Below are 42,078 nucleotides of genomic sequence, written 5' to 3'. Positions count from 1 at the left end.
ACCAGTCGGCGGTCATCGGCCTGGTCGCCGACGTTCAGCGGCAAGGCACCGAAGACACTGCCGGCGGAAACCCGCTGCAGGCCGTTGACGCGGATATCGGAGATGGTGAAGGACTCGGCGTGAACTTCAGCGATCATCAGTGCGGACATGACCGCAGTTAGCAGCAGACGTTTCATGAAGTCCTTTTATTCCAACTGGCAATAAACAGCCCGCCGCAACAAGACGGCAGGTTTCGCAATTGAGCGAAGCTTTATAGTCGACCCAGATCGTTGATCAGGGCGAGCAACATCACCCCTATGACCAAACTGATACCGATCTGGACCCCCCAACCTTGCACCCGATCCGACAGCGGACGACCGCGCGCCCACTCGACCAGGTAAAACAGCAAATGCCCCCCATCCAGAACCGGGATGGGCAGCAGGTTAAGAACCCCCAGGCTTATGCTCAGGTAGGCCAGGAAATTCAGGAAATCCCCCACGCCGGACTGGGCTGAAGCGCCCGCCACTTTAGCAATGGTTATCGGTCCGCTCAAGTTTTTTACCGAGAGCTCCCCGAACAGCATTTTCTTCAGCGATTCAAGGGTCAGGACGCTCATGTTCCAGGTGCGTGACAAGCCCTCACCCACCGCATCCAGCGGGCCGTAGCTGACTTCGCGGAGCATGTTGGCAGGCCATTCGCCACCTTTTACCCCGGCGCCAAGATAGCCGCCGGCCGCCTTGCCCTCGCCCTTGCGCGCCAGGGTGACCGGGACGTCCAGCGCAGCACCATCGCGCTCGACACGCACCACAACCTTGGCTTGCGGGCGGGCCCGCACGGCATCGACCACCTGCTGCCATTCGCTCACTGCCACGCCATCGAGGGCCAGCAGCTTGTCACCGGTTTTAAGGCCCGCAGCGGCAGCCGGCCCCTTCGGATCGATCTCGGCCAACACCGGCACGATCGCCGGGCGCCAAGGGTGCAGCCCAAGGGACTGGATCGGGTCCGGCTCGTCGGCGCCCTTGAGCCAGCTGTCCAGCTTCACCTGCAGCTGGCGCTCGGCGCTGGCGCCCTCTTCACGCACGCCAACCTGCAGGGTGCCGCTCTCGCCCAGGCGGCGAACCAGTTGCAGGTTGACTGCAGACCAACCATTGGTCGGCTTGCCGTCGACGGAGACTATTTCCTGACCTGCGGTCAGGCCTGCCGATGCTGCCAGGCTGCCGGCATCGACCGCACCGATCACCGGGCGGATCTGCTGGGTACCCAGCATCGCCAGCACCCAGAAGAACAGGATGGCCAGCAGGAAGTTGGCAACCGGGCCCGCCGCGACGATCGCGATGCGCTGGCGCACGGACTTGCGGTTGAACGACTGCTCGATCAGCGCCGGCGGCACGTCACCCTCGCGCTCGTCGAGCATCTTGACGTAACCACCCAGCGGGATCGCAGCGACCACGAACTCGGTGCCATGGCGGTCATGCCAGCGCAGCAGCGGCGTGCCGAAGCCCACCGAGAAGCGCAGCACCTTGACACCGCAGCGGCGTGCCACCCAGAAGTGGCCGAATTCATGGAAAGTGACCAGTACACCCAAGGCTACGAGGGTGCCGATAATCATGTAGAGCGCTGTCATATCCATCTCCGAATGATGTTCAGCGGGCTGGCATCATGCCCAGCCCCCTCGTGAACCGTGGCGGGCCTGCATCAGCGACCGTGACGCCTCAGCCACTCACGGGAAAGCTCCCGGGCACGCTGGTCGGCGGCGAACACCGCATCCAGCGACGGCAGCGGTACGACGGGCTCCTGATCGAGCACCTGTTCGATCATACCCGCGATCTCCGGGAAGCGGATACGCCGCTGGAGAAATGCCTCGACCGCAACCTCGTTGGCCGCATTGAGCACGGCCGGTGCGCTGTTGCCGGCCTCGGCAGCCTGCCGCGCCAGGCGCAGGCAAGGGAAGCGCTGTTCGTCGGGCGCCTGGAAATCCAGACGGGCGATGGCAAACAGGTCCAGCGGTGCCACCCCGGAATCGATCCGCTCGGGCCAGGCCAGGGCGTTGGCGATGGGTGTGCGCATGTCCGGGTTACCCAGCTGCGCCAGCACCGAACCGTCGACATAATCCACCAGGGAGTGGATCACGCTCTGCGGGTGCACCACCACCTCGACCTTGGCCGGTGCCGCATCGAACAACCAGCAGGCCTCGATCAGTTCCAGGCCCTTGTTCATCATGCTCGCCGAATCCACGGAAATCTTGCGCCCCATGGACCAGTTGGGGTGCGCGCAGGCCTGTTCCGGGGTGACATCCAGCAGCGCCTCGACGGGGGTCTCGCGGAACGGGCCACCGGAGGCGGTGAGCAGGATCCGGCGTACGCCGACGGCACTCAGGCCGCGCGCGTAGTCGCCGGGCATGCATTGGAAAATCGCATTGTGCTCGCTGTCGATCGGCAGCAGCACGGCGCCACTGCGCCGCACTGCCTCCATGAACAGCGCGCCGGACATCACCAGCGCCTCCTTGTTGGCCAGCAACACCTTCTTGCCCGCCTCGACCGCCGCCAGGGTGGGGCGCAGGCCGGCGGCGCCGACGATGGCCGCCATCACTGCGTCCACTTCCGACGCAGAAGCCACCTGGCACAGCCCGGCCTCGCCTTCCAGCACCTCGGTAGCGCAGCCCGCCGCTACCAGGCTTTCGCGCAGTCGCGCGGCCGCCTCGGCGCTCGGCACCACGGCGAATGCCGGGCGATGGCGCACGCACAGGACCTGCAATTCGTCGATACGCGAATAGCCACTCAGGGCGAACACCTGGTAGCGGTCGGGATGGCGCGCGATGACATCCAGCGTGCTCAGGCCGATGGAGCCGGTGGCCCCGAGCACGGTAATACGCTGCGGACGACTCACATCACACCCCATTCGGCGGCCCACAGCAGCACGGCGAAAATCGGGATCGCCGCAGTCAGGCTGTCGATGCGGTCGAGCACCCCGCCATGGCCGGGCAACAGGTTGCTGCTGTCCTTGATGCCGGAACGGCGCTTGAACATGCTTTCGGTCAGGTCACCGACCACCGAAGACATGACCACCAGCGCGGCACCCAGCAGGCCCAGCAGGATCTGGCCGAAGCCCCAGTCGCGGCTGATACCGACCACCAGGGTGATCACCAGGCTGACCGCCAGGCCGCCATACACGCCTTCCCAGCTCTTGCCGGGGCTGACCTGAGGCGCCAGCTTGCGCTTGCCGAAGGCACGTCCGGAGAAGTACGCGCCAATATCGGCAGCCCACACCAACACCATGACCGACAGGATCAGCCAGTTACCCAGCGGCCAGTGCTTGAGCAGCACCAGCCCCTGCCAGGCCGGCAGCAATACCAGCAGGCCGATCAGCAACCGGCAGGCGGCACTGGCCCACAGCTCGCTGCTGCGCGGGTAGGTAAGCACCAGCCAGGTGGCCAACCCCCACCAGATCACCGCAGCGCCCAGCACCCAGGGCGCCAGCTCCGGAAGGATGTACAGCAACATCAGCGCTCCGGCGACGACCACGGCATAGGCGATGCGCAGTGGCTGGGCCATGAGCCCGGCCAGGCGCGCCCACTCCCAGGCGCCGAGGGTCACCACGAAGCCGATGAACAGGGCGAAATCCCCACCGTTGAGCAGGAAGAAGCCACCCAGCGCGATCGGCAGCAGGATCAGCGCGGTAATGATGCGTTGTTTAAGCATTAAGCACGAGCTCCAGCCTCGACCTGCTCGCTGGTCTTACCGAAGCGGCGCTGGCGCGAAGCGAAATCGGCCAGGGCGTTGCGCATGGCCTCGTGTTTGAAGTCCGGCCAGTACAGGTCGGAGAAGTACAGCTCGGCGTAGGCCAGCTGCCACAACAGGAAGTTGCTGATGCGGTGCTCGCCACCAGTGCGGATGCACAGGTCCGGCAGCGGCAGCTCGCCGGTTGCCAGGCAGGTCTGCAGCAGGCCCGGGGTGATGTCTTCCGGGCGCAGGTGCCCGGCTTGCACTTCCCGCGCCAGCCGCTGGGCGGCCTGGGCGATGTCCCACTGGCCACCGTAGTTGGCCGCGATCTGCAGGATGAAGCGGTTGTTGCCGGCGGTGAGCGCCTCGGCCTCGCGCATGGCGGCTTGCAGCTCGGGATGGAAACGCGAACGGTCACCGATGATACGCAGGCTGATGTTGTTCTCGTTGAGGCGCTTGGCCTCGCGGCGCAGGGCCGAGAAGAACAGCTCCATCAGCGCACCGACCTCTTCGGCGGGACGCTGCCAGTTCTCACTGGAGAAGGCGAACAGGGTCAGCACCTCGACCCCGGACTCGGCACAGACTTCGATGACCGCGCGAACGGCGTCGACACCCGCCTTGTGCCCGGCAACGCCGGGCAACAGGCGCTTTTTCGCCCAGCGGTTGTTGCCATCCATGATGATCGCGACATGACGCGGCACCGAGGACGGCGCCGCTGGCTTGGTCTTTTCCATTAAAAAACCCCGGCCTTAGACGGCCATCAGGTCCTTTTCCTTGGCTTTGAAGGCGGCATCGACCTCGGCAACGTACTTGTCGGTCAGTTTCTGGATCTCGTCAGCGGCGCGACGCTCTTCGTCTTCGCTGATTTCCTTGTCCTTGGTCAGCTTCTTCAGGTCGGCCAGGGCGTCACGGCGCACGTTGCGCACGGCTACCTTGGCATCCTCGGCAACGCCGCTGGCCTGCTTGGTGTAGCCCTTGCGGGTTTCCTCGGTCAGGGCCGGCATCGGCACACGGATGGTGGTGCCGGCGCTGGACGGGTTCAGGCCCAGGTCGGAGGTGAGGATGGCCTTCTCGATGGCGGCGCTGAGGTTCTTGTCGTGGGCGACGATCTTCAGGGTGCGGGCATCTTCGACGGTGATCGCGGCCACCTGGTTCAGCGGCATCTCGCTACCCCAGGCCGGGACCTTGACGCTGTCCAGGATGCTCGGGTGGGCGCGACCGGTGCGGATTGCCGCCAGGTTGCGGGCCAGGGCCTCGAGGGACTTGGTCATGCGCTCCTGCGCGTCTTTCTTGATGTCGTTGATCATGCTTGGCCTTCCTCGATCAGAGTACCTTCAGCGCCACCCACCACGATGTTCAGCAGGGCGCCAGGCTTGTTCATGTTGAATACCCGCAATGGCATCTTGTGGTCACGGCACAGGCAGATTGCGGTCAGGTCCATCACACCCAGCTTGCGATCCAGGACCTCGTCGTAGGTCAGGTGATCGAACTTCTCGGCATGCGGGTCCTTGAATGGATCGGCAGTGTACACACCATCGACCTTGGTCGCCTTCAGCACCACGTCGGCATCGATTTCGATGGCGCGCAGGCAGGCCGCGGAGTCGGTGGTGAAGAACGGGTTGCCGGTACCGGCGGAGAAAATTACCACATCCCCGGAGTTGAGGTGGCGAATAGCTTTGCGACGATCGTAATGATCGGTGACACCGACCATGGAAATGGCCGACATGACCAGGGCCGGGATGTTCGAGCGCTCCAGCGCGTCGCGCATGGCCAGGCCGTTCATCACGGTGGCCAGCATGCCCATGTGGTCACCGGTGACGCGGTCCATGCCGGCTGCGCTGAGCGCGGCGCCGCGGAACAGGTTGCCACCACCGATCACCAGGCCGACCTGGACACCGATCCCTACCAGCTGGCCAACTTCGAGGGCCATGCGATCCAGCACTTTCGGGTCGATCCCGAAGTCTTCCGAGCCCATCAGGGCCTCGCCGCTAAGTTTGAGCAAAATGCGTTTATAGCGAGGTTGGCGACCACTCACCTGCTGAGCCATTGCGAGTCTCTCCTGCGGCGTACTTTTAGAAAATTCGTGCGGACTGTTTGCAGCCTGCTAACTGTAGCGTGGCACCGTTTTGGTGCCAGCGGCGGCAGGTTTTATAAACCCTTCGCCGTTTTGACAAAGAGGCTGCGCGCGTGAGCGGGCAGCCTCTTCGGGGCGACAGACGGGGCTGTCTTACTGCTTGGCAGCAGCTACCTGAGCGGCAACTTCAGCAGCGAAGTCGTCGACTGGCTTCTCGATGCCTTCGCCTACTTTGAAGTAGGTGAAGGAAACGATTTCAGCACCGGCTTTCTTGGCCAGCTCGCCAACCTTGACTTCCGGGTTCATGACGAAGGCTTGCTCGACCAGCGAGGCTTCGGCCAGGAACTTCGAGATACGACCTTTGATCATGTTCTCGACGATGTTTTCCGGCTTGCCGGCGATCTTGTCAGCGTTCAGCTGCAGGAAGACGCCCTTCTCGCGCTCGATGGCTTCGGCCGATACTTCCGACGGCAGCAGGAACTCAGGGTTCGAAGCTGCAACGTGCATGGCGATGTTCTTGGCCAGATCGACGTCGCCGCCTTTCAGGACAACGGCAGCGCCGATCTTGTTGCCGTGCAGGTAGGCACCGACAACGTCACCTTCAACGCGCACCAGGCGACGGATGTTGACGTTCTCGCCGCACTTGGCAACCAGGGCTTCACGAGCAGCTTCACGCGAGGCGATCAGCGGAGCAGCGTCGGTCAGCTTCTGGGCGAAGGCTTCTTCGATGCTGTCGGCAACGAAGTTCTTGAAGTCGTCTTGCAGGGCCAGGAAGTCGGTCTGCGAGTTCACTTCCAGCAGGACGGCGGATTTACCGTCGGTCTTGACGGCGATAGCGCCTTCAGCAGCGACGTTGCCAGCCTTTTTGGCGGCCTTGATGGCGCCCGAGGCACGCATGTCGTCAATGGCTTTTTCGATGTCGCCGCCGGCCTTTTCCAGGGCCTTCTTGCAATCCATCATGCCTTCGCCGGTACGCTCGCGCAGTTCTTTGACCAGCGCTGCAGTAATTGCTGCCATTTCAAAATCCTCTTGGAAAGTTTTTCAACCATTCCACCCGTTCGTCACGGGCGTTCAATTCTGCAAATCCGCTGTGTTTATCTCAGCGAGCCCATGATGCGGGGCCGATGCTGACAGCAGGATTTCAAGGTGGCAAAAAGGGGGCAGAGCCCCCTTTTTGCGTGCCAAGTCGACGCTAGCGTCTAATTACTCGGCAGCAGGTGCAGCCGCTTCTTCAGCGTAAACTTCGGTGCCGCCGGCAACGTTGTTACGGCCGCGGATGACTGCGTCAGCCATCGAAGTCATGTACAGCTCGATAGCGCGGATGGCGTCATCGTTACCTGGGATGATGTAGTCAACACCTTCCGGGCTGCTGTTGGTATCGACAACGCCGATAACCGGGATGCCCAGCTTGTTGGCTTCGGTGATCGCGATGCGCTCGTGATCAACGTCGATAACGAACAGAGCGTCTGGCAGACCGCCCATGTCCTTGATGCCGCCCAGGCTGCGATCCAGTTTTTCCAGGTCGCGGGAGCGCATCAGGGCTTCTTTCTTGGTCAGCTTGGCGAAAGTGCCGTCTTCGGCCTGGGTTTCCAGGTCGCGCAGACGCTTGATCGAAGCGCGGATGGTCTTGTAGTTGGTCAGCATGCCGCCCAACCAACGGTGGTCAACGTACGGCGAACCGCAACGAGCAGCTTGCTCGGCGACGATCTTGCCGGCGGAACGCTTGGTGCCGACGAACAGGATCTTGTTCTTGCCCTGGGCCAGGCGCTCTACGAACGACAGAGCGTCGTTGAACATTGGCAGGGTTTTTTCCAGGTTGACGATGTGGATCTTGTTACGCGCGCCGAAAATGTACTTGCCCATTTTCGGGTTCCAGTAACGGGTCTGGTGGCCGAAGTGCACACCGGCCTTCAGCATATCGCGCATGTTGACTTGGGACATGATAGTTCCTTGATAAGTCGGGTTGGGCCTCCACGTATCCCAATGACCAACCCGCGAATTCTGCAACTCGGGGCACCCAGGTCATCGTGTCGACACGTGTGTGGGTTAAGTGCTGACGGGGTCGTCCCCGAAAGCGGCGCATTTTATACCACAGACCGCGGCCGAACGGAACCCGGATACTGTTGCGTCCGTCAGCGGTTTTTGCAGCACCCCGGCTTTCGCGCCAGAATGCCAGCTGTAGACAGCAGCATGGCCGCCTTTATCCCGACCGATCGGCGCCCTGCTCTGCTAGAATCCGGCCTTTCCCGTTTGTTCGCGCCGCATGCGGCGCTGTAGAGAGCCTGTAATGACCGTCACCATCAAGACCGCAGAAGACATCGAGAAGATGCGCATCGCTGGCCGCCTGGCCGCCGACGTGCTGGAAATGATCGAGGAACACGTCAAGCCCGGTGTCACCACCGAAGAGCTGGACCGCCTGTGCCACGACTACATCGTCAACGTCCAGCAGGCCATCCCGGCACCGCTCAACTACAAGGGCTACCCGAAGTCGATCTGCACCTCGATCAACCATGTGGTCTGCCACGGCATCCCCAACGACAAGCCGCTCAAGGACGGTGACACGCTGAACATCGACGTCACCGTGATCAAGGACGGCTACCACGGCGACACCAGCCGCATGTTCCACGTCGGCACCGTGCCGGTATGGGCCGAGCGCCTGTCCAAGGTCACCCAGGAGTGCATGTACAAGGCCATCGAACTGGTCAAGCCGGGCTGCCGCCTGGGCGACATCGGCGAAGTGATCCAGAAGCACGCTGAAAAGAACGGCTTCTCGGTGGTGCGCGAGTTCTGCGGCCATGGCATCGGCAAGGTGTTCCACGAAGAGCCGCAGATCCTGCACTACGGCCGCGCCGGCACCGGCATGGAGCTGAAGGAAGGCATGACCTTCACCATCGAGCCGATGATCAACCAGGGCAAGGCCGACACCAAGGTGCTGGGCGACGGCTGGACCGCCATCACCAAGGACCGCAAGCTCTCGGCCCAGTGGGAGCACACCCTGGTGGTGACCGCGACCGGCTACGAGATCTTCACCCTGCGCAAGGACGACACCATCCCGCGCACCTCGGCCTGACCGCACTCCCACAGGCCACCCCCACGACAGGAACGTGACGCGATGCCCCAGGTGGACCCCGAGCTGTTCGACCGCGGCCAGTTCCAGGCGGAACTGGCCCTCAAGGCGAGCCCCATCGCCGCCTTCAAGAAAGCCATCCGCCAGGCCGGCGAGGTGCTTGACAAGCGTTTCCGCAGTGGCAGCGAAATCCGCCCACTGATCGAGGCCCGCGCCTGGCTCGTCGACAACATCCTGCAACAGGCCTGGAACCAGTTCGACTGGGGCGACCAGAGCGGCATCGCCCTGGTCGCGGTGGGTGGCTACGGGCGCGGTGAGCTGCACCCGCATTCGGACATCGACCTGCTGATCCTGCTGGGTGCTGCCGAACACGAGCAGTATCGCGATGCCATCGAGCGGTTTCTCACCCTGCTGTGGGACATCGGCCTGGAAGTGGGCCAGAGCGTGCGCACCGTCGACGAGTGCGCCGAGCAGGCCCGTGCCGACCTGACGGTCATCACCAACCTGATGGAAAGCCGCACCATTGCCGGCCCCGAGGCCCTGCGCCAGCGCATGCTGGAGGTGACCAGCACTGCGCACATGTGGCCGAGCAAGGACTTCTTCCTGGCCAAGCGGGCCGAACTCAAGGCCCGCCACCACAAGTACAACGACACCGAGTACAACCTCGAACCCAATGTGAAAGGTTCGCCCGGCGGCCTGCGCGACATCCAGACAGTGCTGTGGGTGGCCCGCCGCCAGTACGGCACCCTCAACCTGCACGCGCTGGCCGGCGAAGGTTTCCTGCTGGAAAGCGAGAACGAACTGCTGGCTTCGTCCCAGGACTTCCTGTGGAGGGTGCGCTACGCCTTGCACATGCTGGCCGGGCGCGCCGAGGATCGCCTGCTGTTCGACCACCAGCGCAGCATCGCCGCGCTGCTGGGCTACAGCGACGACAACCCCAAGCGGGCGATCGAGCAGTTCATGCAGCAGTACTACCGGGTGGTGATGAGCATCAGCCAGCTGTGCGACCTGATCATCCAGCACTTCGAGGAGGTCATCCTCGCCGATGACGACAGCGGCACTACCCAGCCGCTGAACGCGCGCTTCCGCCTGCATGACGGCTACATAGAAGCGGCCAGGCCGAACGTGTTCAAGCGCACGCCGTTCGCCATGCTGGAAATCTTCGTGCTGATGGCCCAGCACCCCGAGATCAAGGGCGTACGCGCCGATACCGTGCGGCTGCTGCGCGAGCACCGGCACCTGATCGACGATACCTTCCGCACCGATATCCGCAACACCAGCCTGTTCATCGAGCTGTTCAAGTGCGAAATCGGCATCCACCGCAACCTGCGGCGGATGAACCGCTACGGCATCCTCGGCCGCTACCTGCCGGAGTTCGGCCTGATCGTCGGGCAGATGCAGCACGACCTGTTCCACATCTATACGGTCGATGCGCACACCCTCAACCTCATCAAGCACCTGCGCAAGCTGCAATACACGCCGGTGTCCGAGAAATTCCCGCTGGCCAGCAAGCTCATGGGCCGCCTGCCCAAGCCCGAGCTGATCTACCTGGCCGGCCTGTACCACGACATCGGCAAGGGCCGCCAGGGCGACCATTCCGAGCTGGGCGCCGTGGATGCGCAGAAGTTCTGCGAGCGCCACCAGTTGCCAGCCTGGGACAGCCGGCTGATCGTCTGGCTGGTGCAGAACCACCTGGTGATGTCGACCACCGCCCAGCGCAAGGACCTGTCCGACCCTCAGGTGATCAACGATTTTGCCCTGCACGTGGGCGACGAGACGCGCCTGGACTACCTGTACGTGCTGACCGTGGCCGATATCAACGCCACCAACCCCAGCCTGTGGAACTCGTGGCGGGCCAGCCTGCTGCGCCAGCTGTACACCGAGACCAAGCGCGCCCTGCGCCGTGGCCTGGAAAACCCGCTGGACCGCGAGGAGCAGATTCGCCAGACCCAATCGGCGGCGCTGGATATCCTGGTGCGCGAAGGCACCGACCCGGACGACGTCGAGCAGCTGTGGTCGCAGCTGGGCGATGACTACTTCCTCAAGCACACCGCCGCCGACGTGGCCTGGCACAGTGACGCGATCCTCCAGCAGCCGGCCGATGGCGGGCCGCTGGTGCTGATCAAGGAAACCACCCAGCGCGAGTTCGAGGGTGGCACGCAGATCTTCATCTATGCCCCCGACCAGCACGACTTTTTCGCCGTGACGGTGGCGGCCATGTCGCAGCTGAACCTGAACATTCATGACGCGCGGATCATCACCTCGAGCAGCCAGTTCACCCTCGACACCTACATCGTGCTGGACAACGACGGCGGCTCGATCGGCGACAACCCGCAGCGGGTCAAGCAGATTCGCGACGGCCTGACCGAAGCGCTGCGCAACCCCGAGGACTACCCGACCATCATCCAGCGCCGGGTACCGCGCCAGCTCAAGCACTTCGACTTCCCGCCACAGGTGACCATCCTCAACGATGCCCAGCGGCCGGTGACCATCCTCGAAATCACCGCGCCCGACCGCCCAGGCCTGCTGGCCCGGCTGGGGCGGATCTTCCTGGAGTTCGACCTGTCGCTGCAGAACGCCAAGATCGCCACCCTTGGCGAGCGGGTGGAAGACGTGTTCTTCATCACCGATGCCGACAACCAGCCGCTGTCCGACCCACAGCTGTGCAGCCGACTGCAGGAAGCCATCGTCCAGCAGCTGCAGGCCGGCCAGGCCAGCGATGCCAGCCCCACCCGCGTGACCTTTTAACGACTAGACGATTGACGAGACCTTGCGCCGATGAACCATGCCTTGACCCAGCTTCAGCCCTACCCGTTCGAGAAACTCCGTGCCCTGCTGGGCAGCGTTGCACCTGCGGCGGACAAGCGCGCCATCGCCCTGTCGATCGGTGAGCCGAAGCACGAATCGCCGGCGTTCGTCGCCCAGGCCATGGCCGATAACCTCGACAAGCTGGCGGTGTACCCGAGCACCATCGGCCTGCCCGCCCTGCGCCAGGCCATTGGCCAGTGGTGCGAGCGGCGCTTCGGCGTACCGGCCGGCTGGCTGGATGCCGACCGCCACATCCTGCCGGTCAACGGCACCCGTGAAGCGCTGTTCGCCTTCACCCAGGCCGTGATCAACCGCGCCGATGACGGCCTGGTGGTCAGCCCCAACCCGTTCTACCAGATCTACGAAGGCGCAGCGCTGCTGGCCGGTGCCACCCCGCACTACCTGCCGTGCCTGGAAAGCAACGGTTTCAACCCCGACTTCGACGCCGTGCCGGCTGAAGTGTGGAAGCGTTGCCAGATCCTGTTCCTGTGCTCGCCGGGCAACCCCACCGGCGCACTGGTGCCGATGGACACCCTGAAGAAGCTGATTGCCCTGGCCGACGAGCACGACTTCGTGATTGCCGCCGACGAGTGCTACAGCGAGCTGTACTTCGACGAGGATGCCCCGCCACCAGGCCTGCTGACTGCCTGTGCGGAACTGGGCCGCAGCGACTTCAAGCGCTGCGTGGTATTCCACAGCCTGTCCAAGCGCTCCAACCTGCCGGGCCTGCGCTCGGGCTTCGTCGCCGGTGACGCCGAGATCATCAAGCCGTTCCTGCTGTACCGTACCTATCACGGCTGCGCCATGCCGGTACAAACCCAGCTGGCCAGCATCGCTGCCTGGCAGGACGAGGCGCATGTGCGCGAGAACCGCGACCAGTACCGCGCCAAGTACGATGCCGTGCTGGATATCCTGCAGCCGGTGCTGGACGTGCAGCGCCCGGATGGCAGCTTCTACCTGTGGGCCAAGGTGCCCGGCGGCGATGCCGAGTTCACTCGCGACCTGTTCGAGGCCCAGCATGTGACGGTGGTGCCGGGGTCGTACCTGTCGCGCGAAGTGGATGGCGTGAACCCGGGCGCCGGGCGTGTGCGCATGGCACTGGTTGCACCGCTGGCCGAGTGCATCGAGGCGGCGGAGCGGATTCGCGAGTTCCTGCAGAACCGCTGATTCGACAGGGGCCGTACAACTCTCGAGTGTTGTGCAGTACCTGTAGGAGCGGGTTTACCCGCGAACACCGGCACAGCCGGTGCCATGCACCGCGTCGCCTGATTCGCGGGTAAACCCGCTCCCACAGGGCCGCAAAGCGGCCCCCTGCGGTCTACCTGACTGACCCTAGGTTCGCTTCACTCATATCCAGCTCACCCAGCACCTGCCGCACCACTTCATCCCCCACCAGATGCTGGCGATGCAGCTCATACAGCTCCAGCCGCTGCGCCCGCAGCGCCCGCAAGCGCAAACGCCGCTCCAGCAGGTCCATCTGCTCGGCCAGCGCCTTGGCTTCGGCACTGTCGTTGTAGCTGTCCAGCTCATCGCGGTATTCCGCCATCAAGCGCGCCTTCAACTCGGTCGCCAGGGTCGCCTGCGCGGCATCCTGCGGCGCATTGCTGTCGATCACTTCCTCTGCCTCCAGCGCATGGATCGCCGCCTCGGCCGTGCGTCGCCAGGCCTCCTGCACTTCCTGGTGCAAGCGCTCGTCCGGGCTCTTGGTCACCCCGCGCAGCAACAGCGGCAACGCGATACAGGCACTGATCAACGACAGCAGAATCACCCCGGCCGCAATGAAGATCAGCAGGTCACGCTCCGGGAAGGCCTTGCCTGCTCCCATCAACAACGGAATCGACATCACGCCGGCCAGGGTGACCGCACCGCGCACACCACCCAGGGTCAGCAACCAGCAGGAGCGCGCCGTGGGCATCAGCACCAGCGCCGGCTTGCCGCGCCAGCGGCGTACCACACCGATCGAGCGCCAGATGCTCTGGACCCAGATGAACCGCAGCAAGATCAGCGCCACAAAGATCGCCACCACGTCCAGGCAGCGCCAGGCCAGGGTCGGCCAAACGGTGGGCTCATGGCTGACCACGGCCTTGATGATGTCCGGCAACTGCAAGCCCAGCAGCAGGAAGATCAGGCCGTTGAAAGCGAACTCCAGCAGTGACCACACGCTGCGGTTGAGCAGGCGCGTGCTGGTCTGCCGTGGCAGCAGGTCGAGCCAGCTCTGCATCATGCCAGCCGCTACCGCCGAAAGGATGCCCGACACGCCCAGGCGCTCGGCCAGCACGTAGGCAGCGAACGGCAGCAGCAACATGAACACCACGTGGGTGGCCGGGTCGTCCCAGCCGCGAGCGATCATCCAGGCACGCAGGCGGCCGATCAGCCAGCTGAGTGCCACGCCCACCGCCAGGCCGCCCAGGGCGACCAGTACGAAGCTGAAGCTTGCGTCGGTCAGCGAGAACACCCCGGTGATCGCCGCCGCCAGGGCGAACTTGAAGGTCACCAGGCCCGAGGCATCGTTCATCAGGGCCTCGCCCTGGAGCATGTGCATCAGCGGGGTGGGCAGGCGGTCCTGGGTAATGGCCGAAACCGCCACGGCGTCGGTTGGCGACAACACTGCGGCCAGGGCGAAGGCCACGGGCAGCGGGATGCTCGGCAGCAGCCAGTGAATGAAGTAACCGGCCCCGACCACGGTAAACAGCACCAGGCCCACGGCCAGCGCCACCACCGGCCCACGAATGCGCCACAACTCGCGCTTGGGAATGCGCCAGCCGTCGGCGAACAGCAACGGCGGCAGGAACAGGAACAGGAACAGCTCGGGGTCCAGTGCCACATGCAGGCCCAGTGTCGGCCACGCAAGCAAGGCGCCGGCGGCGATCTGTACCAGCGGCAAGGGCAGCGGAATCATGCGGCCGACCAGCTTCGACACGCTGACCAGCGTCAGCAGGATGAGGACGGTGTAGGCGGACTGCATCCGGGAAAGCTTCCTTTGTGAACCAGAAACGACAACAGGGCGAAACATCGCCATTGAAACAATATGTTAGCGGCGATGGGGGAATCGGGGCCGCTGCACGATAGTCGCAGGTGGCGGTTGAATATGTAACATGATGATACTGCGGTTTGTCGGTGGCGCAGGCTCGACCCCTTATCGCCCGGCAGATGCATGCCTGAGTCTTGCAGTGCCTGTGAGATCGAGCGCCGCCCGCGCGGCGCTTCGCAGCACAAGGCTGCTCCTACATCTGTTTCGGGCCAATTAATCCTGTGAGGTTTGTGCGCGAACGCTTTGGCGTATGGCTCGATATCGCGTTGTACGAACAAGGCGGTCGCGTGCACTGGCACAGGCGTTACTGGCCCGAAACAGATGTAGGAGCAGCCTTGTGCTGCGAAGCGCCGCGCGGGCGGCGCTCGGTCTCCGACACACTGCAAGACCCAAGACATGCACACCCGTGGCGCTCACAGGATCGTTCCCGCATAATCCCGCGACTGAAATCGGAAAACGGAGAGATTGGGGCAGCCTGTGATCCCCAATGTACACAAATGACCTACACGCTCTACGGCATCAAAGCCTGTGACACCATGAAAAAGGCACGTACCTGGCTCGAAGACCAGGCCATCGCCTACGAATTCCACGACTACAAGGCCCAAGGCATCGACCGTGACAGCCTGAACCGCTGGTGCGACGAACACGGCTGGGAAGTCATCCTCAACCGTGCCGGCACCACCTTCCGCAAGCTGGACGACGCCAGCAAGGCCGACCTCGACCAGGCCAAGGCCGTCGAGCTGATGCTGGCCCAGCCGTCGATGATCAAGCGCCCGGTGCTCGACCTTGGCGCGCGCACTCTGGTCGGCTTCAAGCCCGACCTGTACGCCGCTGCCCTGGCCTGAGCCCCTACCCTATTTCGCACGAGGTAATCACATGTCCAATACCCTGTTCAGCCTGGCCTTCGGTGTCGGCTCCCAGAACCGCCAGGGCGCCTGGCTGGAAGTGTTCTACGCACAACCGCTGCTCAACCCGAGCGCCGAACTGGTCGCTGCAGTAGCCCCTGTTCTCGGTTACCAAGGTGGCAACCAGGCCATCGCCTTCAGCAACGCCCAGGCCGCGCAACTGGCCGAAGCTGTGAAAGGCGTGGATGCCGCCCAGGCCGCCCTGCTGACCCGCCTGGCCGAAAGCCACAAGCCGCTGGTCGCCACCCTGCTGGCCGAAGACGCCGCGCTGACCTCGACCCCAGAGGCCTACCTCAAGCTGCACCTGCTGTCGCACCGCCTGGTCAAGCCGCACGGCGTGAGCCTGGCCGGCATCTTCCCGCTGCTGCCGAACGTGGCCTGGACCAACCAGGGCGCGGTCGACCTGGCCGAACTCGCCGAACTGCAACTGGAAGCGCGCCTGAAGGGCGAGCTGCTGGAAGTGTTCTCGGTGGACAAGTTCCCGAAAATGACCGACTACGTGGTCCCGGCCGGCGTGCGTATCGCCGACACCGCCCGCGTGCGCCTGGGCGCCTACATCGGCGAAGGCACCACCATCATGCACGAAGGCTTCGTCAACTTTAATGCTGGCACCGAAGGCCCGGGCATGATCGAAGGCCGCGTTTCCGCTGGCGTATTCGTCGGCAAGGGCTCGGACCTGGGCGGTGGCTGCTCGACCATGGGCACCCTGTCCGGTGGCGGCAACATCGTCATCAAGGTTGGCGAAGGCTGCCTGATCGGCGCCAACGCCGGTATCGGCATTCCGCTGGGCGACCGCAACACCGTCGAAGCCGGCCTGTACATCACCGCCGGTACCAAGGTGAACCTGCTGGACGAGAACAACCAGCTGGTCAAAGTGGTCAAGGCCCGCGACCTGGCCGGCCAGACCGACCTGCTGTTCCGCCGCAACTCGCTGAACGGCGCGGTGGAGTGCAAGACCCACAAGTCGGCCATCGAGCTGAACGAGGCGCTGCACGCGCACAACTGAGAACCCTTCAACCGCTGCCGGAGCGAGCTTACTCGCGAACAGCGGATTCTCAGCGTTTGAAATGTTAAGATCGGGTCTGGCACCACGCCAGACCCGATTTTCATTCCAGGCCCCGCGACCATGTTTCAGCCCTCCCCCTGGCGTGCCGATTTTCCCGCCATCGCCGCCCTGCAACGGCAGCACCAGACCTACCTGGACAGCGCCGCCACCACCCAGAAGCCGCAAGCCCTGCTCGATGCCCTGAGCCATTACTACGGCCATGGCGCGGCCAACGTGCACCGTGCCCAGCACTTGCCCGGCGCACTGGCGACCCAGGCCTTCGAAACCAGCCGCGACAAGGTTGCCGCCTGGCTCAATGCGGCAGACTCGCGGCAGATCATCTTCACCCACGGTGCCACTTCGGCGCTGAACCTGCTGGCCTATGGCCTGGAACACCGCTTCGAGGCCGGTGACGAAATTGCCGTCAGTGCCCTGGAGCACCATGCCAACCTGCTGCCCTGGCAACAACTGGCGCGCCGGCGCAACCTGCGCCTGGTGGTGCTGCCGCTGGATGCCCATGGCCGCATCGACCTGGACCAGGCGCTGCAACTGATCGGCCCGCGCACCCGGGTGCTGGCGGTGAGCCAGCTGTCCAACGTACTGGGTACCTGGCAGCCGCTGCCGGCGCTGCTGGCCCATGCCCGCGCCCAAGGCGCGCTGACCGTTGTCGACGGTGCCCAGGGCGTGGTGCATGGCCGCCATGATGTGCAACAGCTTGGCTGCGACTTCTATGTGTTCTCCAGCCACAAGCTGTACGGCCCGGAAGGCGTCGGTGTGCTGTACGGCCGCAGCCAGGCGCTGGAACTGCTGCACCACTGGCAGTTCGGTGGCGAGATGGTGCAACTGGCCGAATACCACAGCGCCAGCTTCCGCCCGGCGCCGCTGGGGTTCGAGGCAGGCACGCCGCCGATCGCCGGGGTGATCGGCCTGGGTGCAACCCTGGACTACCTGGCCAGCCTCGATGCCCAGGCGCTCGAAGCCCATGAAACCAGCCTGCACCAGTACCTGCTGCGTGGCCTGGCGGACCGCGATGGCGTTCGCATCCTGGGCACGCCACAGGCGGCCCTTGCCAGTTTCGTCATCGACGGCGTGCATAACGCCGACATCGCCCACCTGCTGACCGAGCAAGGCATTGCCGTGCGTGCCGGGCACCACTGTGCCATGCCGCTGCTGCAGGGCCTGGGCCTGGAGGGCGCAATCCGCGTGTCATTGGGGCTGTATAACGACAGCGATGACTTGCAGCGTTTCTTCGCGGCGCTGGATCAAGGCCTGGAGCTGTTGCGATGACCGTGCCGGATCAGGCGCGCCAGGCGCTGGAAGCTTTCGAGCAGGGCAAGGGCTGGGAACAGCGTGCGCGGCTTCTGATGCAGTGGGGCGACCGGCTGGAACCGCTGGCTGACACTGAAAAGACCGAGGCCAACCGGGTGCATGGCTGCGAAAGCCTGGTATGGCTGGTGGCCGAGCAGGTCGAGGGCCTGTGGCGGTTCAAGGCCAGCAGTGATGCACGCCTGTTGCGTGGGCTGCTGGCGTTGTTGCTGGTGCGGGTGCAGGGATTGGCCAGTGAAGAGCTCGCCGGGCTCGATCTGCGTGAGTGGTTCACTCAGCTGGGCCTGGAGCGCCAGCTTTCGCCGTCGCGCAGCAATGGCCTGCATGCGGTGTTGCAGCGGATGGCGGAGCTGGCGTCCAACCGTTGAATCGGTGCTGGCCTCTTCGCGGGCTCGCCCGCTCCCACAGTTATCGCGTGGCGTTTTGGCTGGCGCTTTACCTGTAGGAGCGGCCTTGTGTCGCGAAAGGGCCGCAAAGCGGCCCCGTCAATCTCTGTGGCGAAACTGGGAACCTGGGGCCGCTACGCGCCCCTTTCGCGACACAAGGCCGCTCCTACAAGGACCGAGTGGGCCAGAAGCAGTTATTCAGGCTTGACCCGCTCCGAAGGTCGCCGCGCCCCCGCTACCAGTTTTTCCACCGCCTTGCTCGCCGCCACCATGCCAAAGGTCGCGGTCACCATCATCACCGCGCCAAAGCCTCCCGCGCAGTCCAACCGCACGCCCTCACCCACGAAGCTTTTCTGCAGGCAAACGCTGCCATCGCCCTTGGGGTAGCGCAGCTGTTCGCTGGAGAACACGCATGGCACGCCATAGTTGCGGCTGACATTGCGCGAGAAGTTGTAGTCGCGACGCAGGGTGGAACGCACCCGCGAGGCCAGCGGGTCGTTGAAGGTCTTGTTCAGGTCGGCGATCTGGATCTGTGTCGGGTCGATCTGCCCACCGGCGCCCCCCGTGGTGACGATGGCGATCTTGCGCCGCCGGCACCAGGCAATCAGCGCCGCCTTGGCCATGACGCTGTCGATGCAGTCGATCACACAGTCTAGGTTCTCGGTAATGTACTCGACCATGGTGTCGCGGGTGACGAAGTCGGCCACTGCATGCACCGTGCACGCCGGGTTGATCGCCCGCAGGCGCTCGGCCATGACCTCGACCTTGGGCCGCCCCACCTGCCCATCCAGGGCATGGGCCTGGCGGTTGGTGTTGCTCACGCACACATCGTCGAGGTCGAACAGGGTGATCTCGCCCACGCCACTGCGGGCCAGCGCTTCCGCCGCCCACGAGCCTACCCCGCCAATACCGACCACGGCCACATGGGCCTGGCCCAGACGGTGCAGCCCCTGGTCGCCATACAGCCGGGCAACGCCGGCGAAGCGTGGATCTTCTGTGCTCATGTTCATACCCCAAAAAACCGGCGCGCATTATATGCCAGCGGGCCCATGGCCTGCATCGTTAGGAAAGAGACTACCAACCCTGCTTTAATGTCCTATCACTTCGACACATATGGACGACAATGTCTTCACGTAAATTCGGCCTGAACCTGGTCGTGGTCCTGGCCATCGCCGCGTTGTTCACCGGGTTCTGGGCACTGATCAACCGCCCGGTCTCCGCCCCCGCCTGGCCAGAACAGATCTCTGGATTCTCGTATTCACCGTTCCGTCTGGGCGAAAGCCCGCAGAAGGGCCAGTACCCCAGTGACGACGAGATGCGCCAGGACCTGGAGCAGTTGAGCAAACTGACCGACAGCATCCGGATCTACACCGTGGAGGGCACCCAGGCGGATATCCCGCGCCTGGCCGAGGAATTCGGCCTGCGGGTGACGCTGGGCATCTGGATCAGCCCGGACCTGGAGCGCAACGAACGCGAAATCGCCACGGCCATCCAGCTGGCCAACACCTCGCGCAGCGTGGTGCGGGTTGTGGTCGGTAACGAGGCATTGTTCCGCGAAGAAGTCACCCCGGAAAACCTGATCAAGTACCTGGACCGGGTACGCGCAGCGGTCAAGGTGCCGGTGACCACCAGTGAGCAGTGGCACATCTGGAAGGAAAACCCGCAGCTGGCCAAGCACGTCGACCTGATTGCCGCGCACATCCTGCCGTACTGGGAGTTCGTGCCGATGAAGGATTCGGTCGAGTTCGTGCTCGACCGCGCCCGCGAACTGAAGCACCAGTTCCCGCGCAAACCCCTGCTGCTGTCGGAAGTCGGCTGGCCGAGCAACGGCCGCATGCGCGGCGGCGCCGATGCCACCCAGGCCGACCAGGCCATCTACCTGCGTACCCTGGTCAACACCCTCAACCGCCGTGGTTACAATTACTTCGTCATCGAGGCCTACGACCAGCCGTGGAAGGCCAGCGACGAAGGCTCGGTCGGCGCCTACTGGGGCGTGTACAACGCCGAACGCCAGCAAAAATTCAACTTTGACGGCCCGGTGGTGGCGATCCCGCAATGGCGCGCCCTGGCGGTTGCCTCGGTGGTGCTGGCGATGATTGCCCTGATGGTGCTGTTCATCGACGGTTCGGCCCTGCGCCAGCGCGGCCGCACCTTCCTGACCTTCATCACCTTCCTGTGCGGGTCGGTGCTGGTATGGATCGCCTACGACTACAGCCAGCAATACAGCACCTGGTTCAGCCTGACCGTGGGCGTGCTGCTGGCCCTCGGCGCGCTGGGCGTGTTCATCGTGCTGCTGACCGAGGCCCACGAACTGGCCGAGGCGGTATGGATACACAAGCGCCGGCGCGAATTCCTGCCGGTGCAGGCCGACAGCGCCTACCGGCCCAAGGTATCGGTGCATGTGCCGTGCTACAACGAGCCGCCGGAGATGGTCAAACAGACCCTCGATGCCCTGGCCGCGCTGGACTACCCCGACTACGAAGTGCTGGTGATCGACAACAACACCAAGGACCCGGCCGTGTGGGAGCCGCTCAAGGCCCATTGCGAGAAGCTCGGCGAGCGCTTCAGGTTCTTCCACGTCGCGCCCCTGGCCGGTTTCAAGGGCGGCGCACTGAACTACCTGATCCCGCACACCGCCAAGGACGCCGAAGTGATCGCGGTGATCGACTCGGACTACTGCGTCGACCGCAACTGGCTCAAGCACATGGTGCCGCACTTCGCCGACCCGAAGATTGCCGTGGTGCAGTCGCCGCAGGACTACCGAGACCAGCACGAAAGCGCCTTCAAGAAGCTGTGCTACAGCGAGTACAAGGGCTTCTTCCACATCGGCATGGTCACCCGCAACGACCGTGACGCGATCATCCAGCACGGCACCATGACCATGACCCGGCGCAGCGTGCTGGAAGAGCTGGGCTGGGCCGAGTGGTGCATCTGCGAGGACGCCGAACTGGGCTTGCGGGTATTCGAGAAGGGCCTGTCGGCCGCCTACGCCCACAACAGCTACGGCAAGGGCCTGATGCCCGACACCTTCATCGACTTCAAGAAGCAACGCTTCCGCTGGGCCTATGGCGCCATCCAGATTATCAAGCACCACGCCAGCGCCCTGCTGCGCGGCAAGGGCAGCGAGCTGACCCGCGGCCAGCGCTACCACTTCCTGGCCGGCTGGCTGCCGTGGATCGCCGATGGCATGAACATCTTCTTCACCATCGGCGCGCTGCTGTGGTCGGCGGCGATGATCATCGTGCCGCACCGGGTCGACCCGCCGCTGATGATCTTTGCCATTCCGCCGCTGGCACTGTTCTTCTTCAAGGTCGGCAAGATCGTCTTCCTCTACCGCCGCGCGGTAGGGGTGAACCTGAAGGATGCCTTTGCTGCGGCGCTGGCCGGGCTGGCGCTGTCGCACACCATCGCCAAGGCGGTGCTGTACGGGTTCTTCACCAGCAGCATGCCGTTCTTCCGCACACCGAAGAACGCCGACAGCCACGGGCTGCTGGTGGCGATTTCCGAGGCGCGGGAAGAGCTGTTCATCATGTTGCTGCTGTGGGGCGCAGCGCTGGGCATCTACCTGGTACAGGGGCTGCCGAGCTCGGACATGCGCTTCTGGGTGGCGATGTTGCTGGTGCAGTCGTTGCCTTATGTGGCGGCGCTGGTGATGGCGTTCCTGTCTTCGCTGCCCAAGCCTGGGGAAAAGGCCGTCGAGGCGCAGCAGGCTTGAGAATGCCGGGGGCGCTTTGCGCCCCTATCGCGACACAAGGCCGCTCCTACAGGGGATCGCATCCCGTCAGATATGGCGAGATCGCCTGTAGGAGCGGCCTTGTGTCGCGATGGGCCGCAAAGCGGCCCCATTGGCCTGACGGTTTGATATAAGATAACGCCCCTCAGATTTCCCCGCCTTGCCTTGCCCCGGAGTCCCCCATGACGGCCCCTGCCGAGCTCTCGCCTACCCTTCAACTGGCCTGCGACCTGATCCGCCGCCCCTCGGTCACCCCCGTCGACGCCGACTGCCAGGCGCAGATGATGAACCGCCTGGGCGCCGTGGGCTTCCAGCTCGAGCCGATGCGCTTCGAGGACGTCGACAATTTCTGGGCCACCCACGGCAGCCAGAATGGCCCGGTGCTGTGTTTTGCCGGCCACACCGACGTGGTACCGACCGGCCCGGTGCAGCAATGGCAGCATGAGCCGTTCGAAGCGCTGATCGACGCCGACGGCATGCTCTGCGGCCGTGGCGCCGCCGACATGAAAGGCAGCCTGGCCTCCATGGTGATTGCCAGCGAGCGCTTCGTGCAGGACTACCCGGGCCACCGCGGCAAGGTCGCGTTCCTGATCACCAGCGACGAGGAAGGCCCGGCCCACCATGGCACCAAGGCCGTGGTCGAGCGCCTGAAAGCACGCAACGAGCGCCTGGACTGGTGCATCGTCGGCGAACCCTCCAGCACCACCCTGCTGGGTGACGTGGTCAAGAACGGCCGCCGTGGCTCGCTGGGCGCCAAGCTGACCGTGCGCGGCAAGCAGGGCCATGTGGCCTACCCGCACCTGGCGCGCAACCCGATCCACCTGGCCGCACCGGCCCTGGCGGAACTGGCGGCCGAGCACTGGGACGAAGGCAATGCGTTCTTCCCCCCGACCAGTTTCCAGATCTCCAACCTCAACTCCGGCACCGGCGCCACCAACGTGGTCCCGGGCGAGCTGACCGCACTGTTCAACTTCCGCTTCTCCACCGAGTCGACCGTCGAAGGCCTGCAGGCGCGGGTGTCGGCGATCCTCGACAAGCATGAACTGGACTGGTCGATCGACTGGGCACTGTCGGGTCTGCCGTTCCTCACCGAACCGGGCGAACTGCTGGACGCCGTCTCGGCCAGCATCAAAGGCGTCACCGGCCGCGACACCCAGCCGTCCACCAGCGGCGGTACTTCCGATGGCCGCTTCATCGCCACCATGGGCACCCAGGTGGTCGAGCTCGGCCCGGTCAACGCCACCATCCACCAGGTGGATGAGCGGATCCTGGCCAGCGACCTCGACCTGCTGACCGAAATCTATTACCAGACCCTGGTCCGGTTGCTCGCCTGATGCTCGCCTGCCCTCTTTGCCAGGCACCGCTGAGCCGGCTCGACAACGGTGTGGTGTGCCCGGCCGGCCACCGCTTCGACCGCGCCCGCCAGGGTTACCTGAACCTGCTGCCGGTGCAGCACAAGAACAGCCGCGACCCGGGTGACAACCAGGCCATGGTCGAAGCCCGCCGCGATTTCCTCGACGCCGGCCACTACGCGCCGGTGGCGCGCCGCCTGGCCGAGCTGGCCGCCGAGCGCCAGCCCGGTGCCTGGCTGGACATCGGCTGTGGCGAGGGTTACTACACCGCGCAGATCGCCCAGGCCCTGCCGGCTGCCGACGGCTACGCCCTGGACATCTCCCGTGAGGCGGTCAAGCGTGCCTGCCGCCGCGCGCCCGAGGTTACCTGGATGGTCGCCAGCATGGCCCGCGTGCCGCTGGCCGACGCCAGCTGCCAGTTCATCGCCAGCGTGTTCAGCCCGCTGGACTGGGCCGAGGCCAAGCGCCTGCTCAGCCCCGGCGGCGGCTTGATGCGGGTCGGCCCCACCAGCGGCCACCTGATGGAGCTGCGCGAAGTGCTCTACGATGAAGTACGCCCGTACGCCGACGACAAACACCTGGCCCTGGTCCCAGAAGGCATGGCCCATGCCCACAGCGAAACCCTGGAGTTCCGCCTGAGCCTGGCCGCGCCCAAGGCCCGCGCCGACCTGCTGGCCATGACCCCGCACGGCTGGCGCGCCAGTGCCGAAAAGCGTGCCCGGGTGATCGACCAGCCCGAGCCGTTCGAGGTCACGGTTTCCATGCGTTATGACTATTTCGTGCGCCAAGACTGAGCACACCCGGAGCCCTTATGCGCCAACCTGATATCGAGATCTACCTGAAGGACGCCGACGTCGACCACAAGCAGATTGCCGAGTGGCTCGCCCAGGCAATCGGCCCATGCAGCGAATGGAAGCAGAAAGGCCATACCTTCAAATGCCAGGCCGGTAACATTCCGGTCACCTGGTTACCCAAGGCTGTAGGGAAATGGAACAGCCTGTACCTGGAAAGCGACCAGACGCCGTGGGCCGATGACGTTGCCTGCGCCCGCGCCGCATTCGCCGCACTGGGCGTGGAAGTGCGCTGCGCGCCAGGTGGCTGGGTGGAGGAAGATGGGGAAGAAGATGCCGACCGCTGGGTCCGCATCAGCGCCGACGGTGAAGAGGAAATCACCTGGCGCACCGGAGGTTGATTCCTGTAGGAGCGGCCTTGTGTCGCGAAGGGCCGCAAAGCGGCCCCCTGACAATGGCGGCACGGCACCTGTTGCCGGGGCCGCTACGCAGCCCTTTCGCGACACAAGGCCGCTCCTACACAGGCCGCGTCAGCCGGCCATTACAGCAGAGGCTCAGAGGCCTACCACGTCCTCGGCTTGCAGGCCTTTCTGGCCCTGCACGCAGGCGTATTCCACCCGCTGTCCTTCGACCAGGGTACGATGCCCCTCACCGCGGATCGCCCGATAGTGGACGAATACATCCGCACCACCTTCGCGCTGAATGAAGCCATAACCCTTGGCATCGTTGAACCACTTTACATTCCCAGTCTCACGAGACGACATCTGAACTACTCCGGATTTTTATTGTGAAGATCGCCTTGCAGACACAGAGTCCCTCCCTGTGTCGACGCCGCTTGCGCAAATATCTTGCAAGTGGCAGGCCGAGTATATGACACAGAACAAAAAAATTTGATGACCGTCGCGCCGTTCGGCGATTTTTGCTGAACTTGCGCGGATACGGCAGACTAATTGGCTGGATACCCACCTGAAAACCACACCCAGGGCACACACCCCATGACCCGTTCCCCCCTGCGCCGCCTGATCTTCGGCGCCCTGCGTCGCCTGTTGTACCTGTGGGTGCGCTCCGAGACCATCAACCAGTCCTCCCTCACCCTCAAGCTCGACCGCAGCCGCCCGGTGTTCTATGCCCTGCCCTCGCCCGCGCTCACCGACCTGGCCGTGCTCGACCATGAATGCACCAAGGCAGGCCTGCCGCGCCCGGTGCTGCCGGTGGCGGTTGGCCCGCTGCAGGAACCGGCGGCATTCTTCTACCTGACCCCGGACCCGGACTGGCTCGGCCGCCATGACAAGCGCGGCGCCCCGCCTACCCTGGAGCGCCTGGTCGCCGCCATCAGCCAGCATGCCGAAGAGGATGCGCAGATCATTCCGGTCAGTGTGTTCTGGGGCCAGACCCCGGCAAGTGAATCCAGCCCGTGGAAGTTGCTGTTCGCCGACAGCTGGGCGGTTACCGGGCGCCTGCGCCGGTTGCTGACCGTGCTGATCCTCGGGCGCAAGACCCGGGTGCAGTTCTCCGCGCCCATCCACCTGCGCGAACTGGTACAGCACAACAAAGGCCACGAGCGCACCGTGCGCATGGCCCAGCGCCTGATGCGCGTGCACTTTCGCAACCTCAAGACCGCCGTCATCGGCCCGGACATCTCGCACCGGCGCAACCTGGTCAAGGGCTTGATCCACGCGCCCCAGGTGCGCCAGGCCATCGTCGATGAGGCGCAGCGCGAAAACCTGCCGCTGGCCAAGGCCGAAGCCCAGGCTCTGCGCTATGGCAACGAAATCGCCTCGGACTACACCTACACCGCCATCCGCTTCCTCGAAGTGGTGCTGAGCTGGTTCTGGAACAAGATCTACGACGGCATCAAGGTCAACCACATCGAGCAGGTGCAAGGCATCGCCCCCGGCCACGAAGTGATCTATGTGCCGTGCCACCGCAGCCATATCGACTACCTGCTGCTGTCGTACCTGCTGTTCCGCAACGGCCTGACACCGCCGCACGTGGCCGCGGGCATCAACCTCAACATGCCGCTGGTGGGTAACCTGCTGCGCCGTGGCGGTGCCTTCTTCATGCGCCGCACGTTCAAGGGCAACCCGCTGTACACCGCGGTGTTCAACGAGTACCTGCACACCCTGTACACCAAGGGCTTCCCGGTCGAGTACTTCGTCGAAGGCGGCCGCTCGCGCACCGGGCGCATGCTGCAGCCGCGCACCGGGATGCTGGCCATTACCCTGCGCAGCTTCCTGCGTTCGTCGCGCACGCCGATCGTGTTCGTGCCGGTGTACATCGGCTACGAGCGCGTGCTCGAAGGCCGCACCTACCTGGGCGAGCTGCGCGGTGCCAGCAAGAAGAAAGAGTCGATCTTCGATATCTTCAAGGTGTTCGGCGCGCTCAAGCAGCGCTTTGGCCAGGTATACGTGAACTTCGGCGAGCCGATCCGCCTGGCCGGTTTCCTCGACCAGCAACAGCCCGGCTGGCGTGAACAGGACCACGGCCCGCAGTACCGCCCGGCCTGGCTCAACGCCACCACCACCCGCCTGGGCGAAACCGTGGCCCGACACCTCAACGAGGCGGCCGCGATCAACCCGGTCAACCTGGTGGCCCTGGCGCTGCTGTCCACCAGCCGCCTGGCCCTGGACGAGCGCGCCCTGACCCGCGTGCTCGACCTGTACCTGGCCTTGCTGCGCCAGGTGCCCTACTCACCGCACACCACCCTGCCGGACGGCGACGGCCAGGCGCTGATCGAACACGTGCGCGGGATGAACCTGGTGGCCGAGCAGAAGGACGCCCTGGGCCGCATCCTGTACCTGGATGAAGGCAACGCGGTACTCATGACCTATTACCGCAACAACGTGCTGCACATCTTCGCCCTGCCGGCGCTGCTGGCCAGCTTCTTCCTCAGCAGTTCGCGCATGAGCCGCGAACTGCTGGGCCAGTATGTGCACGCGCTGTACCCCTACCTGCAGGCCGAACTGTTCCTGCGCTGGACGCCGGAGCAACTGGATGCGGTGATCGACCAGTGGCTGACCGCACTGGTCGAGCAAGGGCTGCTGCGCCAGGACAACGACACCTACATTCGCCCGGCACCCAGCTCGCGGCAGTTCGTGTTGCTGACCCTGCTCGCCCGCACCATCACCCAGACCCTGCAGCGTTTCTACATGGCCACCTCGCTGCTGCTGAACAGCGGCCAGAACAGCCTCAGCGCCGAAGAACTGGAAGACCTGTGCGTGATGATGGCCCAGCGCCTGTCGATCCTGCACGGCCTGAACGCCCCGGAGTTCTTCGACAAGACCTTGTTCCGCCACTTCATCCAGACCCTGCTCGAGCAAGGCGTGCTGCATGCAGATGCCCAGGGCAAGCTGGGTTATCACGACAAGCTCGGCGAGCTGGCCGAAGGCGTGGCCAAGCGCGTGCTGTCGGCGGAGCTGCGCCTCTCGATCCGCCAGGTGGCATTGCACCAAGATGAGCCTGTGGAGATTATGCAAAGGTAGTTTTTCAGGCTGCTCTCGGCCCTTGGGAGGGATCAGGATCACGGCGCTACTTCAAGCCCATCCCTCTCAGGAGCACCAACATGACTCAAATGAAGACGCTGAACGTTGAAATCGTTTCCTCAGGCGATAACACGCTCGCACCGTCCGGCCTGGTTGAATTGAAGCTGATCGATATTTCGAAGGCAGATGCGCGCTCCATCAGCCTTGCCGAGTTGCGTCTGCGCTGTGGCGGCCTGATGCCGATCAATCTGCCGCTGACGTTTGATACCAGCCTTATCGACCCACGCCGCAGCTATGCCCTCGCCGCGCGCATCGAGATAGACGGCCAGCTGCGCTACATCAACACCAGCCGTCACTCGATAGAACCAGCCACGGTATCGGGCATACAACGGGTAACTGTCGACCCGGTTGCCACCTGAAACGCTCTCCTGTCGGTGCCGCCCTGTGGACTACACAGGGCGGCCTCGCCGTTTCAAGCGTTGCCAACTGGATGCAATCAGCCTGCGACCGCCGCGCCGCAGCTGAATATTACGCTTTGCCTTGCTCTCCCACTCTTTGTCGCATCTTCATCAAGGACCCACCAGAAGAAATCCGCTAAAGTCCCTGGGGTTGGCCACAAGCCAACGCCAAGGACTTCGGAGATACCATGAAAAAGCTCTTTCTGCTGTGTTGCGCATCCTTGCTCGCAGCCTGTTCCAGCCACAACCCGTCCAACCAGGCCAGCCTGGATGGCACCTGCAGCGCAGCGCCCTGCCACCTGCCGCCACCCTCAGCGTGGAACTGCAGGACGTCTCGCTGATGGACGCCCCGGCGGTGACCCTGGCCCGCCAGGCCGGCCCGGTCAAAGGCAACGTACCGCTGCCGTTCCACCTCACCTACGACCCGGCCCAGGTCAAGCCCGGCCACCGCTATGCGGTAAGCGCGCGCATCGAGCTGGACGGCAAGCTGCTGTTCATCAACACCGAACACCACGGCGTCATGCTCGACGGCAGTGACCCACAGCCCGTGCGGATCAAGGTCGATCCGGTTCGCTGATACCCGTATTCATCTGTCTACAAGGAAAGCTTCATGATCCGCACTTCCCTGCGTTTCACCACCCTGTGCGCCGGCCTGCTGCTGTCGGCCAGTGCCCTGGCCCTGTCGCTGGGCGACCTGACCCAGAAAGACGCCACCGGCGGCCTGAAGGATGCCCTGACCCAAGGCGCACAACTGGCCGTCAAGCAGCTGAGCACCCCGGGCGGCTTCAGCAACAACCCGGATGTGCGCATCGAACTGCCAGGCAACCTGGGCAAGGCCGCCAAGGCGATGAAGATGTTCGGCAAGGGTGAACAGGTCGAAGCCCTGGAAACCAGCATGAACAAGGCCGCCGAGGCTGCCGTGCCGCAGGCCCAGGCGATTCTGGTAGATGCCGTGAAGAACATGAGCGTGACCGATGCCAAGGGCATCCTCAGCGGCGGTGACGACTCGGCTACCCAGTACCTGAACAAGAGCAGCCGCGAGCAGATCCGCGCCAAGTTCCTGCCGATCGTCAAGCAGGCTACCGACAAGGTTGGCCTGGCTCAGCAGTACAACAACTTTGCCGGGCAGGCCGTGGCGTTGGGTGTGGTCGATGCCAAGAGCGCCAGCATCGAGAACTACGTGACTGAAAAGGCACTGGATGGCCTGTTCGAAATGATTGCCAAGCAGGAGCAGAGCATTCGCCAGAACCCGGCTGAAGCGGCTACCAGCCTGGCCAAGAAGGTCTTCGGCGCCCTCTGATGGCCCTGGGGGCTGCTTTGCAGCCCATCGCGACACAAGGCCGCTCCCACATTGATCGGCGAATGCAGGACCTTTGTGGGAGCGGCCTTGTGTCGCGATAGGAGGGCAAAGCCCTCCCCTGCGACGTTCAGCCCTTCTTCACCCTGAACCAGGCCGCATACAAAGCCGGCAAGAACAGCAGGGTTAGCACCGTGGCCACGATCAACCCGCCCATGATCGCCACCGCCATTGGCCCGTAGAACACACTGCGCGACAACGGAATCATCGCCAGCACCGCAGCCAGTGCTGTCAGCACGATCGGGCGGAAGCGCCGCACCGTGGCTTCGATGATCGCCTGCCAGCGCTCCAGCCCCGCCGCGATGTCCTGCTCGATCTGGTCCACCAGGATCACCGAGTTGCGCATGATCATCCCCGCCAGGGCAATGGTGCCAAGCATGGCGACAAAGCCGAACGGCTGGCGGAACACCAGCAGGAACAGGGTCACGCCAATCAGCCCCAGCGGCGCGGTGAGGAACACCATCACCGTGCGCGAGAAGCTGCGCAGCTGGATCATCAGCAAGCTCAGCACCACCACCACGAACAGCGGCATGCCGGCATTCACCGACTTCTGCCCGCGCTCGGAGTCCTCCACCGTGCCGCCCACTTCCAGCAAATAGCCATCCGGCAGCTTGGCGCGGATGTCATGCAGGGTCGGCTCGATTTGCTTCACCAGCGTCGCCGGCTGCTCCTTGTCGTAGATATCGGCGCGCACGGTCACCGTCGGCAAGCGGTTACGGTGCCAGATGATGCCTTCCTCGAAGCCGTACTCCAGGGTCGCAACCTGCGACAGCGCCACGCTCTGGTCATTGTCGGTCGGCAATGCCAGGCTGCCGAGGTTGCCCAGCTCGTTGCGTTCCTGGCGGGTGCCGCGCAGCAGGATCTCGATCAGCTCGTTGTCCTCGCGGTACTGGCTGACCGTGGTGCCGGTCAGCGAGCTTTGCAGGAAGCTCGACAGGTGCGCGGTGCTCACGCCCAGGGCGCGGGCGCGGTCCTGGTCGATCTCAAGGAACACCGCCTTGCTCGGCTCCTCCCAGTCCAGGTGAACGTTAACCACATGCGGGTTCTGGCGCACCTTGTCGGCCACCTCGCGGGCCAGCGCACGGGCCTTCTCGATGTGCTCGCCAGTCACTCGGAACTGCACCGGGTAACCCACGGGCGGGCCGTTTTCCAGGCGGGTGACCCGGGCACGCAGGTCGGGGAACTGCTGGTCCATGGTGCTGATCAGCCAGTTGCGCAGGCGCTCGCGGTCTTCCATCGACTTGGCCAGTACCACGAACTGGGCGAAGCTGGCCGCAGGCAGCTGCTGGTCCAGCGGCAGGTAGAAACGCGGCGAACCGGTGCCCACATAGGCCACGTAGTTGTCGATACCCTCCTGCTGCTTGAGCAACGCCTCCAGTTGCTTGACCCGCTCGGCGGTGTTGGTCAGCGAGGCACCCTCGGCCAGTTTCAGGTCGACCATCAGTTCCGGCCGCCCGGAGGCCGGGAAGAACTGCTGGGGCACGAAGCGGAACAGCAGGATACTGCCGACAAAGGCGGCAATGGTCAGCAGGATCACCGTCTTGCGCCGCCGCACGCACCACTCCACCACACGCCGTACACGCTGGTAGAACGGTGTGGCGTAAGGGTCTGGCGCGTGGCCATCCTTGCCATGGCGCGCGGCATGCAGCCTGGCCAGGTCCGGCAGCAGGCGCTCGCCCAGGTAAGGCACGAATACCACGGCGGCCACCCAGGAGGTCAGCAAGGCGATGGTCACCACCTGGAAGATCGAACGGGTGTATTCGCCCGTACTGGAGGCTGCCGTGGCAATGGGCAGGAAGCCCGCCGCCGTGATCAGGGTGCCGGTGAGCATCGGGAAGGCGGTGCTGCTCCAGGCGTAGCTGGCCGCCTTGAGGCGGTCGTAGCCCTGCTCCATCTTGATCGCCATCATCTCCACGGCAATGATCGCGTCATCGACCAGCAAGCCCAGGGCCAGCACCAGCGCGCCAAGGGATATCTTGTGCAGGCCGATGCCGAAGTAGTGCATGGCGGCGAAGGTCATGGCCAGCACCAGCGGGATGGCCAGCGCCACCACCAGCCCCGTGCGCAGGCCCAGCGAGAAGAAGCTCACCAGCAGCACGATGACCAGCGCCTCGACCAGCACCTGGACAAACTCGCCCACGCCAGCCTTGACCGCCGCCGGCTGGTCCGAGACCTTGCGCAGCTCCATGCCGGCCGGCAGGCTGCGCGCCAGGCGCTCGAACTCGCTTTCCAATGCCTTGCCCAGCACCAGAATGTCGCCGCCGTCCTTCATCGACACCGCCAGGCCAATGGCATCCTCGCCCATGAAGCGCATGCGCGGTGCGGGCGGGTCGTTGAAGCCGCGGTGCACCTCGGCCACATCGCCGATACGGAAGGTGCGGTCACCCACGCGGATGGGGAACTGGCGAATCTGCTCTACGCTGTCGAAGCGCCCGCTCACCCGCAGTTGCAGGCGCTCGCTGGGCGTTTCGAAGAAGCCGGCGGTGCTGACCGCATTCTGCTCCTGCAGGGCCTGCTGCACGGCCTCCAGCGGCACGCCGAGGGTGGCCAGCTTGAGGTTGGACAGCTCGATCCAGATTTTCTCGTCCTGCAGGCCGATCAGCTCGACCTTGCCCACGTCCTTGACCCGCTGCAACTGGATCTGGATACGGTCGGCATAGTCCTTGAGCACCGCGTAGTCGAAGCCCTCACCCGTCAGCGCATAGATATTGCCGAAGGTAGTGCCGAACTCGTCATTGAAGAACGGGCCCTGGATTTCCGGCGGCAAGGTGTGGCGGATGTCCGCGACCTTCTTGCGGATCTGGTACCACAGCTCGGGGATGTCCTTGGAATGCAGCGAGTCGCGGGCCATGAAGGTGACCTGCGATTCGCCCGGGCGAGAGAACGACACGATCCGCTCGTACTCGCCGGTTTCCATCAGCTTCTTCTCGATACGCTCGGTGACCTGGCGCGACACTTCCTCGGCAGTGGCACCGGGCCACAGGGTACGGATGACCATGGCCTTGAAAGTGAACGGCGGGTCCTCGCTCTGGCCGAGTTTGGTGTAGGACATGGCGCCAATGGCCGCCAGCAGGATCATCAGGAACAGGACGATCTGGCGGTTGCGCAGCGCCCAGGCAGAAAGGTTGAAACCCATCGGGACTTACTCCTTGGCCGTCAGGTTCACTACGCGGTTGGTACGGTCCACGGGGCGTATCTCCTGGCCCTCGCGTAATACATGGCCACCCGCGGCGACTACCCAGTCGCCGGGAGCGAGGCCTTCGAGCACGGGCACGCTGTCGGCGCCGTAGGGCCCCAGGCGCACCACTGCCCGCTCCAGGCGGCTGTCCTTGTTGACCCGCCAGACGTAGGCCTGGCCGTTTTCCGCAGTGACTGCCGACAGCGGCACCGCCAGCGGGATCAGCCCTTCGTGGGCGATGAACACCCGGGCGCTCTGGCCCAGCTCCGCCGGCGTGGCGGCCGTGGTAAAGGCGATGCGGGCAGCAAAGGTGCGCGAACGCGGGTCGGCGGCCGGTGACAACTCGCGGATACGCCCCTGAAAGCGCTCTTGCGGGTGCGACCACAACTCCACGCTCACCGGCTGGCCCACGGCGAAGCGGGCGAACTGCTGCTCCGGCAGGCCGATGGCCACTTCCCGCTCGCCATCGGCGGCCAGGGTGAACACGGTCTGCCCTGCGGCGACCACCTGGCCCACTTCCACCTGGCGCTTGGCAATCACCCCGGCCTGGGGTGCGCGCAGCACAGCATATTCAGCCTGGTTGCCAGCCACGTCGAACTCGGCCTTGGCCTGTTTCAGCCGGGCCAGGCCGGCGCGGTAGAGGTTTTCGGCGTTGTCGAACTGGGAATGGCTGACCATCTGCCGGTCCAGCAGCTTCTGGTAGCGATCGCGCTCGGCGCGCACCAGCGACAGGTTGGCCTCGGCGGCCGCCAGCTGGGCACGGTTGGCTTCCAGTTGCAGGCGCACATCCTGCGGGTCCAGCTCGGCCAGCGGCTGGTCGGCCTTGACCCGCTGCCCTTCCTCGACCAGGCGTTTGCTGACCTTGCCGCTAATGCGGAAAGCCAGTTCCGGCTCGAAGCGCGCCCGCACTTCGCCGGGGTAACTGTCGGCAGCGGCTTCGGCCGGCTGCGGCTGCACCACCAGCGCCGGGCGCGGCGCTGCAGGTGGGGCGGCTTCCTGGCCGCACGCCGCCAGCAACAGCACGGCAGCGGCGGACAGAGCGATGGACAAGGCATGGCGCAACATGATGAATCCTTTCGCGGAGGGCACATTCAATATTTGTACTGGAGAGTATATTAAATCAGGCAACGGATGCCGGGAAGAGGCGGCAAGATCTAGACGGTGGAATACCAGCCGCTGAAGCACCCGAACACGGGCAATCCTGACGATGCCGTCAATCTGCTGAACAAGGTGTTCATCGGCATCGCCGCCAACTTCACCTCGGCCTTCGGCAACGATGGTGCCGGTACGCTCACCTATGCCCTGCGCGTCGTGACGAGCGCCTCTGGCCTGACCGACACGGCCACCGGCTCGGCAGTCAACCTGTCGCTCAATGGCGCCGTGGTGGAAGGCCGTTCGCCATCGGCAACCATCTGGTGTTCACCGTAAGCGTCGCCAGCAACGGTTCCGTTACCCTCGACCAGCTTCGCGCCATCGTGCACCCCGACACCAGTAACCCCGATGACTCGAAGATCCTGACCGCCAACAACCTGGTGACCTTGACTGCGACCAAGACCGACGGAGATCGTGTTCTTCTCCGCCAAAGCACTCGCCTCGACGGCGAATCCTCGACCAGTACGATGCCAAGCACGCCCTCCTCGATGGCCTGGGCAACGGGGACGGTCTCGTACACCCCCTTGAGCACCAGCACTTTCATTCCGCCAGTGCGCGCGAGTTCGGCAACTACCCCGAGCGGGTCCAGCGCATCTGGAACCCGTCAATTTTTCGCCATGCGTTGGGCTTTTGCTGCACTCGATCTCCTACCTCACTGTCGATCAGCTTTTCGCTGACAAACAGCAGGTTTTGCCCGCAGGCTTTAGCCGGATGGCGCCTGACCCGTTAAGATGGTGTTTCTTCAACCAGATGCAGACCACAATGTCCAACGACGCCCCCATCGGCCCGGGCCGGCCCAAGGATCTGGCCAAACGCGAGGCGATTCTCGAAGCAGCCAAGGCCCTGTTCCTCAGCCTTGGCTACGCCAACACCAGCATGGATGCGGTCGCTGCGGCGGCAGGTGTTTCAAAGCTCACCGTATACAGCCACTTCACCGACAAGCAGACGCTTTTCGGCTCGGCGGTCATGGCAACCTGCCAGATCCAGTTGCCCGACCTGCTGTTCGAGTACCCCGAGGGGGCGCCGGTGGAAGAGGTGCTGCTGACCATTGCCCGTGGCTTCCAGGCGCTGATCAGCAGCGATGAAGCGGTCAAGCTCAGCCGCCTGATCATGGCCCAGGGCAGCCTGGACCCGAGCTTTGGCGAGTACTTCTACGAAGCCGGGCCCAAGCGCGTGCTGGCGGGGATGGAAGCATTGCTGCGCGGGGCGCACGAGCGCGGGCTGCTGCGCATCGACAACCCGCTGCGTGCGGCGGAGCACTTCTTCTGCCTGGTCAAGGGCGCACCGGATTACCGATTGCTGCTGGGGTGCGCGGGGCCGCTGGAGGGGGATGAGGCCGAAGCGCATGTGCGCGAGGTGGTTGGGGTGTTCTTGCGGGCGTTCCAGCCCTGATATCAGGCTGCCTGTGCGGGCCTCTTCGCGGGTAAACCCGCTCCCACAGGGTCGATGTGATCTTGAAGTTTGTACAGCACCTGTGGGAGCGGGTTTACCCGCGAAGAGGCCCGAACAGGCATAGCCAAATCAGGCCTTCAGTGCCTTCTTCGGGTAAATGTCATACCGGCTCGACTTGCCCTCCAGGCTGTGGCTCGGCTTCGGCCCGTCGATGATCGGCGCCTTGCGCGGCCGCTTCACCACCACCCGGTGGCTGGCCAGCGCCAGGGCAGCTTCGAGCAGGGCCGGGGCATCCAGGTCATCACCCACCAAGGGCCGGAACACACGCATTTCCTTCTTCACCAGCGCACTCTTGTCCCGGTGCGGGAACATCGGGTCGAGGTAGATCACCTGTGGCGCCTCGCCTTCCCAGGCGCGCATGCGCTCGATGGCGTTGCCGGTCAGCAGGCGCATGCGCCCCACGATCGGCCCCACCTCTTCATCCGACCGCGCCCGCGCCAGGCCATCCTCCAGCAACGCGGCAATCAGCGGCTGGCGTTCGATCAGGGTCATCTGGCAGCCCAGGCTGGCCAGCACGAACGCGTCCTTGCCCAGCCCGGCGGTGGCATCCAGCACCTGCGGACGCACGCCTTGGGCAATGCCCACCGCCTTGGCGATCATCTGCCCGTTGCCACCACCGAACATGCGCCGGTGCGCGGCCTGGCCTTCGACAAAGTCGACCCGCACCGGCCCCGGGGCCTGCGGGCCCAATTGCTGGATCTGCAAGCCATCAACGCCCACCTGCACGGCAAACCCGGCAGCATCGTCCTGCAGCGGCAACTCAAGGCGCTGTGCCCACGCAGCAGCTTGCGCCTCGAATTCAGCCGACAGCGCCTCGACCCGGATACCTGTGCCCTGCTCTTCCATCATTCACACCTAGAAATTGAACCCAGCCGTTAATGTATCGGCTACTTCGGCCGATACAGGCAATATCCCGCTATTCTGCCAGAGCACAACGCGCGCGACTGCCATGTCAGATACTCTTCCCATCGGCTTGACCTACCTGTCGCCTGTCGGCAACTACAGTCAGCACAACACCCAGGCACTCGGGGGCGTCAGCCACCTGTGGCAGGATTTCTTTGCCCGGGCCATGGCCGAGCAGCAGGAAGAGCCGGTAGACAGCGTCAGCCAGTCGTTCGTGCAATACGACCAGAGCAGCGGCGAGCCGATCGGCGGCGCCCGTGCGCTGGCCCTGATCGACGCCCAGCGTGCCTGCCCGGTACACGACACCGAGGTGGCACCGCCCGAGCCACTGTTCCTGCCCAAGGCAGAACTCGAAGCCAACCTGCTGCCGCCCGCCCCCGAGCCGTTCAGCGCAGTCGAGTTGATCGAGCAACAGCGCCAGCTCGACATCAGCAACAGCTGGCTACGCCCGGTAGTGATGAGCCAAGGTCACCCGATTGCCGAACCCGGCCCCGGCCCTACCCCGCGCTCGCTGTTCCTGCCGATCGCCGAGTTCGAGACCAACCTGCTGGACCCGGCGCCCGAACCGTTCGATGACGCCACCCTGGCCAAGCAACAGAACGACCTGGAGTTCGACATCCACTGGGCACGCCCGGTGGTGCTGAACAACGTGCGCGCCCACGCCTGAACGCGCCCACGCTCAACGACAGATCTGCCAGCGGCCCATGTCCACATGAAAGTGGTTGTGGTGTGCAGCGTTGTAGTCCGGCCCCAGTACCGTGCTGAAGCTGTCACAGGCCGCCTGCTGCACCTGGCGAAGGAATTCCGCTTTTTGCCCGCCCGCCTGCCAGTCCCGCGCAAGGACGATGCGCTGGCCGTCCTGCAGGCGAAAGCCACTGATGTCCAAGGCATCGGCCGTGGCGTGCTGGCTCAACCGGCCCTGCTTGCGGTGGTAGACATTGCGGCAGGCAAAACTGCCCAGGTGGTCGACCTGAGCCACTGGCTGCCCCAACACCCGTTGCGCCACAGGCTGCAGGCCATGGTTTTCGAACAGTGCATACGCCACTGCCAACGGACAACTGGCCAGGAAGCTGCCGCCGAGCCACGCCTGACCACCGTCGATACGCCATACGTTCCGCAATGGGCAGTCGGCAGCAGCCGAACTGTCGGCTTGTGCCCGGTAGCGCAGCTGGCTGGTTTGAAGTGCCAGGCGACACAGCATCGGGTCATCACGAAGGCGGGACAGCTTGTAGGGGGTCAGCAGGTTGGGGGGCTGACGCACGTCCAGCGGCGCCCACGGGTTCCACGCGGCGGGCAGCCGCCAACCCAGGTGCCAGGCCAGCCCCGCAAGCAACGACAGGCCTGCCAGCAACGCCAGCACGGCCCTCATCAGCGGCGGAACAGGTCGTTGAGTTGGGCGAACGGCAGCGCCTGCTCACCGTAGCCGAAGGTGCCCTCATCGCGAATCTCCAGCGCGGCCCGATGGAAGGCCCCCAACGCGGCACGGGCAAGCGACGAGCCGACGCTGATGCGGCGTACACCCAGGTCCTGCAACTGGTTGACGCTCAGCTGCACGCCCGCCATGCCCATCAGCACATTCACCGGCCGCGGCGCGACGGCCTGCACCACCGCGCGGATTTCCTCGACAGTACGCAGCCCGGGCGCGTAGAGCACATCGGCACCGGCCTCGGCATAGGCCTGCAGGCGCAGGATGGTGTCGTCCAGGTCCATGCGCCCGTGCAGCAGGTTCTCTGCCCGGGCGCACAGGGTGAACGGGAACGGCAGGCTGCGTGCGGCCTGCACGGCTGCGCGCACACGCTCTACTGCCAGCCCGAAATCATAGATCGGCGTATCGCTGTGACCACTGGCATCCTCGATAGAGCCACCCACCAAGCCGACTTCGGCGGCCCGCAGAATGGTCTGGGCGCAATCTTCGGGCAGGTCGCCAAAGCCGTTCTCCAGGTCAGCGGCCACCGGCAAGGGGGTAGCGTCGACAATCTCGCCAGCATTATCGAGGGTATCGTCCAGGCTCAAGGCGCCTTCGGCGTCCGGACGGCCCAGGCTGAAAGCCAGGCCTGCACTGGTGGTGGCCAGCGCCTCGAAGCCCAGGCTGGCCAGCAACTTGGCCGAGCCGGCATCCCACGGGTTGGGGATGACGAAGGCGCTGTCACGCTCGTGCAGGGCCTTGAAGGCTTCGGCTCGCAGGGTTTGCACATCCATGGTTCAACCTCCGGCAGTCAGGGAAAGGTCAGAGTAGCCCCAGTTGTTCGACCTCGGGGGTGCGCGGCAATTCCGGCAACGCGGCAAGGCCCGGCAGGCGCTGCATCAGGCGTTGGTGAAAGCGCTGGGCCAATGCCGCTGCCAGGCGGTTGTCCGAGGTGTGCAGGAAGATGTAGGGGTTGCGGCCTTCCTCGATCCAGGCGGCGACCTTGTCCACCCAGGGGGTAAGAAAGGCCTCGTTGGCCTCCAGCTGCGGGTGGCCGATGAAGCGCACCTGCGGGTGCTGGCTGAAGGCTGCCGGGCGTGGCGGTACCTTGGGCTTCTTCGCCTGCGCATGCAGCACGGCGGAGTCACGGGAGGTGCAGCTGAACAAGGCACGCGGGTCGAGGCAGATACGTTCCACGCCACGCTCATGCAGCAGGCGGTTGAGCAACCGCTCTTCTTCACCCTTGGCGAAGAAGGCCTGGTTGCGCACCTCCACGGCCACCGGCACTCCGACTTCGTCAAGGAAGTGGCAAAGCTCGCCCAGCCGTGCGGGGCTGAACTGGGCCGGCAACTGTAGCCAGTACGGCGCTACGCGCTGGCCCAGCGGGGCCATCAGGCGGGTGAAGTCAAAGGCCGGTTCCAGCTGATCGCGCAGGTCGCCTTCATGGCTGATGTCCCGGGGGAACTTGGCAGTGAAGCGGAAGTGTTCGGGCATGATCTGCGCCCAGCGCGCAATGGTGCCGGGTGCGGGACGTGCGTAGAAAGTGGTATTGCCCTCGACGGCGTTGAACACCTGGCTGTAGTAGCCGAGCATTTCACTGCTGTTGGCGTCGGCGGGATACAGGTAGTCGCGCCAGGCGTTTTCGCTCCAGGACGGGCAACCGAGAAAATAAGGCAGTGGTGATGGACTCATCCACTAAATGTACAGGTCGAGCCCCAGTACTTCCATGTCCCAGTCGGTAAAACCGGCGGTGCTCAGGTAGCTGGCCAATGCGGTAGCGGTGCGGCGGTCACGGGCGCGGGGGAAGATCATGTCCTGCTGGCGGGCTGGCAGGCCACCGCTGCGACGGCGGGCGGTGGCTTCCTGAGGGGCGGTTTCGACCTCCTCGATCACCTCGGCATCATCGATGGCCTCGTCACGCACCGCCGCCTTGCGTGGGGTGCGCTTGATCGGGTAGGACTGCGATGAGAAACCGTCGATACGCATGGCATGAGCACTCAGAACCAATGATGGCAATTTAGCAGCATCAGGGTTCCATCGCTAATGCTCGAGTGATAACTGGACCACAGATCACGCAAAAGGTTTTAGTGTCATCGGCGATAACCGACGAACAACACTCAGCGCTTCTTGGGTGTCGCTACATTATCGCGCAGGTAGACCGGTTGCGCCTGTTCGGCAGCGATTGCCTCGCCGCGTGCCCAGGCAAAGCTGGCCAGGCTGAGGATGTCCAGGGCGTTGGGCAAGGCACTGGCATTGCTGGCTGCCACCTGCACCGCCAGGCGCTCGGCATAGCCCCAACCGGTACCGGCACCGAACCACTCGCCAGCGCTGCCCGCCGGCAGCGCCACCTGCTCGGGCGGCAGCACTGCCTCCTGGCCGACCAGGCGCATTTCGCCTTCGGTGGCCTGGTAGCAGCCCCAATACACTTCATCCATGCGCGCATCAATGGCGGCCGCCACATGCTGCACGCCGTGCTCGCGCAACGCGCCCTGGGCCAGTGCGGCCAGGTTGGACACCGGCAAAACCGGGCGCTCCAGGGCGAAGGCCAGGCCCTGGACCACACCGATGGCAATGCGCACACCGGTGAATGCGCCCGGGCCACGGCCAAAGGCGATGGCATCCAGCGCATTCAGCGCCACGCCGGACTCGGCCAGCAGCTGCTTGATCATCGGCAGCAGCTTCTGGGCATGCATGCGCGGGATCACCTCGTAATGGCTGGTTACCTTGCCGTCATGCAGCAGTGCGACGGAACAGGCTTCGGTGGCGGTATCCAGGGCCAGGAGGGTGGTCATCGAACGGGTATCCAGGTACTAGGGGGAAAAGAGCGGCAGTATAGAGCAGCGGCGGCGTTGTGTCCCGAAGGGGCAGCCGTACGGCCATTGCCCGCTCGGCTGGCGCGGTCCCTGTAGGAGCGGCCTTGTGTCGCGATGGGCCGCAAAGCGGCCCCTGCAATTTTCGCGGCGAAGCTGAGTTTTTGGGGCCGCTGCGCGCCCCATCGCGACACAAGGCCGCTCCTACAGGGATCGCATGTGGCAACAGGGCCACAAACGACAACGGCCCGCAAGCGGGCCGTTGTCGAGGTGCGTCAGGCGCTGGATCAGCTCAGGGCTGCCAGGACCTTGGCGGTGATGGCTTCGACCGAGCCGACGCCTTCGATGTGGCTGTACTTCGGCTTGCCGGCATTGGCGGCGGACAGCTTCTGGTAGAAGTCCACCAGCGGCTTGGTCTGGCTGTGGTAGACCGACAGGCGATGGCGAACGGTTTCTTCCTTGTCGTCATCACGCTGGATCAGGTCTTCACCCGTCTCGTCGTCCTTGCCTTCCACTTTCGGCGGGTTGTACTGAATGTGGTAGGTGCGGCCCGAGGCCAGGTGCACGCGGCGGCCAGCCATGCGGCCGACGATTTCCTCGTCGTCCACGGCGATTTCCACCACGGCGTCGATGTCGACACCGGCAGCTACCATGGCTTCGGCTTGCGGAATGGTACGTGGGAAGCCGTCGAACAGGCAGCCCTTGGCGCAATCAGGCTGGGCGATGCGCTCCTTGACCAGGCTGATGATCAACTCGTCGGAGACCAGCTGGCCGGCATCCATGACTTTCTTCAGTTCCAGGCCCAGCGGGGTACCGGCCTTGACGGCGGCACGCAGCATGTCACCGGTGGAAATCTGGGGGATACCGAACTTTTCGGTGATGAACTTTGCCTGAGTACCTTTACCGGCCCCGGGAGCTCCCAGCAGAATTACGCGCATCTCGTGCTCCTCAAATTTTTTTATGAAATTCAATGGATTCGGCGACCAGGGCCAAGTCCGGAAAATCGGGTATGACCATAAATCGGTCAGAAGGCTGCTCAAGATACACAGCGCCCGGCAGCCAGACAAGCGTCCCAAAGTTGCAGGAATGCGCCACCTACGGCTGGCCCGGCAGGCGGTTGCGCCCGGCGCAACCACCCTCTTCGCCCACTTGCACGCCCCGCACGGCACCTGCCCTGTGCGCCCCGGGCCTACCCTCAGCCGGTGTTGCGCAGGCCGGCTGCAATACCCGCCACTGTCACCAGCAAGGCCTGCTCCAACGGGCTGTCCAGAGCGGCTTCGCGGCTGCGCGAGCGGGCCAGCAACTCGGCCTGCAGGCGGTGCAACGGGTCCAGGTAGGTATTGCGCAGGCTGATGAATTCCAGCGTCTCGGGGCTGTGCGCCAGTAGCACCGGCTGCCCGGTAAGGCCCAGTACCACCTGGCACGACTGCGACAATAGGTCGCGCAGGTGCGCACCCAAAGGCAGCAGGTGCGGTTGCACTAGACGTTCGTCGTAGGCCTCGGCGATCTGCGCATCGGCCTTGGCCAGCACCATCTCGAGCATGTCGATGCGGGTGCGGAAGAACGGCCATTGCTCGCGCATCTGCGCCAGCAGTTCACCCTGGCCACGGGCCAGGGCATTGTTCAATGCCGTTTCCCAGCCAAGCCAGGCCGGCAGCATCAGAC

The 42,078-nt window shown here is 64.5% G+C and carries 37 protein-coding genes and 3 pseudogenes (1 of these 40 cut by a window edge); 18 read left to right on the top strand and 22 right to left on the bottom strand.

All coding sequences use genetic code 11. The features are described 5' to 3' along the window. The 9 genes and pseudogenes from ABIB24_RS05380 to rpsB form a co-directional block, all read right to left on the bottom strand. Nucleotides 1-176: pseudogene (locus ABIB24_RS05380) on the bottom strand (POTRA domain-containing protein); the annotation flags it as partial. A 74-nt stretch (nt 177-250) separates the two neighbouring features. Further along, nucleotides 251-1,603, bottom strand: a complete 1,353-nt coding sequence (rseP, locus tag ABIB24_RS05375) for an RIP metalloprotease RseP (RefSeq protein WP_137163168.1) — start codon at nt 1,601-1,603, stop codon at nt 251-253. A 71-nt stretch (nt 1,604-1,674) separates the two neighbouring features. Beyond that, nucleotides 1,675-2,865: a 1-deoxy-D-xylulose-5-phosphate reductoisomerase gene (gene ispC, locus ABIB24_RS05370; RefSeq protein ID WP_354316187.1), complete on the bottom strand. Its 1,191-nt coding sequence runs from the start codon at nt 2,863-2,865 to the stop codon at nt 1,675-1,677. Next, the gene (locus ABIB24_RS05365) at nt 2,862-3,677 is read right to left on the bottom strand and encodes a phosphatidate cytidylyltransferase (RefSeq protein WP_137163166.1); all 816 of its coding nucleotides are present in this window, start codon (nt 3,675-3,677) and stop codon (nt 2,862-2,864) included. The genes ispC and ABIB24_RS05365 overlap by 4 nt, the downstream gene beginning before the upstream one ends. Then, on the bottom strand, nt 3,677-4,432 hold the full coding sequence (gene uppS, locus ABIB24_RS05360; protein WP_015269194.1) for a polyprenyl diphosphate synthase: 756 nt from the start codon (nt 4,430-4,432) through the stop codon (nt 3,677-3,679). Before uppS ends, ABIB24_RS05365 begins: the two co-directional genes overlap by 1 nt. A gap of 15 nt (nt 4,433-4,447) precedes the next feature. After that, nucleotides 4,448-5,005, bottom strand: coding sequence for a ribosome recycling factor (gene frr / locus ABIB24_RS05355; protein ID WP_025337974.1), 558 nt, complete (start codon nt 5,003-5,005; stop codon nt 4,448-4,450). Continuing rightward, nucleotides 5,002-5,745, bottom strand: a complete 744-nt coding sequence (gene pyrH, locus ABIB24_RS05350; protein WP_003252294.1) for a UMP kinase — start codon at nt 5,743-5,745, stop codon at nt 5,002-5,004. Before pyrH ends, frr begins: the two co-directional genes overlap by 4 nt. Nucleotides 5,746-5,925: 180 nt before the next feature. After that, nucleotides 5,926-6,789, bottom strand: coding sequence for a translation elongation factor Ts (tsf, locus tag ABIB24_RS05345; RefSeq protein WP_013971250.1), 864 nt, complete (start codon nt 6,787-6,789; stop codon nt 5,926-5,928). 186 nt (nt 6,790-6,975) lie between these two features. Continuing rightward, nucleotides 6,976-7,713 carry a 30S ribosomal protein S2 gene (gene rpsB, locus ABIB24_RS05340; protein ID WP_003252287.1) on the bottom strand — a complete coding sequence of 246 codons (738 nt, stop codon included), beginning with the start codon at nt 7,711-7,713 and terminating at the stop codon, nt 6,976-6,978. 346 nt (nt 7,714-8,059) lie between these two features. Here rpsB and map point away from each other — a divergent pair, with 346 nt between their 5' ends. Genes map through dapC form a run of 3 tightly spaced genes read left to right on the top strand, consistent with a single transcriptional unit; the run spans nt 8,060 to nt 12,814 of the window. After that, nucleotides 8,060-8,842, top strand: a complete 783-nt coding sequence (gene map / locus ABIB24_RS05335) for a type I methionyl aminopeptidase (RefSeq protein WP_025337973.1) — start codon at nt 8,060-8,062, stop codon at nt 8,840-8,842. A 42-nt stretch (nt 8,843-8,884) separates the two neighbouring features. After that, a complete protein-coding gene (locus tag ABIB24_RS05330; RefSeq protein ID WP_274119682.1) occupies nt 8,885-11,587 on the top strand; it encodes a [protein-PII] uridylyltransferase in 2,703 nt (900 codons plus the stop codon). Nucleotides 11,588-11,617: 30 nt separating this feature from the next. Next, complete coding sequence (dapC, locus tag ABIB24_RS05325) at nt 11,618-12,814, top strand: succinyldiaminopimelate transaminase (protein ID WP_354316186.1); 1,197 nt, start codon at nt 11,618-11,620, stop codon at nt 12,812-12,814. Between the two features lie 151 nt (nt 12,815-12,965). Here the strand turns inward: dapC and ABIB24_RS05320 are convergent, their stop codons facing one another. Continuing rightward, a complete protein-coding gene (locus tag ABIB24_RS05320) occupies nt 12,966-14,612 on the bottom strand; it encodes a Na+/H+ antiporter (protein ID WP_013971247.1) in 1,647 nt (548 codons plus the stop codon). Nucleotides 14,613-15,175: 563 nt separating this feature from the next. On the opposite strand from ABIB24_RS05320, the gene ABIB24_RS05315 reads away from it, so the two are divergent. From ABIB24_RS05315 to ABIB24_RS05300, 4 genes are all read left to right on the top strand, one after another. Further along, nucleotides 15,176-15,523, top strand: a complete 348-nt coding sequence (locus tag ABIB24_RS05315; RefSeq protein ID WP_025337970.1) for an ArsC family reductase — start codon at nt 15,176-15,178, stop codon at nt 15,521-15,523. A 31-nt stretch (nt 15,524-15,554) separates the two neighbouring features. Continuing rightward, the gene (gene dapD, locus ABIB24_RS05310; RefSeq protein WP_025337969.1) at nt 15,555-16,589 is read left to right on the top strand and encodes a 2,3,4,5-tetrahydropyridine-2,6-dicarboxylate N-succinyltransferase; all 1,035 of its coding nucleotides are present in this window, start codon (nt 15,555-15,557) and stop codon (nt 16,587-16,589) included. A gap of 120 nt (nt 16,590-16,709) precedes the next feature. Then, the gene (locus tag ABIB24_RS05305; protein WP_137163164.1) at nt 16,710-17,915 is read left to right on the top strand and encodes a cysteine desulfurase; all 1,206 of its coding nucleotides are present in this window, start codon (nt 16,710-16,712) and stop codon (nt 17,913-17,915) included. Further along, a complete protein-coding gene (locus ABIB24_RS05300) occupies nt 17,912-18,322 on the top strand; it encodes a SufE family protein (protein ID WP_274079239.1) in 411 nt (136 codons plus the stop codon). Before ABIB24_RS05305 ends, ABIB24_RS05300 begins: the two co-directional genes overlap by 4 nt. Before the next feature lie 212 nt (nt 18,323-18,534). Here ABIB24_RS05300 and tcdA read toward each other — a convergent pair whose 3' ends face one another. After that, on the bottom strand, nt 18,535-19,344 hold the full coding sequence (gene tcdA, locus ABIB24_RS05295) for a tRNA cyclic N6-threonylcarbamoyladenosine(37) synthase TcdA (protein WP_167506581.1): 810 nt from the start codon (nt 19,342-19,344) through the stop codon (nt 18,535-18,537). A gap of 119 nt (nt 19,345-19,463) precedes the next feature. Here tcdA and ABIB24_RS05290 point away from each other — a divergent pair, with 119 nt between their 5' ends. The 4 genes from ABIB24_RS05290 to ABIB24_RS05275 all read left to right on the top strand — a co-directional run bounded on the left by ABIB24_RS05290 (nt 19,464) and on the right by ABIB24_RS05275 (nt 24,617). After that, nucleotides 19,464-22,055: a glycosyltransferase gene (locus tag ABIB24_RS05290; RefSeq protein ID WP_274079238.1), complete on the top strand. Its 2,592-nt coding sequence runs from the start codon at nt 19,464-19,466 to the stop codon at nt 22,053-22,055. A gap of 200 nt (nt 22,056-22,255) precedes the next feature. After that, nucleotides 22,256-23,407, top strand: coding sequence for a succinyl-diaminopimelate desuccinylase (dapE, locus tag ABIB24_RS05285; RefSeq protein WP_354316185.1), 1,152 nt, complete (start codon nt 22,256-22,258; stop codon nt 23,405-23,407). Next, nucleotides 23,407-24,219: a putative RNA methyltransferase gene (locus ABIB24_RS05280; RefSeq protein WP_025337963.1), complete on the top strand. Its 813-nt coding sequence runs from the start codon at nt 23,407-23,409 to the stop codon at nt 24,217-24,219. Before dapE ends, ABIB24_RS05280 begins: the two co-directional genes overlap by 1 nt. Before the next feature lie 17 nt (nt 24,220-24,236). Continuing rightward, complete coding sequence (locus ABIB24_RS05275) at nt 24,237-24,617, top strand: hypothetical protein (protein ID WP_039614802.1); 381 nt, start codon at nt 24,237-24,239, stop codon at nt 24,615-24,617. 153 nt (nt 24,618-24,770) lie between these two features. Here the strand turns inward: ABIB24_RS05275 and ABIB24_RS05270 are convergent, their stop codons facing one another. Beyond that, the gene (locus ABIB24_RS05270; protein ID WP_003252255.1) at nt 24,771-24,980 is read right to left on the bottom strand and encodes a cold-shock protein; all 210 of its coding nucleotides are present in this window, start codon (nt 24,978-24,980) and stop codon (nt 24,771-24,773) included. A gap of 231 nt (nt 24,981-25,211) precedes the next feature. On the opposite strand from ABIB24_RS05270, the gene plsB reads away from it, so the two are divergent. From plsB to ABIB24_RS05250, 4 genes and pseudogenes are all read left to right on the top strand, one after another. Further along, nucleotides 25,212-27,698: a glycerol-3-phosphate 1-O-acyltransferase PlsB gene (gene plsB / locus ABIB24_RS05265; RefSeq protein WP_354316184.1), complete on the top strand. Its 2,487-nt coding sequence runs from the start codon at nt 25,212-25,214 to the stop codon at nt 27,696-27,698. Between the two features lie 80 nt (nt 27,699-27,778). Further along, a complete protein-coding gene (locus ABIB24_RS05260) occupies nt 27,779-28,117 on the top strand; it encodes a YbaY family lipoprotein (protein ID WP_274079236.1) in 339 nt (112 codons plus the stop codon). A gap of 227 nt (nt 28,118-28,344) precedes the next feature. Further along, nucleotides 28,345-28,733, top strand: a pseudogene (locus tag ABIB24_RS05255) (YbaY family lipoprotein). A 33-nt stretch (nt 28,734-28,766) separates the two neighbouring features. Next, nucleotides 28,767-29,456 carry a DUF4197 domain-containing protein gene (locus ABIB24_RS05250; RefSeq protein WP_025337957.1) on the top strand — a complete coding sequence of 230 codons (690 nt, stop codon included), beginning with the start codon at nt 28,767-28,769 and terminating at the stop codon, nt 29,454-29,456. Between the two features lie 127 nt (nt 29,457-29,583). Here the strand turns inward: ABIB24_RS05250 and ABIB24_RS05245 are convergent, their stop codons facing one another. Both ABIB24_RS05245 and ABIB24_RS05240 read right to left on the bottom strand, forming a co-directional pair. Further along, nucleotides 29,584-32,649: an efflux RND transporter permease subunit gene (locus ABIB24_RS05245; protein WP_274079234.1), complete on the bottom strand. Its 3,066-nt coding sequence runs from the start codon at nt 32,647-32,649 to the stop codon at nt 29,584-29,586. Nucleotides 32,650-32,655: 6 nt separating this feature from the next. Beyond that, nucleotides 32,656-33,756, bottom strand: a complete 1,101-nt coding sequence (locus ABIB24_RS05240; protein WP_274079233.1) for an efflux RND transporter periplasmic adaptor subunit — start codon at nt 33,754-33,756, stop codon at nt 32,656-32,658. A 96-nt stretch (nt 33,757-33,852) separates the two neighbouring features. On the opposite strand from ABIB24_RS05240, the pseudogene ABIB24_RS05235 reads away from it, so the two are divergent. Beyond that, nucleotides 33,853-34,256, top strand: a pseudogene (locus tag ABIB24_RS05235) (DUF5801 repeats-in-toxin domain-containing protein); the annotation flags it as partial. Nucleotides 34,257-34,593: 337 nt separating this feature from the next. Continuing rightward, nucleotides 34,594-35,235, top strand: a complete 642-nt coding sequence (locus ABIB24_RS05225; RefSeq protein ID WP_137163125.1) for a TetR/AcrR family transcriptional regulator — start codon at nt 34,594-34,596, stop codon at nt 35,233-35,235. A 129-nt stretch (nt 35,236-35,364) separates the two neighbouring features. Here the strand turns inward: ABIB24_RS05225 and ABIB24_RS05220 are convergent, their stop codons facing one another. Further along, complete coding sequence (locus ABIB24_RS05220) at nt 35,365-36,141, bottom strand: class I SAM-dependent methyltransferase (RefSeq protein WP_025337951.1); 777 nt, start codon at nt 36,139-36,141, stop codon at nt 35,365-35,367. A gap of 103 nt (nt 36,142-36,244) precedes the next feature. On the opposite strand from ABIB24_RS05220, the gene ABIB24_RS05215 reads away from it, so the two are divergent. After that, the gene (locus ABIB24_RS05215) at nt 36,245-36,865 is read left to right on the top strand and encodes an energy transducer TonB (protein ID WP_137163124.1); all 621 of its coding nucleotides are present in this window, start codon (nt 36,245-36,247) and stop codon (nt 36,863-36,865) included. Between the two features lie 12 nt (nt 36,866-36,877). On the opposite strand, the gene ABIB24_RS05210 is transcribed toward ABIB24_RS05215, so the two are convergent. The 7 genes from ABIB24_RS05210 to ppc all read right to left on the bottom strand — a co-directional run. Then, nucleotides 36,878-37,567 (bottom strand): extensin-like domain-containing protein, encoded by a 690-nt coding sequence (locus ABIB24_RS05210; protein WP_354316183.1) that lies wholly within the window; start codon nt 37,565-37,567, stop codon nt 36,878-36,880. Next, nucleotides 37,567-38,397 carry an isocitrate lyase/PEP mutase family protein gene (locus ABIB24_RS05205; RefSeq protein ID WP_289515077.1) on the bottom strand — a complete coding sequence of 277 codons (831 nt, stop codon included), beginning with the start codon at nt 38,395-38,397 and terminating at the stop codon, nt 37,567-37,569. Before ABIB24_RS05205 ends, ABIB24_RS05210 begins: the two co-directional genes overlap by 1 nt. A 28-nt stretch (nt 38,398-38,425) precedes the next feature. Beyond that, the gene (locus ABIB24_RS05200) at nt 38,426-39,295 is read right to left on the bottom strand and encodes a DUF72 domain-containing protein (protein WP_025337947.1); all 870 of its coding nucleotides are present in this window, start codon (nt 39,293-39,295) and stop codon (nt 38,426-38,428) included. Nucleotides 39,296-39,298: 3 nt separating this feature from the next. After that, nucleotides 39,299-39,589, bottom strand: a complete 291-nt coding sequence (locus ABIB24_RS05195) for a hypothetical protein (protein WP_025337946.1) — start codon at nt 39,587-39,589, stop codon at nt 39,299-39,301. A 131-nt stretch (nt 39,590-39,720) separates the two neighbouring features. Further along, nucleotides 39,721-40,395: a tRNA (adenosine(37)-N6)-threonylcarbamoyltransferase complex dimerization subunit type 1 TsaB gene (tsaB, locus tag ABIB24_RS05190; RefSeq protein ID WP_274079231.1), complete on the bottom strand. Its 675-nt coding sequence runs from the start codon at nt 40,393-40,395 to the stop codon at nt 39,721-39,723. 305 nt (nt 40,396-40,700) lie between these two features. Beyond that, complete coding sequence (gene adk, locus ABIB24_RS05185; RefSeq protein WP_003259830.1) at nt 40,701-41,351, bottom strand: adenylate kinase; 651 nt, start codon at nt 41,349-41,351, stop codon at nt 40,701-40,703. A gap of 257 nt (nt 41,352-41,608) precedes the next feature. Next, nucleotides 41,609-42,078, bottom strand: the 3' end of a protein-coding gene (ppc, locus tag ABIB24_RS05180; RefSeq protein ID WP_274079230.1) for a phosphoenolpyruvate carboxylase. It continues 2,158 nt past the right edge of the window; the window shows 470 of its 2,628 coding nt (coding positions 2,159-2,628); its start codon lies off the right edge, out of view; it ends in the stop codon at nt 41,609-41,611.

The sequence above is a fragment of the Pseudomonas sp. UYEF17 genome, from assembly GCF_040546125.1.
Lineage (GTDB): Bacteria > Pseudomonadota > Gammaproteobacteria > Pseudomonadales > Pseudomonadaceae > Aquipseudomonas > Aquipseudomonas putida_Z.
The sequence above is the reverse complement of the archived record's forward strand: the minus strand, read 5'-3'. Positions and strand labels throughout refer to the sequence as shown.

Bases quoted from the DNA above. Each gene is read 5' to 3' on its own strand.
- rseP (WP_137163168.1), bottom strand. From the start codon at position 1,603: ATGACAGCGCTCTACATGATTATCGGCACCCTCGTAGCCTTGGGTGTA.
- ABIB24_RS05365 (WP_137163166.1), bottom strand. From the start codon at position 3,677: ATGCTTAAACAACGCATCATTACCGCGCTGATCCTGCTGCCGATCGCG.
- uppS (WP_015269194.1), bottom strand. From the start codon at position 4,432: ATGGAAAAGACCAAGCCAGCGGCGCCGTCCTCGGTGCCGCGTCATGTC.
- frr (WP_025337974.1), bottom strand. From the start codon at position 5,005: ATGATCAACGACATCAAGAAAGACGCGCAGGAGCGCATGACCAAGTCC.
- pyrH (WP_003252294.1), bottom strand. From the start codon at position 5,745: ATGGCTCAGCAGGTGAGTGGTCGCCAACCTCGCTATAAACGCATTTTG.
- tsf (WP_013971250.1), bottom strand. From the start codon at position 6,789: ATGGCAGCAATTACTGCAGCGCTGGTCAAAGAACTGCGCGAGCGTACC.
- rpsB (WP_003252287.1), bottom strand. From the start codon at position 7,713: ATGTCCCAAGTCAACATGCGCGATATGCTGAAGGCCGGTGTGCACTTC.
- map (WP_025337973.1), top strand. From the start codon at position 8,060: ATGACCGTCACCATCAAGACCGCAGAAGACATCGAGAAGATGCGCATC.
- ABIB24_RS05330 (WP_274119682.1), top strand. From the start codon at position 8,885: ATGCCCCAGGTGGACCCCGAGCTGTTCGACCGCGGCCAGTTCCAGGCG.
- dapC (WP_354316186.1), top strand. From the start codon at position 11,618: ATGAACCATGCCTTGACCCAGCTTCAGCCCTACCCGTTCGAGAAACTC.
- ABIB24_RS05320 (WP_013971247.1), bottom strand. From the start codon at position 14,612: ATGCAGTCCGCCTACACCGTCCTCATCCTGCTGACGCTGGTCAGCGTG.
- ABIB24_RS05315 (WP_025337970.1), top strand. From the start codon at position 15,176: ATGACCTACACGCTCTACGGCATCAAAGCCTGTGACACCATGAAAAAG.
- dapD (WP_025337969.1), top strand. From the start codon at position 15,555: ATGTCCAATACCCTGTTCAGCCTGGCCTTCGGTGTCGGCTCCCAGAAC.
- ABIB24_RS05305 (WP_137163164.1), top strand. From the start codon at position 16,710: ATGTTTCAGCCCTCCCCCTGGCGTGCCGATTTTCCCGCCATCGCCGCC.
- ABIB24_RS05300 (WP_274079239.1), top strand. From the start codon at position 17,912: ATGACCGTGCCGGATCAGGCGCGCCAGGCGCTGGAAGCTTTCGAGCAG.
- tcdA (WP_167506581.1), bottom strand. From the start codon at position 19,344: ATGAGCACAGAAGATCCACGCTTCGCCGGCGTTGCCCGGCTGTATGGC.
- ABIB24_RS05290 (WP_274079238.1), top strand. From the start codon at position 19,464: ATGTCTTCACGTAAATTCGGCCTGAACCTGGTCGTGGTCCTGGCCATC.
- dapE (WP_354316185.1), top strand. From the start codon at position 22,256: ATGACGGCCCCTGCCGAGCTCTCGCCTACCCTTCAACTGGCCTGCGAC.
- ABIB24_RS05280 (WP_025337963.1), top strand. From the start codon at position 23,407: ATGCTCGCCTGCCCTCTTTGCCAGGCACCGCTGAGCCGGCTCGACAAC.
- ABIB24_RS05275 (WP_039614802.1), top strand. From the start codon at position 24,237: ATGCGCCAACCTGATATCGAGATCTACCTGAAGGACGCCGACGTCGAC.
- ABIB24_RS05270 (WP_003252255.1), bottom strand. From the start codon at position 24,980: ATGTCGTCTCGTGAGACTGGGAATGTAAAGTGGTTCAACGATGCCAAG.
- plsB (WP_354316184.1), top strand. From the start codon at position 25,212: ATGACCCGTTCCCCCCTGCGCCGCCTGATCTTCGGCGCCCTGCGTCGC.
- ABIB24_RS05260 (WP_274079236.1), top strand. From the start codon at position 27,779: ATGACTCAAATGAAGACGCTGAACGTTGAAATCGTTTCCTCAGGCGAT.
- ABIB24_RS05250 (WP_025337957.1), top strand. From the start codon at position 28,767: ATGATCCGCACTTCCCTGCGTTTCACCACCCTGTGCGCCGGCCTGCTG.
- ABIB24_RS05245 (WP_274079234.1), bottom strand. From the start codon at position 32,649: ATGGGTTTCAACCTTTCTGCCTGGGCGCTGCGCAACCGCCAGATCGTC.
- ABIB24_RS05240 (WP_274079233.1), bottom strand. From the start codon at position 33,756: ATGTTGCGCCATGCCTTGTCCATCGCTCTGTCCGCCGCTGCCGTGCTG.
- ABIB24_RS05225 (WP_137163125.1), top strand. From the start codon at position 34,594: ATGCAGACCACAATGTCCAACGACGCCCCCATCGGCCCGGGCCGGCCC.
- ABIB24_RS05220 (WP_025337951.1), bottom strand. From the start codon at position 36,141: ATGGAAGAGCAGGGCACAGGTATCCGGGTCGAGGCGCTGTCGGCTGAA.
- ABIB24_RS05215 (WP_137163124.1), top strand. From the start codon at position 36,245: ATGTCAGATACTCTTCCCATCGGCTTGACCTACCTGTCGCCTGTCGGC.
- ABIB24_RS05210 (WP_354316183.1), bottom strand. From the start codon at position 37,567: ATGAGGGCCGTGCTGGCGTTGCTGGCAGGCCTGTCGTTGCTTGCGGGG.
- ABIB24_RS05205 (WP_289515077.1), bottom strand. From the start codon at position 38,397: ATGGATGTGCAAACCCTGCGAGCCGAAGCCTTCAAGGCCCTGCACGAG.
- ABIB24_RS05200 (WP_025337947.1), bottom strand. From the start codon at position 39,295: ATGAGTCCATCACCACTGCCTTATTTTCTCGGTTGCCCGTCCTGGAGC.
- ABIB24_RS05195 (WP_025337946.1), bottom strand. From the start codon at position 39,589: ATGCGTATCGACGGTTTCTCATCGCAGTCCTACCCGATCAAGCGCACC.
- tsaB (WP_274079231.1), bottom strand. From the start codon at position 40,395: ATGACCACCCTCCTGGCCCTGGATACCGCCACCGAAGCCTGTTCCGTC.
- adk (WP_003259830.1), bottom strand. From the start codon at position 41,351: ATGCGCGTAATTCTGCTGGGAGCTCCCGGGGCCGGTAAAGGTACTCAG.